Origin of the sequence: Tissierella simiarum (assembly GCF_018917865.1) — a bacterium.
GTDB lineage: Bacteria > Bacillota > Clostridia > Tissierellales > Tissierellaceae > Tissierella_C > Tissierella_C simiarum.
The window spans coordinates 1-57671 of sequence record NZ_JAHLPM010000019.1; the positions used below are offsets into that span (position 1 = coordinate 1).

The 57671-nt window shown below is 31.1% G+C and carries 55 protein-coding genes (1 of these 55 running past the window's edge); 49 read left to right on the forward strand and 6 right to left on the reverse strand.

Going from position 1 to position 57671, the window contains the following annotated elements:
- Positions 1-220 precede the first annotated feature (220 nt).
- The 15 genes from KQI42_RS17225 to KQI42_RS17295 all read left to right on the forward strand — a co-directional run bounded on the left by KQI42_RS17225 (position 221) and on the right by KQI42_RS17295 (position 14606).
- Complete coding sequence (locus KQI42_RS17225; RefSeq protein WP_216521571.1) at positions 221-658, forward strand: hypothetical protein; 438 nt, start codon at positions 221-223, stop codon at positions 656-658.
- Positions 659-803: 145 nt separating this feature from the next.
- Complete coding sequence (locus KQI42_RS17230; protein WP_216521572.1) at positions 804-2624, forward strand: VirB4 family type IV secretion system protein; 1821 nt, start codon at positions 804-806, stop codon at positions 2622-2624.
- Complete coding sequence (locus KQI42_RS17235) at positions 2624-3121, forward strand: hypothetical protein (protein WP_216521574.1); 498 nt, start codon at positions 2624-2626, stop codon at positions 3119-3121. Before KQI42_RS17230 ends, KQI42_RS17235 begins: the two co-directional genes overlap by 1 nt.
- A gap of 12 nt (positions 3122-3133) precedes the next feature.
- Positions 3134-4174: an amidoligase family protein gene (locus tag KQI42_RS17240; protein ID WP_216521576.1), complete on the forward strand. Its 1041-nt coding sequence runs from the start codon at positions 3134-3136 to the stop codon at positions 4172-4174.
- Positions 4175-4187: 13 nt separating this feature from the next.
- Complete coding sequence (locus KQI42_RS17245) at positions 4188-4700, forward strand: gamma-glutamylcyclotransferase family protein (RefSeq protein ID WP_216521577.1); 513 nt, start codon at positions 4188-4190, stop codon at positions 4698-4700.
- Between the two features lie 5 nt (positions 4701-4705).
- The gene (locus KQI42_RS17250; RefSeq protein ID WP_216521578.1) at positions 4706-5815 is read left to right on the forward strand and encodes a C40 family peptidase; all 1110 of its coding nucleotides are present in this window, start codon (positions 4706-4708) and stop codon (positions 5813-5815) included.
- 12 nt (positions 5816-5827) lie between these two features.
- Positions 5828-6406, forward strand: a complete 579-nt coding sequence (locus KQI42_RS17255) for a DUF6329 domain-containing protein (RefSeq protein WP_216521579.1) — start codon at positions 5828-5830, stop codon at positions 6404-6406.
- Between the two features lie 12 nt (positions 6407-6418).
- Positions 6419-6799 carry a DUF3846 domain-containing protein gene (locus tag KQI42_RS17260; RefSeq protein ID WP_216521580.1) on the forward strand — a complete coding sequence of 127 codons (381 nt, stop codon included), beginning with the start codon at positions 6419-6421 and terminating at the stop codon, positions 6797-6799.
- Between the two features lie 12 nt (positions 6800-6811).
- Complete coding sequence (locus KQI42_RS17265) at positions 6812-7198, forward strand: DUF6103 family protein (RefSeq protein ID WP_216521581.1); 387 nt, start codon at positions 6812-6814, stop codon at positions 7196-7198.
- Positions 7199-7243: 45 nt separating this feature from the next.
- The gene (locus KQI42_RS17270) at positions 7244-7498 is read left to right on the forward strand and encodes a DUF6103 family protein (protein ID WP_216521584.1); all 255 of its coding nucleotides are present in this window, start codon (positions 7244-7246) and stop codon (positions 7496-7498) included.
- A gap of 411 nt (positions 7499-7909) precedes the next feature.
- Complete coding sequence (locus KQI42_RS17275; protein ID WP_216521586.1) at positions 7910-8332, forward strand: hypothetical protein; 423 nt, start codon at positions 7910-7912, stop codon at positions 8330-8332.
- Between the two features lie 6 nt (positions 8333-8338).
- Complete coding sequence (gene mobP3, locus KQI42_RS17280) at positions 8339-11011, forward strand: MobP3 family relaxase (protein WP_216521588.1); 2673 nt, start codon at positions 8339-8341, stop codon at positions 11009-11011.
- A gap of 20 nt (positions 11012-11031) precedes the next feature.
- Positions 11032-12447, forward strand: a complete 1416-nt coding sequence (locus KQI42_RS17285) for a DUF3991 and toprim domain-containing protein (RefSeq protein ID WP_216521590.1) — start codon at positions 11032-11034, stop codon at positions 12445-12447.
- Between the two features lie 56 nt (positions 12448-12503).
- The gene (locus KQI42_RS17290; RefSeq protein WP_216521591.1) at positions 12504-14327 is read left to right on the forward strand and encodes a VirD4-like conjugal transfer protein, CD1115 family; all 1824 of its coding nucleotides are present in this window, start codon (positions 12504-12506) and stop codon (positions 14325-14327) included.
- Between the two features lie 12 nt (positions 14328-14339).
- Entirely contained in the window at positions 14340-14606 is a 267-nt protein-coding gene (locus tag KQI42_RS17295) for a helix-turn-helix domain-containing protein (RefSeq protein ID WP_216521593.1), read from the forward strand.
- 235 nt (positions 14607-14841) lie between these two features.
- Here KQI42_RS17295 and KQI42_RS17300 read toward each other — a convergent pair whose 3' ends face one another.
- Genes KQI42_RS17300 through KQI42_RS17310 form a run of 3 tightly spaced genes read right to left on the reverse strand, consistent with a single transcriptional unit; the run spans position 14842 to position 16213 of the window.
- Positions 14842-14979 carry a hypothetical protein gene (locus KQI42_RS17300; RefSeq protein ID WP_216521595.1) on the reverse strand — a complete coding sequence of 46 codons (138 nt, stop codon included), beginning with the start codon at positions 14977-14979 and terminating at the stop codon, positions 14842-14844.
- Positions 14980-14994: 15 nt separating this feature from the next.
- Positions 14995-15918 (reverse strand): permease, encoded by a 924-nt coding sequence (locus KQI42_RS17305; RefSeq protein ID WP_216521597.1) that lies wholly within the window; start codon positions 15916-15918, stop codon positions 14995-14997.
- Positions 15902-16213, reverse strand: a complete 312-nt coding sequence (locus KQI42_RS17310) for an ArsR/SmtB family transcription factor (protein WP_216521599.1) — start codon at positions 16211-16213, stop codon at positions 15902-15904. Before KQI42_RS17310 ends, KQI42_RS17305 begins: the two co-directional genes overlap by 17 nt.
- 296 nt (positions 16214-16509) lie before the next feature.
- Here KQI42_RS17310 and KQI42_RS17315 point away from each other — a divergent pair, with 296 nt between their 5' ends.
- The 15 genes from KQI42_RS17315 to KQI42_RS17385 all read left to right on the forward strand — a co-directional run bounded on the left by KQI42_RS17315 (position 16510) and on the right by KQI42_RS17385 (position 26682).
- Entirely contained in the window at positions 16510-16719 is a 210-nt protein-coding gene (locus KQI42_RS17315) for a DUF4177 domain-containing protein (RefSeq protein WP_216521601.1), read from the forward strand.
- 349 nt (positions 16720-17068) lie between these two features.
- Entirely contained in the window at positions 17069-17434 is a 366-nt protein-coding gene (locus KQI42_RS17320; RefSeq protein ID WP_216521602.1) for an ArsR/SmtB family transcription factor, read from the forward strand.
- A 27-nt stretch (positions 17435-17461) separates the two neighbouring features.
- On the forward strand, positions 17462-17731 hold the full coding sequence (locus KQI42_RS17325; RefSeq protein WP_216521603.1) for an ArsR/SmtB family transcription factor: 270 nt from the start codon (positions 17462-17464) through the stop codon (positions 17729-17731).
- A 26-nt stretch (positions 17732-17757) separates the two neighbouring features.
- Entirely contained in the window at positions 17758-18822 is a 1065-nt protein-coding gene (gene arsB, locus KQI42_RS17330; RefSeq protein WP_216521604.1) for an ACR3 family arsenite efflux transporter, read from the forward strand.
- A 112-nt stretch (positions 18823-18934) separates the two neighbouring features.
- Positions 18935-19240, forward strand: coding sequence for an arsenite efflux transporter metallochaperone ArsD (gene arsD, locus KQI42_RS17335; protein ID WP_216521605.1), 306 nt, complete (start codon positions 18935-18937; stop codon positions 19238-19240).
- A gap of 16 nt (positions 19241-19256) precedes the next feature.
- Positions 19257-21035 (forward strand): TRC40/GET3/ArsA family transport-energizing ATPase, encoded by a 1779-nt coding sequence (locus KQI42_RS17340; protein WP_216521607.1) that lies wholly within the window; start codon positions 19257-19259, stop codon positions 21033-21035.
- On the forward strand, positions 21036-21374 hold the full coding sequence (locus tag KQI42_RS17345) for a hypothetical protein (RefSeq protein ID WP_216521609.1): 339 nt from the start codon (positions 21036-21038) through the stop codon (positions 21372-21374). It begins immediately after the preceding gene.
- A 76-nt stretch (positions 21375-21450) separates the two neighbouring features.
- Positions 21451-21999, forward strand: coding sequence for a DUF2703 domain-containing protein (locus tag KQI42_RS17350; RefSeq protein ID WP_343231716.1), 549 nt, complete (start codon positions 21451-21453; stop codon positions 21997-21999).
- Positions 22000-22016: 17 nt separating this feature from the next.
- Positions 22017-22427, forward strand: coding sequence for an arsenate reductase ArsC (locus tag KQI42_RS17355; protein WP_216521611.1), 411 nt, complete (start codon positions 22017-22019; stop codon positions 22425-22427).
- 181 nt (positions 22428-22608) lie between these two features.
- Entirely contained in the window at positions 22609-23541 is a 933-nt protein-coding gene (locus KQI42_RS17360; RefSeq protein WP_216521613.1) for a CobW family GTP-binding protein, read from the forward strand.
- Positions 23542-23566: 25 nt separating this feature from the next.
- Positions 23567-23914: an ArsR/SmtB family transcription factor gene (locus KQI42_RS17365; RefSeq protein ID WP_216521615.1), complete on the forward strand. Its 348-nt coding sequence runs from the start codon at positions 23567-23569 to the stop codon at positions 23912-23914.
- Between the two features lie 17 nt (positions 23915-23931).
- Positions 23932-24948: a permease gene (locus KQI42_RS17370; RefSeq protein WP_216521617.1), complete on the forward strand. Its 1017-nt coding sequence runs from the start codon at positions 23932-23934 to the stop codon at positions 24946-24948.
- 17 nt (positions 24949-24965) lie between these two features.
- Positions 24966-25199, forward strand: a complete 234-nt coding sequence (locus KQI42_RS17375) for a thioredoxin family protein (RefSeq protein ID WP_216521618.1) — start codon at positions 24966-24968, stop codon at positions 25197-25199.
- Positions 25200-25254: 55 nt separating this feature from the next.
- The gene (locus KQI42_RS17380) at positions 25255-25968 is read left to right on the forward strand and encodes a gamma-glutamyl-gamma-aminobutyrate hydrolase family protein (RefSeq protein WP_216521620.1); all 714 of its coding nucleotides are present in this window, start codon (positions 25255-25257) and stop codon (positions 25966-25968) included.
- Positions 25969-26232: 264 nt separating this feature from the next.
- The gene (locus tag KQI42_RS17385; protein ID WP_216521622.1) at positions 26233-26682 is read left to right on the forward strand and encodes a C-GCAxxG-C-C family protein; all 450 of its coding nucleotides are present in this window, start codon (positions 26233-26235) and stop codon (positions 26680-26682) included.
- Between the two features lie 161 nt (positions 26683-26843).
- Here the strand turns inward: KQI42_RS17385 and KQI42_RS17390 are convergent, their stop codons facing one another.
- Both KQI42_RS17390 and KQI42_RS17395 read right to left on the reverse strand, forming a co-directional pair.
- Positions 26844-27362 (reverse strand): ImmA/IrrE family metallo-endopeptidase, encoded by a 519-nt coding sequence (locus KQI42_RS17390; protein ID WP_216521624.1) that lies wholly within the window; start codon positions 27360-27362, stop codon positions 26844-26846.
- A gap of 67 nt (positions 27363-27429) precedes the next feature.
- Positions 27430-27843 carry a helix-turn-helix domain-containing protein gene (locus tag KQI42_RS17395; RefSeq protein ID WP_216521626.1) on the reverse strand — a complete coding sequence of 138 codons (414 nt, stop codon included), beginning with the start codon at positions 27841-27843 and terminating at the stop codon, positions 27430-27432.
- A gap of 218 nt (positions 27844-28061) precedes the next feature.
- On the opposite strand from KQI42_RS17395, the gene KQI42_RS17400 reads away from it, so the two are divergent.
- From KQI42_RS17400 to KQI42_RS17465, 14 genes are all read left to right on the forward strand, one after another.
- Positions 28062-28622 (forward strand): hypothetical protein, encoded by a 561-nt coding sequence (locus tag KQI42_RS17400; protein ID WP_216521628.1) that lies wholly within the window; start codon positions 28062-28064, stop codon positions 28620-28622.
- A 333-nt stretch (positions 28623-28955) separates the two neighbouring features.
- Entirely contained in the window at positions 28956-29420 is a 465-nt protein-coding gene (locus tag KQI42_RS17405; RefSeq protein WP_216521629.1) for an RNA polymerase sigma factor, read from the forward strand.
- Positions 29421-30096: 676 nt separating this feature from the next.
- Positions 30097-30258 carry an SHOCT domain-containing protein gene (locus KQI42_RS17410; RefSeq protein WP_172463214.1) on the forward strand — a complete coding sequence of 54 codons (162 nt, stop codon included), beginning with the start codon at positions 30097-30099 and terminating at the stop codon, positions 30256-30258.
- A gap of 80 nt (positions 30259-30338) precedes the next feature.
- Complete coding sequence (locus tag KQI42_RS17415; RefSeq protein ID WP_216521630.1) at positions 30339-31937, forward strand: recombinase family protein; 1599 nt, start codon at positions 30339-30341, stop codon at positions 31935-31937.
- A 10-nt stretch (positions 31938-31947) separates the two neighbouring features.
- Positions 31948-32862: a recombinase family protein gene (locus tag KQI42_RS17420; RefSeq protein WP_216521632.1), complete on the forward strand. Its 915-nt coding sequence runs from the start codon at positions 31948-31950 to the stop codon at positions 32860-32862.
- 1 nt (position 32863) lies between these two features.
- Positions 32864-34516, forward strand: coding sequence for a recombinase family protein (locus tag KQI42_RS17425; RefSeq protein ID WP_216521634.1), 1653 nt, complete (start codon positions 32864-32866; stop codon positions 34514-34516).
- A gap of 487 nt (positions 34517-35003) precedes the next feature.
- Positions 35004-36896, forward strand: coding sequence for a KAP family P-loop NTPase fold protein (locus KQI42_RS17430; protein ID WP_216521636.1), 1893 nt, complete (start codon positions 35004-35006; stop codon positions 36894-36896).
- A 52-nt stretch (positions 36897-36948) separates the two neighbouring features.
- Positions 36949-37650 (forward strand): hypothetical protein, encoded by a 702-nt coding sequence (locus tag KQI42_RS17435; RefSeq protein WP_216521637.1) that lies wholly within the window; start codon positions 36949-36951, stop codon positions 37648-37650.
- Positions 37634-39076 (forward strand): Qat anti-phage system QueC-like protein QatC, encoded by a 1443-nt coding sequence (gene qatC / locus KQI42_RS17440; protein WP_216521638.1) that lies wholly within the window; start codon positions 37634-37636, stop codon positions 39074-39076. Before KQI42_RS17435 ends, qatC begins: the two co-directional genes overlap by 17 nt.
- Positions 39069-39794, forward strand: coding sequence for a TatD family hydrolase (locus tag KQI42_RS17445; protein ID WP_216521639.1), 726 nt, complete (start codon positions 39069-39071; stop codon positions 39792-39794). Before qatC ends, KQI42_RS17445 begins: the two co-directional genes overlap by 8 nt.
- Before the next feature lie 120 nt (positions 39795-39914).
- On the forward strand, positions 39915-40742 hold the full coding sequence (locus KQI42_RS17450; protein WP_216521640.1) for a macro domain-containing protein: 828 nt from the start codon (positions 39915-39917) through the stop codon (positions 40740-40742).
- A complete protein-coding gene (locus KQI42_RS17455) occupies positions 40742-41308 on the forward strand; it encodes a TIR domain-containing protein (RefSeq protein ID WP_216521642.1) in 567 nt (188 codons plus the stop codon). Before KQI42_RS17450 ends, KQI42_RS17455 begins: the two co-directional genes overlap by 1 nt.
- A 375-nt stretch (positions 41309-41683) precedes the next feature.
- Positions 41684-42532 carry a hypothetical protein gene (locus KQI42_RS17460; protein WP_216521644.1) on the forward strand — a complete coding sequence of 283 codons (849 nt, stop codon included), beginning with the start codon at positions 41684-41686 and terminating at the stop codon, positions 42530-42532.
- Between the two features lie 374 nt (positions 42533-42906).
- Positions 42907-44001, forward strand: coding sequence for a restriction endonuclease, SacI family (locus KQI42_RS17465; protein WP_216521646.1), 1095 nt, complete (start codon positions 42907-42909; stop codon positions 43999-44001).
- 102 nt (positions 44002-44103) lie between these two features.
- On the opposite strand, the gene KQI42_RS17470 is transcribed toward KQI42_RS17465, so the two are convergent.
- On the reverse strand, positions 44104-45162 hold the full coding sequence (locus KQI42_RS17470; protein ID WP_216521648.1) for a DNA cytosine methyltransferase: 1059 nt from the start codon (positions 45160-45162) through the stop codon (positions 44104-44106).
- Between the two features lie 1028 nt (positions 45163-46190).
- Here KQI42_RS17470 and KQI42_RS17475 point away from each other — a divergent pair.
- The 5 genes from KQI42_RS17475 to KQI42_RS17495 form a co-directional block, all read left to right on the forward strand.
- Complete coding sequence (locus KQI42_RS17475; protein ID WP_216521651.1) at positions 46191-46517, forward strand: hypothetical protein; 327 nt, start codon at positions 46191-46193, stop codon at positions 46515-46517.
- Between the two features lie 131 nt (positions 46518-46648).
- On the forward strand, positions 46649-48298 hold the full coding sequence (locus KQI42_RS17480) for a hypothetical protein (RefSeq protein WP_216521653.1): 1650 nt from the start codon (positions 46649-46651) through the stop codon (positions 48296-48298).
- On the forward strand, positions 48298-49587 hold the full coding sequence (locus KQI42_RS17485) for a hypothetical protein (protein WP_216521654.1): 1290 nt from the start codon (positions 48298-48300) through the stop codon (positions 49585-49587). Before KQI42_RS17480 ends, KQI42_RS17485 begins: the two co-directional genes overlap by 1 nt.
- 434 nt (positions 49588-50021) lie before the next feature.
- Complete coding sequence (locus tag KQI42_RS17490; protein WP_216521655.1) at positions 50022-53126, forward strand: AAA domain-containing protein; 3105 nt, start codon at positions 50022-50024, stop codon at positions 53124-53126.
- Positions 53127-53223: 97 nt separating this feature from the next.
- Positions 53224-57671 carry the 5' portion of a P-loop NTPase family protein gene (locus tag KQI42_RS17495; protein ID WP_216521656.1) on the forward strand. The gene runs 1894 nt beyond the window's last position, so only the first 4448 of its 6342 coding nucleotides appear in the window; the start codon lies at positions 53224-53226; the stop codon falls past the right edge of the window.

The window sequence follows — 57671 nt, forward strand, 5'->3', positions numbered from 1 at the left end:
TTATTGATACAATTTTTTGCATGAGGACTTCATCCTTTCTGGGAGGTATTTGTTTTCGGCAAAAACATTGTACCATACAGAGGTTGGAGTCCTCAATTTTCATTTAAGTTTACAAAACGAAATAAATAGATGGGAGATTCTTATGAAAGATTGATAAGTTCTAATTTGTGTAAGAGATGAATTGATTTACTAAATTAGTAGTTATGAGAGGGATGATATTATGATATATGCAAAATGTATTAGAGAATCTCAAATTGCCAAAAGCGTCTCTGAGTTTCAGAAGAGACAGAATGAAGAAAATCATGTCTATTGCATAGGGCAAACGACAGTGTCAAAAAATGGATGTGACATATTATACTGTGTACCTTTAAATTTTATTTATGATTGCTTAAAGTATGGTAGATATATCGCAATAATAGATGTGGATGATGACAGTTTAGAATACCCATATAAAAGCAGTTATATGGGGCTTCAACGATGTACTTCTGAACAACTAGTAATTAATATTATGGATTCACAAGACGAACAAACTATAGATTATATATTTAACGAGGTCGGGGATGCAGATTTAGTACATGATGGATATGTGCATACCCTTCCTGATAATATACAAAAATACTTTAGAAAAAAGCAGGAAAACTGTTGTTGTAATGATTAGTAAAATTCCAATTTATCGATGAAATTATGGAGCAATCTTAAGAATAAACTTTATATATTATATATTGTTTTATATGTTACCAAACCTTGCACTAATGTGTAGGGTTTTTTTAATGTCAAAAAAGAAAGGGAGGTAAAGAAATACAATGGTAAAAAAGAAATCACCAATCATAGAAGATGAAAAAATAAAAACCTTTATAGATATGATTGCACCATCTATTATAAAATTTAACACGGATTACTTTATCTGTGGCAACACTTATAGATGCGCATGGGCATTAAGAGAATATCCTACAAGCACCAGTGAACAAGCAATTCTTCGTCATCTTGGAGAAAAGGATGGTGTTACTCTTAGAATATACACCAGGCAAGTAACTCCAAATGAAGAAAAGAAAATCATCCATAATGCAGCCAATAAAAATAGGATGAACATCTCAAATACAAATGACTTACAGCAGACAGTAACAGCAGAAAGCAATCTTCAAGATGTGGTGACATTAGTATCCACTATGCATAGAAATAGAGAGCCTTTGTTTCACTGTGCAGTATATATTGAACTTATTGCCAGTGATTATGATAGTTTGAAACTACTGCAGACTGATGTACTGACGGAACTTGTCCGAAGTAAATTAAATGTAGATAGGTTAATGCTTCGTCAGCAGCAAGGGTTTTTATGTGTTGGGCCAACAGGAAGAAATGTATTTGACACCCAGTATGAAAGGGTATTGCCTGCATCTTCAGTAGCAAATCTTTATCCTTTTAACTATTCAGGCAAGACTGATAGCAATGGTTTTTATTTAGGCAGGGATAAATTTGGTTCAAATATTATTGTAGATTTTGATAAACGTGATGATGATAAAACCAATCCTTGTATTTTGATTTTAGGAAACTCCGGGCAAGGGAAAAGCTATTTATTAAAACTGATATTATGTAATATTTTAGAATCAGGAAAGAATGTAATATGCCTAGACCCTGAGCATGAATATGTAGAATTAGCAGAAAATATAGGTGGATGCTTTGTGGATTTAATGAGTGGACAGTATATGATAAATCCACTAGAACCTAAAACTTGGGATGAAGAGGGAAGTCCAGAGGATAAAGATGCTCCTATAGCATTTAGACAAGCAACTAAACTAAGTCAGCATATTAGCTTTTTAAAGGACTTTTTCCGTTCCTATAAAGATTTTGATGATAAACATATTGATGTGATTGAAATTATGCTTGGAAAACTCTATCATAAATATAATATAAGTGATAGTACAGATTTTAGTAGATTAGAATCCATTGATTACCCTATTTTATCAGACTTTTATGTGCTGATAGAGGAAGAATACAAAGGCTATGATAATGAAAAATATCAGCTTTATACAAAGGAATTACTACAGGAAATACTACTTGGACTCCATTCCATGTGCCAAGGGGCAGAGAGTAAATTCTTTAATGGACATACCAATATAGCATCCAATCGATTTATAGTGTTTGGAGTTAAGGGTCTACTTCAAGCCAGTAAAAATGTTAAAAATGCATTACTATTTAATGTATTATCCTTTATGTCAGATAAACTACTGACGGAAGGGAATACTGCAGCAGGAATTGATGAGCTTTATTTATTCCTTACTAACCTAACTGCAATAGAATATATCCGTAACTTTATGAAGCGAGTGCGAAAGAAAGAATCAGCGGTAATACTTAGTAGCCAAAACCTTGAGGACTTCAATATTGAAGGAATTAAGGAATTTACTAAGCCGCTGTTTTCTATCCCGGCACACGCTTTTTTATTTAATGCAGGAAATATTGATAAGCAGTTTTATATAGATACCTTGCAGCTTGAAAAATCAGAATATAATCTAATTAAATTTCCACAGAGGGGAGTGTGTTTATATAAATGTGGTAATGAACGTTACAATCTAGCAGTTCATGCTCCAGAATATAAAGAAAAGTTATTTGGAAAGGCAGGTGGCAGATAGTGATATTTGATAAAATTGAATCTTTTAGAAATCAAAAGCAAGGCATTATAGATGATTTAAGAGTGTGCATTACCTATACTCCAAACAGAGATAATGATCTTCTATGTTTTATGGAACAGTATTTAAAGGCAGATCCAAAGAATCGTCCAAGATTATTAGAAGAGATAAAACATTGTATTAATGGAGAAGAATATGAAAATCCATTCCTAGCTTACAATTATTATAATGAGAAGGACATTAAAGAACTAGATAATGTCCTAGATGAATTTATTGATAAACTAAAGAATTCTAGAAAAGCATCTAATGGCTCAGATAAAGAAATAGAGAATATTATTACAGATACTATTTTTAAAATCAATGAACTTCATGATAAATGCTATGGAGAATTAATAGATTCTTGGAGAAATAAAAGACTTATAGAGTTTATTGTAACTTCAGCTAAATATGCAGGATATGAAAATGCCATAGATATTATAAATGAAAAAAAGCTATGGTAAGGCGGTGAATATATGGATCTTAGGGAGCAAAAGTTTGGAGTAGAGGTAGAAATGACTGGTATCACAAGAAAGAGAGCGGCACAGGTTATTGGTGAATATTTAAATGGTACAGTAGATTTTGAGGGAGGTGGATATGGAACTTATACTGTAACAGATAATCAAAATAGGAAATGGAAACTTGTAAGTGATGCTAGTATTACCTGTCAAAAGAAAGTAGGGAATAGAAAGCAAATAGCAGATAGAGAATATAGTGTTGAGTTAGTAAGTCCTATATGTTTTTATGATGATATAGAGGATATCCAAGAGATGATAAGAGAGTTAAGAAGGGCTGGAGCATTCAGTAATAAAAGCTGTGGTATTCATATTCATATCAATGCAGCTCCATTTAAAGCATATCAAATTAGAAACCTAGTGAATATCATAGCAGCAAAGGAAGATATGATATATAAAGCCTTGAAGGTAGATTCGGAAAGAGAAAGACGATATTGTAAAAAGATAGATAAGGATTTCTTAGAAGAACTAAATAGAAAGAAGCCCAAAACAATAAGTGGGATTCAAAATCTATGGTATAAGGGAAGGGATGGAAGCCATCAACATTACCATGACAGTAGATATCGATGTTTAAATCTACACTCTGTTTTTCAAAAAGGAACAATAGAATTTCGTGCATTTAATGGATCACTCCATGCAGGAAAACTTAAAGCCTATCTACAATTTTGTATGGCAATTACAGCACAAGCCTACAATCAAAAGTCTGCAAGTCCAATAAAAACCGTATCAGAAAATGAGAAATATACATTTAGAGTATGGCTTTTAAGACTCAACTTAATTGGAGATGAATTTAAAACAGCAAGAAAACATCTCCTAGATAATCTAGAAGGTAATATTGCTTGGAAATCACCAGAGCAAGCTGAGGCACAGAAAGAAAGACTTAGACAAAAGAGAGAACAAGAGCTTTTAGAGCAAGAGGAAAGAGTAGAATTAGAAAATAATGATATGGGAATAGATGAGCAGGAGGAAGATACTCCTGCTTTTACTATGTCTATGAACTAGCAAGGAGGTCAAGATGGAGAAAGACAAGTTATATATAGCCTATGGCAGTAACCTAAATTTAAATCAGATGAAGTATCGATGCCCTACGGCTAGAGTTATCGGTACATCAGAACTGAAGGATTATGAACTTGTATTTCGTGGATCAAGATATGGTGCAGTGGCAACTATCGAACCATGTGAAGGAAGTACGGTACCAGTTTTACTATGGAGTATCAAACCTGATGATGAGAAAGCCCTTGATAGATATGAAGGTTATCCAAATTTTTATGGAAAATCTGGAGTGGATATTACTGTAGGCAATTATAAAGCTACAGCAATGGTTTATATAATGACAGAAGGTTATAAACTTGGAAATCCATCCGATAGCTATCTAAAAACCATAGAAGAGGGCTATATTGATGCAGGATTTGATTTAGATATTTTATATAATGCAGTGAAGAAAACCCTTAGTCAAATGGAGAATTTTGAAGAAGTGGAGAAGCATGAACCTGAACAGGGAGATATATTTGGAATGAAATGGTGGTGATATAAATGGCAGACCCTAGATCGTTAGGGATCATTGTAAAAACAGCTTTATCTGCTTTATCAGATGGAAGACTCAGAAAAGGAATAGGGTGGACTATTGCAGCAATCCTGTCTCCCTTTATATTAACCATTGTTATTATATTAAGCCTTCTCTCAGGAACAACAAATCATAATAATAATGCTTTATATCTATCTTTTAATAGAGGCAGTATATCAGCTAATATTCCAGAAGAATATAGAGGACATATAGAAGATATGCGTAGGAGTTTTACAATGCTTGATGGAAAGATAGAGGGCATAAATAAGCAAATAGAGGATGGAAATAATCTAGACTCAATTAGAGTTAAGGCTATTTTTTATTCTCTGTATTTCGGCGAAAATCAACCGTCAAATATAGATAAAGCAAAATTTGTAGATTGCTTTATCAGATACGAAGAGCTTAAAAGAACTGTAACTGATGAAGAAGGTAATGAATATGAAGAGACTTATATAGTTCCAGTACCTATAACTAATCTGCCAGAGGTTTATAAAAATATAGAAACCACAATGGAAAATTCAGTGACTTATGAAGATATGGCAAATGCTAATGAAATACATTATAGGATAAAATATGGAACTCCTGCACCTAATGAAGGTGACAGTTTTACAGAGTGGGAGGATTGGATACAGGGTCTTACACCAGAAGAACTAGAGAATTTATATCATGATTTACCAGAAGGAGAGAAAGGATCTAAAATTGTAAAACTTGCTATGTCAAGACTTGGAGATCCCTATTCACAAGAAAAAAGAGGACAAGGCAGATACACTGACTGCAGTTATTTAACTATGTGGAGTTATCGTCAAATAGGGATTAGCATACCAGGAACTGCAGCAGAGCAGGCAAGATTTTGTGTAAACAAGAATCTTACTGTTTCAAAAAAGGACTTAGTTCCTGGTGATTTAGTATTCTGGAGTCATAAACCTAATGGCAGGTTTATGAATATTACCCATGTAGGAGTATATGCAGGAGATGGTAAGGTTATTGATGCTTCTTATTCAAAGGGTAAGGTAGTATATCGAAATTTATTTGATTCAAACAAACAGGTACTGTATGGGAGACCACATATTTTAAAGTAAAAGGAGGACTTTATGTTAATTACAAAGGCAATATTTGAAAGGAAATTATCTGATTTTGATACACAGAACTGTATAATTGAAGGAATTGAATTAATGAATGGGGATGAGTTTGAAGAATTTAGTAATAATTTATTAGAGGATAGAGATTTTATTGCAGATAGAAAGGAAGTAATGTATATAGACTCCATAGGGCAAATTCATGTACTATTAGCACTTGATATGGACGGTGGTGATGGGATTTTAATTGACAGTCATGGGTATGATTATCCAAGATATGCAGCATTTATGCCAAATATTAAACCTTATATTGAACAGCAAATTTCAATGGTTGCAGAACAAATAATAAAGGAAGCTGCAGAGAATTCTTCCAATGGAAGCTGGGCTATCTACTTTGATGAGATAGAAGAATACTATGGGTTAGCAGTAAAAGAAAACAATGGCATTGGTACGATGCTCTTAGATGCACTGCATAGGAGAGAAGAAATTTCAGAGATTGAAATTGAAGATGAGTGCTTTGATATGACATTATACCTTGATTACTGCATCAGCTTAGATGAAGAAATAAAACAAAGTCAAAATATGAAAATGTAGGAGGATTTGTATATGGACAATATAGAAAAAGCAATTCGTATTTTAAAAATTGAGCCACAAAAACTACCTTATGAAAAGGAAATAAGTAATGACTTAGAAGGAATACAAGGAGAAGTTGAAGGATTATTTGATTACCTTTATTTAGATAATAATTGTATTTTAGTGTGTAATGACGAAGGAAAATTAAATGGAATGGAATTAAATCGAAGGGTCGGTAATGATATAATTGCTGGCCCTTTTTTTATTGTAGGAGATAGTCAAGACGGAGAATTTGTATCCTTAACTGATGAGCAAATAGAAAAATATACAGAAGAATTTGGCAAGATTCAAGAATTCACAGGTGAAGAACCTGAAGCTCAACCAAGGATGACATTCATTGGGTTTGATTTTTAAGGAGGGAAATAGATGAGTACATCAACAGAAAAAGTAACACTACAAGTAACTTTTCCAAAAGAAAAAGTGGAGGCCTTAAGGTTTTATATGAATGAAAAACAGCTGACTGTTGAGGAAGAATTACAAAAACATATTAAAAATACCTATGACAAATATGTCCCATCTGCCACCAGAAGGTATTTAGACAGGAATGATAATAGAGAAGAAATAGCAGTAGTTACTAATGAAAATGAACCAGAAACTACTTCTAGAAATACAACAGCTCGAGGAAGAAGAAGGACTGGAAGAAGTCAAAGTGCTGAGGAACAATCAACTGCTGAAACAGTAAATACGGGAGAGATTGAAGAAACATCAGAGCAAACTGAGGAGCAAAATCAAGGAATGACAATGAGTATGTAGTGAGTTTCAAATAAATTTAAAGGAAGAGAAGGAGGTAAATATTAGATGAAAAAAGATACTATTAGGGTAAGTCTTAATGCCGAAAAATTAAGAGCTATAAATAAATATATGGAGAAAAAGGAGGTAGATTTAGAAGATGAGTTGGTAGATCAACTGCAAAAGCTATATGAGAAATATGTTCCAGCTAATGTAAGGGAATATATCGATGAGAAGCAAGAGGAAGAGATTAAGGCTAAAAAACCTAAAAAATCAGTCAAGACTAAGGCAGAAGTTAATAACCAATCTATAATACAAGAATAAGACAATTTTTGAGGGCTTGTTTGCCCCTGTGTGCCATTATAAAGGGAGAGGTGGCATAGTTATACCTAATCTATAATAAATCCAGTTTTGGGGCGAATGTGCCGACTGACTATAGGGGATAGAAAAATGGCTTAACTACTAGCCTTCAGACGGTTATTATAATAACAATGGGGATGAACCCCCCTATTGATTTTAGTGCAGGATAAAGAGAGGTGGTCGCAGGCGACCTCCTCTCAGCTACATCCCCCGGCAGTGCCGTGGGTTGAAAGTATCAAGTAAGGTGGTCGGAAATAAGACTTTGTGCTGTTATAGGTGGTCGTAATCTACTAAGAACCCCATAAAATAAAGATTTGATAGGTGTACCTTATAGGTGGTCAAGGGAAAAGATAAGATGTTTGAGGTGAGGTGGAATTGACAGAAGTAAATAATAGTGTAAAGAAACGGACAGCAGTATGGCTATATCCAGAAATAATAGAAAAGATGGATAACTTACTAGAAAGAGACAATTGTAAAAGCAGGAGTGAATTTATAGATAAGGCTTTAAACTTCTATATGGGATATTTAGTAAGTGAAGACACTACAGGATATCTATCTAAAATATTAATTTCAGCAATGCAAGGGATACTTAAAGAAACAGAAAATAGAAATGCGAATAATTTATTTCGTCTGTCAGTTGAAATGAGTATGATGATGAATATACTTGCAGCAGGTTTAGAGATTAGTGATGAAGAACTTCGTAGTCTTAGAGGAAGATGTGTGCAGCAAGTGAAAAAGACAAGAGGAAAAGTATCTATGGAGGAGGCGATAAAGTTTCAGCAAGGAATTGGAGAGTGATAATCTATGCCAAGACTTATTTTAAAATGCCCTTATCTAAAAGGTGGAAGTGAAAGTACATCAGCTCATCTTGAAAACCTAGTAAATTATATTGCTACCCGTGATAGAGTAGAAAAGATAAATATAGAAAATAAAAATCTTGTTTCCACAACAAAACAAGAAGAATTAATAGTCCAGATAGTTAAAGAGTTTCCAGAGACTAAAAGTTTATTTGAGTATGAGGATTATATTAAGAATCCTACAATAGAAAATGCATCTGAGTTTATTTCCATTGCCCTAGAGCAGAATATCGACAAGCTTGGCAAACGAAAAAATTATGTGGACTATATTGCAAACAGGCCAAGAGTAGAAAAAATGGGTAAGCATGGTTTATTCACAGGTGGAGATGATAGTTTAGTGCTTAGTAAGATTGCAGATGAGGTTGCAAATCATGAAGGGAATGTATGGACCCCGATTATTTCACTAAGGCGAGAAGATGCCACAAGGCTTGGTTTTGATAATGCTGAAAGTTGGCACAATATGCTTTCCTATTATGCCATAGACATAGCTGAATCTTTAAAAATAAAGCCTGAGAACTTTCAGTGGTATGCAGCTTTTCATAATGAGGGGCATCATCCTCATGTGCATATGATTTGTTACTCTATCAATCCCAAGGAGGGATACCTTACTAAGAAAGGTATAGAGAAAATGAAATCAGGATTTGTAAAAAATATCTTTGGAGAAGAACTAAAAGAAGTCTATATGGAGCAAAGTAAAAGAAGAGATAAATTGAAATTAGAATCCAGAGAAGTATTATTACAACTAATCTCTGAAATGAAAAATGATACTTTCCAAAACGGTAAAATAGAGGAACAATTTATGGAATTTGCTGAACGATTGAAATTTACTAAAGGTAAGAAACAATATGGATATTTACAGCCAAAACTTAAGGCTATGGTTGATGGTATTGTAGATGAACTGGCTAAGGATGAAAGAATAAGCAAGGCATATGAGCTGTGGTATGAAATGCGTAATGAAGTGCTATATAGCTATGTAGATAATCTGCCAGAGCCTCTGCCATTATCACAGCAAAAGGAATTTAAATCAATTAAAAATATGATAATTAAAGAGGCTGATAATTTTAATAAAGGAATGATTACATTTGAAGAAATAACTGGTGATGATATTGATATTATTGATGAAAGAATAGATAAAGCAATAGATGATGTAGTTAAAAATGATACAGAATTTATTGAGATGGAAGGGGATACTCTAGATTTAATTAGGGAAAGTGAAATTAATGATGATATCACAGAAGATGTTTATGTAAAATGGAGTGATGATTATAAAAGGGCTTGTGAATTCTTATTTGGTACAGATGATATAGTACAAGATTTTGAAGAAGCCTTTTATTTATTTCAATCTGAAGTTGAACAGGGAAATGCTCTTGCCATGTTTAATATGGGCAGAATGTTTGCAGATGGACTTGGTATAGAGATTGATATAGAAGAATCATATGAATGGTATGAAAAAGCCCTTAATGCTTTCCATAGAATAGAAGATAGAAAGCCTTGGAAATATACAGAGTATCGTATAGGTAAAATGTATTCACAAGGCCTTGGAACAGAAGAAGATTATGAAAAAGCAGCATACTGGCTTACCCTATCAGCAGAAGAAAGATATAAGTTTGCTGAGTATTCCCTTGGTGGTCTTTATTACAGAGGTCAAGGAGTTGAGCAAAGCTATGAAAGAGCTTTTGAGTTTTACCTAAAATCCGCAAAACAGAGTTTTCCCTATGCTAAATTTGAAGTGGCAAAGATGTATCGAGATGGAATTGGAACTGATATAAATGAGGAAGAGTCAGATAAATATTTTTCTTATGCTTTTATAGGTTTTAAAAGATTAGAAAAGAAAAGTCATGATGATAAAATTCAATATAGGCTTGGGTGGATGCTTCAAAATGGCATCGGTACAGAAAAAGATATAGGGGTAGCAAAACAGTATTATGAGAAGTCAGCAAAGCTTGGAAATACATTTGCCTGTTATTCCCTTGCAAAATTAATCCTTGCAGAAGAAAATCCAGTAGAGGGAGAAGTTAAAAAAGCAATTGAGTATTTAAAACAAGCATCGACTAGTGGAAATCAATTTGCACAGTATTCTCTTGGAAAGCTTTATCTTGATGGGGAATACGTGGATAAAGATACATTGAAAGCTGTAGAGTTATTTAAACTCTCATCAGAACAGGGAAATGAGTATGCATCATATCAGCTTGGTAAGCTATATCTTAAGGGTGAGGATATAACGAAAGACATTCCATCAGCAATAAAATGGCTGTACTTATCTGCAGAAAAAGGAAATCAATATGCACAGTATCTATTAGGAAAAATATATTTAATGGGTGAAGGTCTGCCAAGAGATAAAGAAGAGGCAATAAAATGGTTTAAATTATCTGCTGAGCAAGGAAATGAATATGCTCAGTTTTTTCTAGATAATATGGATAAGTTTTATAACCCATCTGTTTCACTTGCAGTATCAAAGATGTTTCATCATATGAGTAAGACATTTGAAGATAATATTCCATTAAAATCATCAGGAGTTGGAATTAAGGTTGATAGTAAGTTATTAAGAAAGCTAAGGGAAAAGAAAATGGCACAAGGACATAAGGAAGATGATCATGAGCAGCAGAATATTAAGCTGTAGAATTCAAAGGGAGGTAATCTATGGGTACTTACATTCATTTTACAGAGGAACAGAAGCAAAGAGCAAATTCAGTTGATCTAGTGGATTTCTTGGAGAGGCAAGGAGAAAAGTTATTGCGTTCTGGAAGAGAAAAAAGACTTGCCAGTGATCGCAGTATCACCATAAGAGGAAATAGGTGGTATGATCATGAAACTAGAGAAGGTGGTCTTGCAATTGATTTTCTGCAGAATTTTTATGGGCTAAGTTTTCCGGATGCAGTAACAAGATTACTTAGTGGTGAACAGGGAGAAATAATATATAAAAAAGCAGATATAAAAGAACAGGAGGAAAGAAAGTCTTTTGTTTTACCCGAAAAACATTCTGATATGCGTAGGGTCTTTGCTTATATGATTAAACAAAGGTGTATTGATAGAGATATAATAAGTTTCTTCGCAAAGAATAAAATGCTTTATGAAAGCTGTGAACTATCTAAAGATAAAACAAAGGAATATCATAATGCAGTATTTGTAGGTTTTGATGAAAATGGAACTCCCCGTCATGCACATAAACAGGGGATATATACGAAAGGTAAAAAGTTTAAAGGAAATATAGAAAGCAGTGATCCTTGCTATAGCTTTAACTATATTGGAAAAAGTAATAAGCTTTATATATTTGAAGCGCCTATTGATATGTTATCCTTTATTACAATGTATCAAAGGGATTGGCAACAGGACAGTTATGTATCTTTGTGCGGAGTATCTGAGCAGGCGATGCTAAAGATGCTTGAGATAAATCCAAGACTTAATCATGCAATACTATGTCTGGATCATGACAAGGCAGGAATTGAGACGAGTGAAAAATTCTATGATATATTAACTGCTAAGAAAATAAGATGTGATAAATTTAAGCCTCAATATAAAGATTGGAATGAAGACCTTAAGGCAAGTTTTAATCTACCTGCAATACCAGCAGAGAAACACCCTCAGTATACTTTACGAGATAAAATCTGTTCAGAGATTTATGAACTGACATCTGAATTTAATAATAAAGATAATTCTCTATCAAAATTAAATAATTTATTCTATAAATGCAAAACAAGCACTGTGGAGCAGATAGTTGAAATTTTAAAACAACTATCTGCTTTTTCTTTACTTTTAGCTGAGAGGGAATATAAGCAAATGGGAGGAAGACAAGATATAGACACTCTTCAACAAAGACTTTATTACGGGTTTAAGGCATACGAAAATCGTAGTAGGCTTAATAGTCGCTTAGATACGATTGGACAAGAACTTTTGAAAATTAGTAAATATCAAGGAATCCTTTCTGAAGCAGGAAAGACAAATATTGCAAAAATTTATGAATCTATTGCGCAGCACAGTTTAAAAGCAATTATTTTGATTGAATTACAAGAACAGAAGCAGAAACAAAAACAAATAAAAGAGATGACTATGCAATAAGAACAGATGAATCACTATGATGTGATTTTTAAAAATAGGAAAGGAGGTTCTGGCTTATGGAATCACAAGTATATCTGCTTATAGGTACGGCAACTCTGATGTTTTCTGTAATTGGTGGAGTTTCATTGATTGCACATTATTATACCTTAAATGGAATCAAGTCAAAAACTGTTGGTGATGGTCAGCATGGTACAGCCAGATTTGCTACCAAGAAAGAAATTATCAAGACATATAAGCATATCCCTTTCCATGTTTCACAATGGAGAAAAGGAGAAAATCTACCAACAGAGCAGGGAATTATAGTTGGGTGTAAAGGAGCTAAAAATAATGTAACAGCACTTGTAGATACTGATGATGTTCATTGTCTTATGATTGGTGCAGCAGGTGTAGGAAAGACTGCATTTTTTCTTTATCCAAACCTGGAATATGCTTGTGCAACTGGTATGAGCTTTATTACTACTGATACAAAAGGGGATCTTGCCAGGAATTATGGAACGATTGCTAAAGAAAACTACGGATACAATATTGCAGTTATAGATTTAAGAAATCCTACACGTAGTGACGGTAATAATTTATTGCATTTAGTTAATAAATATATGGACACATATAGAGAAGATAATGATAACCTTGCTGCAAAAGCAAAGGCTGAAAAGTACGCAAAGATTATTTCAAAAACCATTATCAATTCTACTGGTGACAGTTCAGCCTATGGACAAAATGCTTTTTTCTACGATGCTGCTGAAGGACTTCTTACTGCTGTTATTTTGCTTATAGCAGAATATCTTCCCCCTACCAAAGAAGATGGGAAAATAGTAGATTCAAGACATATCATTAGCGTATTCAAAATGGTGCAGGACTTAATGACACCAAGCAAGGTTAAAGGAAAGAGTCAGTTTCAACTACTGATGGATAAGTTGCCCCCAGAACATAAAGCAAGATGGTTTGCAGGAGCGGCTCTTAATTCTGCAGAACAGGCAATGGCATCAGTTTTATCAACAGTGCTGTCAAGGCTTAATGCTTTTTTAGATTCTGAAATGGAACAAATTTTGTGTTTTGATACAGTAATTGACGCAGAAACTTTCTGCAATAAAAAATCTGCTATCTTTCTTATACTTCCAGAAGAAGATAATACAAAATATTTTATGGTTAGTTTATTTTTACAGCAGTTTTATCGTGAAATGTTAACAGTAGCTGATGAAAATGGAGGTAAGCTTCCCAATCGTGTTATGATTTATGCAGATGAAATAGGTACAATACCAAAGATAGAATCCTTTGAAATGATGCTTAGTGCTGGTCGCTCAAGAAAGATATCATTAGTGCCTATTATTCAATCTTTTGCACAGCTTGATAAAAACTATGGAAAAGAAGGCAGTGAAATAATAACAGATAACTGTCAAGTAACCATATTTGGAGGATTTGCACCTAATTCAGAAACTGCTCAAGTTCTATCGAAAGCACTTGGAAGTAGGACTGTTATGAGTGGTTCTATTAGCAGAGGTAAAAATGATCCATCACAAAGCTTGCAGATGATGGAAAGACCACTATTAACAGCAGATGAACTAAAATCTTTACCAAAAGGAAACTTTGTTATTATGAAAACAGGAGTACATCCAATGAAGACTGTACTTCGTCTATTTTTAGATTGGGGTATTTCCTTTAGTGAGCCATATATCATGGAGGAAAGATCCCATCGTAAGGTTTCTTATGCGGATAAGGAAATCTTAGAAGAAAATATTATGAACCAAGGAGTTGAGCTTGAAGAAGATATTGAAGAAACAGAATCAAGAGATGACAAAAATAAAAGTGGTGGAATGGCACATAATCCATCATCGAAAATAGATTCAATTAATAAAAAACGAAGGCCGACATTAAGAACATAGGGGGGATAAAATTTGAGTTATTTTGGAACAATTTATTCCTACTCATCAGATGAGCTTCCAACTCGTGCTAAAACAGTGTATATGTATCTAAAAGATAGAAGTGATGCAAAGGGTGAATGCTGGCCAGCTATAAATACCATTGCAAAGGAAACTTCTATGTCAAGGAGTACAGTGAAGAGAGGCATTGCTGATCTTATACGGTGTGGACTATTAACCAAAGAACCGCGTTATAGGGAGAATGGGAGTAATTCATCTAATAGATATTTTTTGAAAAAATAATGAAGCATAATAAAAAAGACAAGCTATCCACCAAGGGGGTAGTTTGTCTTTTTCATGGACCGAGGTGGAGTTCATAATGAACCTACAAGAAGGACTCACTTTAAGAATTTATTTAACATCAGAAAAAGAACAATATACTAAAGTTAATTGTATAATATTGCTGATATTTATGGTCATGACTAACAAGAAAAATACAGAAAGAAGTAATACAATTATTCTTTCTGTATTTAATCAATTAATCCTCTTTCTTCTTTGTTTGTTCTTCATTCTTTTTTTCTTCATCAGTAGTTTCTTCAATAATTTGCATAGAACAACAGGAAGATTTTTTAGGCTTTCGTATTTTTGAAAAAAAGGATTGTTTTTTTTCACTCATTAATATCACCTCCCACTACATTACTATATTAAATACATATCCTGTTATAACTGCTACAAAGAAAATAGAAAGAATAAATGCAATCATCATTTTCTTTTTAAATATTGAATTCAGTATGGAAAGCTCAGGTATACTTGCGCCAGCACCACCTATTATAAGGGCTACCATTGTACCATAACCTACACCTTTATCAATAAGTATTCTTGCCACTGGTATCATAGTTTCTGTTCTTATATACATAGGTATACCAACTATGGCAGCCACAGGCACTGACAATAAATTTGATTTTCCAGCAAATTTGGATAGTAAATCTTGAGGTATGAACTCATAGATAAATGAACCTATACCAGCACCAAGCACTAAGTATGGAACTACTTGTTTAAGTAATACTAAAGATTCAGCAAATGCATGCTTAAACGCTATTTTATTTTTTTCTAAAAATGTCCCTTCAAGATTTTCATAAACTAGTTCATCATAGGTTTCACCTTTGATACTAACATTTTTAATTTCTTTGTGATAACCTAATCTATCAAGAATTAACCCAATTACAACTGCTATCACAAATGTAAACATTGCATAGATGATAGTTGCCTTTAATCCAAAGAAGGTTAAAAATAATATTATGATAGCAGGGTTTAGCACAGGTGAAGTTAATAGAAATGAAATCGTTCCTGAAAAAGGAGCTCCACTTTTTAATAATCCAACTAAAATAGGTACAGTTGAGCAGGAACAAAATGGTGTTACAGCACCTAAAAGAGCACCTAATATACTATTTAATCCTTTACTTGGTGTAGTAAGTATCTTTTTAATTTTTTCCTTAGACAAGTAAATTTGGATTAGAGCTACAATAAAACTGATTAATAAGAAAAGTAGCAATAATTCACCCATAAGAAATAAAAACATTTTTCCTACTTCTATTAAACTACTCATTTGAAACATTATCCATCCACTCCTCCTTATTAATATTTTTACAAATACCACTTATAATACTATAACTACTATTATCTTGATTTAAGGAATAGTAGTTCCATACAGCCACTTTCCTTTTCTTGATTATGCTAGCATCACAAAGTATCTTTAAATGATATGAAATACCAGACTGGCTAATATCAAAAAAATCACCAATATCGCACACACATCTCTCCCCATTAACATATAAATATAAAAGGATTTTCAAGCGCAATTCATCTGATAAAGCATTAAACAATTCAACATACTTATCGAGTAAATCCATTGAATTCACCTACCTTCTTTATATATCAAAAAATATTGATGTATATATCAAAAAAAATTGATATAATTAATATTATAATATACATAACTTTTAATTTTGTCAACATTTTCTAAAAAATAAGTTTTTAAAAAAGTTGACAATTAAAAAGTAGAAGCATATTATATGAGCATAATCGCATATATTCATATAATATGATGCTTGATAGAAATTAATTAAAAAACTTAATTTTTTAAATGGGTTTTGTCGGATTTATTATTGCATATTTTTTTGAATAAAAAATTAAAAGGGGTGATTTAATGCAGATGAAATGGGAATATAAAGTGCTTACAGTAGATAAATTTTTAAGTATAGATAGTGATTTAGCAATAGAAGAAAAATTAAATAAATATGGTAAAGATGGTTGGGAACTTGTGGGACTTTTACAAAGGTCGTATACAACATTAGGATATTCACCAAAGTTAGATAACGACTCAATAGCATTTAAAAGACAGATCATAGAAGAATAAATTTGATAAAAAATATATTGAAGTTAGCTACTTGAATAAAGAATTTTGGATATATCGTGGGTCAAGAAGTCCGACAAAACCATGCTAATTTCAATAATTACCTTGTTTGTATTCAATTATTAAAATAGAAGAAGATACGGTTATATAAAGCATTTTTCATATTAATGTGAAATATAGTGAAGTATAAATTTAATTAATTTGAGTTTATTTATTAAGTATTGTTTAGATACTTAATAAAAATAATTTAACACTTAATAAAATATAAAAGACAAAAATATATTGACAAAAATTATGTTGAAGGATACCATATGAGTATAATTGAATATAATAATATTACGAGGTGAAAATAATGGATAACTTATTTAAAGCATTAGGAGATGAGAATAGGCTAAGAATAATAAACTTACTAAGGAAAGAAGAGTTATGCGTATGTGAGATTGAAGTTATTTTAGATACAACTCAATCCAATGTATCGAGACATTTAACTAGACTTAGGAATGAGGGGATTGTTACTTTTGAAAAAAAAGCACAATGGATATATTATCAAATAAACCCAGAATTTATTAAAGAAAACAAACTATTATATGAATTTCTAATTGAAAAAATGGACCAAAATAGCAAATTTATTAAGGAGCTTGAAAAATTATTAAAATATAAAGAAAGTGGCATGAGTTGTGACAATATAAAAGACATAAATAATATCATTTTTATGTAAAAAAGAAGTATTTTATGTGGTGAAAATATGAAAGAAAAAGATATTGTAAAAATTTTCAAGGCTCTATCAGATAATAATAGAATAAAAATTCTATATCTCTTAAAAGAGCAGAAATCTACTTTTGGGGATATCGAAAATAATTTGCAATTAAGGCAATCAACTATTTCCCATCATATAAAGACTTTAAGAGAAGTGGGATTAATAGTAGAAGAAAAACAAGGAAGAAATAAAAGTTATTTAATCAATAAATCACAAGTTAAGATAATCTATGATTATTTTAACAACTTAGTTAAATAATAATTTATATGAAAGGTGGAATTATAATGGCAAAAAAAGAAATACAATCAGGTATTGGTTTTTTTGAAAGATATCTTACAGTATGGGTAGCCATATGTATGGTAATAGGGGTACTTATCGGAGTATATTTACCAGGAATACCTGAATTTTTAGGTAATTTTGAATATGCAAATGTTTCAGTACCTGTAGCAATTCTAATATGGTTAATGATTTACCCAATGATGTTAAAAGTAGATTTTCACAGTATTAAAAAGGTAGGAGAAAATCCTAAAGGACTTGTAGTTACATGGGTTTCAAACTGGCTAATTAAACCCTTTACTATGTATGGATTAGCATTGTTTTTCTTTAACGTTGTTTTTAAAAATCTTATATCATCAGAGCTTGCAACGGAATATCTTGCGGGAGCTGTACTTTTAGGAGCTGCACCTTGCACTGCTATGGTATTTGTTTGGAGTCACTTAACTAAAGGAGATCCTGCATATACTCTTGTTCAAGTTGCTACAAATGATCTTATTATTTTAGTAGGATTTGTTCCTATAGTTGCTTTTTTATTAGGAATGAGTAATATATCTATACCTTGGGTTACATTATTCTTATCAGTGGTTTTATTTGTAGTTATACCCTTGGCAGCAGGTGTTATTTCAAGGACAGTAATAACTAAAAATAAAGGATTAGAATACTTTGAAAACACTTTTATTCCAAAGTTTAGTAATGTAACAATAATTGGGCTATTATTAACGTTGATAATTATATTTTCTTTTCAAGGTCAAGTTATTGTTGATAATCCACTTAATATAGTATTAATAGCAATACCGCTAATTATTCAGACATTCTTAATATTTTTTATTGCTTATCTATGGGCAAAGGTTTGGAAATTGCCACATAATGTAGCTGCACCTGCAGGAATGATAGGCGCATCAAATTTCTTTGAGCTAGCAGTAGCAGTAGCAATATCACTTTTTGGATTAGGCTCTGGAGCTGCACTTGCGACTGTGGTAGGTGTTTTAGTCGAGGTACCAGTAATGCTTCAATTAGTTAAGATAGCGAATAATACAAGACATTGGTTCCCAAAGACGGTAAAAGAAGATTAGATAATTAAATGTTGATTTTTGGCATGATATATAACAATTAATAATAACGAAATTTTTTACACTCTACATGAGTATAATCAAATATAATCATAAAATGAAAGGATGATAGTTAATGAAAATTGAATTTTTTGAACCGCCAATGTGCTGTTCAACAGGACTTTGTGGACCAAGTCCAGATGAAAGATTAGTAAAGTTAGGTGAAAATATTGAGTTTCTAAAGAAGAAGTATGCAGGTATAATAATTGAAAGATATCAGATAACTCAACAACCCTTAAAATTTAAAGAAAATGCAGATGTGTTTAAATTAGTTAAAAGTAGAGGAAAAGGTGTTTTGCCAGTTACTACAGTTAATGGAGAAATAATCAAGACACATGATTATCCCACATTAGAAGAAATGGAAGAAAAAATACAAAAATAGGGGGAGGTTATCTCAAATGGAAACAAAGTTTATTTTCTTTTCGGGAAAAGGTGGAGTAGGTAAAACTTCTATGGCATGTACTACTGGAGTTTATCATGCTGACTTGGGGCGTAAGACTTTAATTGTAACCACCGACCCAGCTGCAAATCTATCGGATGTATTTGAACAAGAAATAGGTCATAAGGTTACCAAAATAGATGGCATAGACAATCTTTATGCTATGGAAATAAATCCTGATAAAGCAACAGATGAATATAAGGAAAGATCTCTTGCACCTATGAGAGAACTTTTTGATGAAGAAATGTTGAAAATTGCTGAAGAACAATTAAGTGGTCCATGTACTGAAGAGATGGCTTCCTTTGATAAATTTATTGATTTTATGGAAGATGACTCCTATGACATAATTATATTCGATACTGCACCAACAGGACACACAATTAGACTTCTAGAACTTCCAGTGGATTGGAGCAAGCATATAGAAGAAAGCTCCCAAGGAAGTGGGCAAACTTGTTTAGGACCTGTAGCATTAATACAGGATAGCAAAAAGAAGTATGATGATGCTGTATCAAAGTTAAGAGATCCAAACAAAACAGAATTTATATTTGTAATGCAACCAGAACAAACATCTCTTGATGAAACTATAAGGTCTTCAAATGAATTAAAAGAGATAGGCATAAACACAACAAGTCTTATTGTAAATGGTTTTATTCCAAAACAAGAAGCTATAAATCCATTTTTTAAGTCTAGATATGATATGCAGCAAAAATATCTAGAGGAAACGAAAAGTGTATTTAAAGATATTTCAATTACCACAATGGAACTCTTCGACTCTGAATTAAAAGGAATAGAAATGTTAAGAAAAAGTGGAGAAAAGCTATTTGAAAAAGAAAAATCAAACAATATTGGTAAGTTAATTTATCCTAAAGAGAATAAAAGAAAAAATATCTTTTTTTCAGGAAAAGGTGGCGTAGGTAAAACTTCCATGGCTTGCATTACTGCTGTTCAAACTGCAAAGAAAGGTTTTAAGACTTTGCTTATGACAACAGACCCTGCTGCCCATATCGGAAATGTATTAGATAAACCAGTTTCTGATGAAATTACAAAAATAGATGGAGTAAATAATCTATATGCTGTAAAAATAGATCAGAAAAAGGCAACAGAAGATTACAAAAATTCAATTTTAGATGAGGCTAAGGGAAAATTTGGAGAAGATACGATTAAAGCAATGGAGGAAGAACTGAACTCTCCTTGTACAGAAGAAATGGCAGCCTTTCAAAAATTTATTCAATATGCAAGTGGTGATGAATTCGATATTATTGTCTTCGATACTGCACCTACAGGACACACATTGAGACTTTTAGAGTTACCAATGGATTGGAGTAAGCAAATTCAACTAAAGGCGGGTATTTCAACAGGTATAAGTGATGCAGATAAGCTACAAAAAGAAAGATTTGATAAAGTTATGGATATGATGAAAAATGAAGATGAAACTACATTTAGTTTCGTAATGTATCCAGAAAAAACTCCAATGATAGAAGCATATAGAGCATCTAAGGAACTAGAAGAATTTGGGATAAAGACTCAATTAGTTTCAATAAACCTAATTATTCCAGAGGAACAAGCCCAAAGCCCATTTTTTAAAAAGAGAAGAGATATGCAACTAGCATATATTGAAGAAATAAAAGAAAAATTTGAAAATGCTAACATATTAACTATACCAATGTTTGATAAGGAAATTAAAGGAATTGATATGTTAGAACAAATCTCAGAGGTGGTTTTTGAGGAGGAAATTTAAATGAGTGATAGCAAAGTCAAAATTGAAATATTTGGTGTAAAAGATGCTCCAGTTGGTGGAGGCTGTAGTTGTGAAGGATCTTGTGGTCCTTCTACAACTATGGATGATTTATATTCTGAATTTGTTAATTTCATAAATAAAACAAAAATAAAAGATCAGGTAGAAGTTAAATTTATAGATGTATTAGAAGATGATATTGACAAATATGAATATGTACACAAAATTTTAGATGCAAACTATGGATTACCCCTAACTGCTATTAACAACAGAGTATGTTTTCATGGTGGAATATCTAATAATATGATTTATGATAAAATTAATGAAGAAATTAATAAGTAGCTTTTAATCGAGATATTTAAAAACTATTATATAGGCAAAATCAAATATTCTGATATAGTTATATGGAGGTGTCATTGTGAAGTGTTGTAATACTGGATGCTGTGGGGATATAGAAGAAAGTCAAATTAATGAAGACGATAAAATTAAAATTGACTTTCTATATTTGGATCTAAATATCTGTAATCGATGTCAGGGAACAGATGAAGGTCTTAATGAAGCCATTGCAGATGTAGAAAAAGTATTGAAATTAACAGATAAAGAAGTAATTGTAAACAAAGTTCATATTAACAATAAAGAAATGGCCATAAAATACAAGTTTGTTAGTTCACCTACCATACGAATAAATGGAAAAGATATTCAGATGGAAGTCAGAGAATCTCTTTGTGAATCATGTGGTGAATTATGCGGTGATAATGTGGATTGTCGAGTATGGGTTTATAAAGGAAAAGAATATACTATTCCGCCAAAAGCAATGATTATTGACTCCATTCTTCATGAAGTATATGGTGATAATAAAATATTACTAGATAGTGAACATAATAAAGAAGCATATGAATTACCAGAAAATTTGAGGAACTTTTTTCAATCTGTTGAGAAAAATTATAAATTAAATAAAGATCACTAAATAGAAAGGATGATGATATGAAACCTAAGGTAGCATTTATATGTGTTCACAACTCATGTAGATCTCAAATGGCAGAAGCATTAGGAAGGTTATTTGCATTAGATATTTTTGACTCATACTCCGCAGGGACAGAAACTAAGCCTGAAATTAATCAAGATGCAGTAAGAATTATAAAGGATATATATGATGTTGATATGAATAAGACTCAGAAATCTAAGTTGCTAAATGATATACCAGAAGTTGATATAGTTATAAAAATGGGTTGTAATGTTGTTTGTCCTTTTTTACCTTCAAAACATGAAGAAGATTGGGGATTAGAAGACCCTACGGGCAAAAGTGATGAAGAGTTTATAAAAACAGCTAAGATAATTGAGGATAAGGTAAAGAATTTAGTAGAAAGAATTAAAAATAATGAAATAGAACTATAATACAGATGGGCTAGCTTATGCTGGCTCTTTTTGTTTATAAAATGTTCTTGATTTTTAATTATTAAATTTCATATGAGACTATTGACATTTATTTATAATAGAGTTAATATACTTATATAGACATATGCTCATATGGGCATATAGACATTATGTTAGAATTAAATTACAAGGAGGTAAAATAATGAAAAATAGAACAAAATTATATTTACTTACAGGTTTCTTAGGTGCTGGAAAAACAACCTTTCTAACCAACGTTCTTAATGACTTAACAGGAAATAAAGTAGCAGTAATAATGAATGAATTTGGGAAGGTAGGCATAGATGGGACCATAATCCAAAAGGAAGGAATGGAACTTGTAGAAATAAATAGAGGCTCAATATTCTGCTCCTGTCTGCAACTTAACTTTGTATCCGCTTTAACAGAGATGGCGGATAGAAACATGGAATATGTTTTCGTTGAAAGCTCAGGACTTGCGGATCCATCAAATATAGGAGAATTTTTAGAAGCTGTAGAAATGGTAAAAGGTGAGGTATATAACTACAGTGGGGCAATTTGTATAGTAGATGGAGTTAACTTTTTAGAACAGGTAGAAGATATAGAAACAGTTGAAAGACAACTCAAATTTTGTCATTTAGTAATTATCTCTAAAGTAGACTTGATAGATGATAATAAATTAAGTAAGGTTAAGGCAAAAATTAGAGAAATAAATGATAAAGCAGATATTGTTGAATCTATAAATGGAAAGATAGATTATAATTTCTTAGAAAGAGACCTTATGGAAAAACAGTGGATAAAATCAGAGGATACTACTAATACTCCTGAAAACAAGCCAAAGACATTAACCCTAACTTATGATGGAGATTTGACTAAAGAAAGACTTTCTCAGTTTTTAGATATTATAAAAAAGGATAGTTATAGAATAAAAGGATTCTTTAAATTAGAAGATGGATGGAATCAAGTAGATGTTGTTAATAAGATAATTGACTATAAACCAACTGATAAAGGAGAAAATGTATCTGAATTGGTAATAATATCTAAAATAGGACCTCAGATAATTAGACCTATATTTAATGCTTGGGAAGAAGTAGTAGGTAAAGAAATGAAATTAAGATAAAGGGTTTTATAGAGAGGATGTAAATATGTATAAACTAACGAATTATTTTAAATTACTGTCTGATGAAACAAGGCTAAGGATTATGGTGCTTTTATTTCACAATGAGTTTTGTGTATGTCAGATAACAGGAATAACAGGAATATCGCAACCGAATGTATCAAAACATTTAGCTAGACTTAGAGATATGGGACTAGTAAAAGATGAGAGAAAAGAACAATACACTTTTTATTCACTGAATATTGAAGAAAAATTATTTGAAGATATACTCGAAAAAATAGTTTCTAATGTAAAAGATTATCCAATTCTAAAATCTGATATAGAGAAAAGTAAAGCTGCAGCAAAGTATATTGAATTAACAAGTATGAATAAATAAAATAGGCGGTGATTTTTATGAATGTTATATCAACAATATTTAGTTGGTTAAATGCCCAACTTTTAAAAATGCAATGGCTTTGGGACTTGGTAGAGTTGTTGGTGGAAAAGGTATTTGGACTATCTATGGACAGTAGAATAGGAGGAAGTGTTCACTTCTTCATCTATGATGTTATAAAGATTTTCATTCTATTATCTGTACTTATATTCATGATATCTTATATCCAAAGTTATTTTCCACCTGAAAAAACTAGAAAAATACTGGGTAGATTTAAAGGGATAAAAGGAAATATTTTGGGTGCATTGTTAGGAACAGTAACACCTTTTTGTAGCTGTTCTAGTATACCTATATTTATAGGATTTACTTCAGCGGGATTGCCACTTGGAGTTACATTTTCCTTTTTAATATCTTCACCTATGGTAGATATCGCCTCTTTACTATTACTGATGTCTTTCTTTGGTGCGAAGATAGCTATAGCTTATGTAGTTGTAGGTTTGATACTTGCAGTTATTGGTGGAACTATTATTGAGAAGTTAGGTATGGAAAAACACATTGAAGATTATGTATGGGGAGCACAAAATGCTGATATTGAAGCTGATGAAATGACTCGTAAAGAAAGAATAGATTTTTCTAAAGAACAAGTTAAGGATATATTTAAGCAGGTTTGGTTATATGTTTTACTTGGAGTTGGTATTGGAGCAGCTATTCATAACTGGATTCCACAATCATTTATAGAAAAAGTTTTAGGACAAAACAATCCGTTTTCTGTTTTAATAGCGACATTTATTGGAATACCAATATATGCAGATATATTTGGAACTATTCCAATAGCAGAAGCTTTAGTTGCTAAAGGAGTTGGTATTGGTACAGTATTGGCATTTATGATGGGAGTAACTACATTATCACTTCCTTCTATAACAATGTTAAGTAAGGTAGTAAAACCAAAGCTACTAGGAACATTTATAGTAATTGTAACAATAGGAATACTAATTATAGGATATTCATTTAATGCTTTATCATTTCTATTTATATAAATAAGGAGGAATATAAAATGATAATTAAAATATTAGGTACAGGATGTAGCAAATGTAATAAACTAGAGGAAAATACAAAATTAGCTGTAGGAGAACTGGGAGTCAATGCTTCTATAGAAAAGGTAACTGATTTTAAGGAAATAATGAAATATGGAGTTATGCAAACTCCTACTCTTGTAGTTGATGAAAAAGTCAAGGCTATTGGTAAAATTCCATCTATAGAAGAAATAAAAAAAATATTAACAAAATAAAGATAGCCCAAATATCTTCATACTGTACAAATCATTTTTAAAGGGGGCAATCAAGATGAAGCCAATTATTGGTATACTAGCTACTAATTGTGAAGGTACTCAGGGTAACTATATACGGGCTGTTGAAAGAGCTGGTGGTTGTCCAGTTGTGCTTAGCAGGGTGGAAAACCTGAGTAATATTAAATCAATTATTCAAATAATTGATGGTATAATTTTTACTGGTGGAACGGATATAAATCCACTTAATTATGAAGAAATGCCTTATGCAGGGTTAGAATTAGTGGATCCTGCTAGGGATAACTTTGAGATTGATTTAGCTAAATCAATCTTATTAGATACAGATATTCCAGTTTTGGGAATATGTAGAGGAATGCAGGTTTTAAATGTGGCTACAGGAGGAAGCTTATATCAAGATTTATTAAGTCAGAAAGTTACAGAGTTTAATCACTTATTAACAGAAGTTTTTCCCAGAGATGAGCTTAGTCATATAGTTAATGTTACTAACCCTTCAAAACTATATGATATTTTCCAAGTAGATAAAATAGCTGTGAATAGTTTTCATCATCAAGGAATAAAGACAGTAGGAGAAACATTTGAAGCAACAATGATATCTGAAGACAATATAATAGAAGCAATAGAAATGAAGGGGAATCGATTTGTTGTTGGAGTACAATGGCATCCAGAGATGTTATTAGAAAGGTATCCCCAATATTTAAAACTATTTACATCCTTTCTTGAATATTGCCACAAAGAAGGAATCAAAGTATAATGTACCATACTTTGATTTCCTTTTTGTAAAATATAAAAGGTTTATTATATTTTTATATATTTTATTTCTTAATTAATATTATTTAATAAATTGTATAAGATAGAAAGAATATTTTATTCTGAAAAGATGGTATTATAATTATCTATATTGATGAAGTTCTATATTAAAAAAATCAATAATAATAGCATAATAAACTTATGTCTTTCATATTGACTTTTTATATAAATTAAAATAGCATTAAAGTAAATAAGGAGGAGAAGATAAATGAATACACAAATTGATTTTGAACGAATTCATAATTTGGCAGAAGAATATTATAGGAGTGGAGATTTTTACTGTTCAGAGGCCATTGTCAAGACCATAAAGGATGAATTTCAATTACCGATGTCTGATGCTATAATTGCTGCTGCTTCAGGTTTTCCAGTGGGCATGGGTGGCTCGGGGTGTACTTGTGGTGCTGTTGCAGGTGGAATCATTGCATTAGGACTTTTCTTTGGAAGAACTCAACCCAAGGATGAAAAGGTTAATCATACTATGGAACTTGCTAATGAATTACATAATGAGTTTAAAAAAAGTCATAAATCACTATGCTGTAGAGTATTAACAAAGGACATGAAACTTGGCTCTCCTAAACATATGGAACAATGTATATCTTTCACTGGGGAAGTGGCAGAGAAAGTTGCAAGGATGATTGTTAGAGAGTTAGATAAATAAAGCGTAAAAATTAAACTAAGGACATCGTTTTCTAAATATAAAGGTTCATATAAAATGCACCTACAAAGTTAAATTTATTGTCTAACTTTTGGGGTGCACTTCATATTTCTAGTTCTTCCTCAAAGACAGTTAATTGAGAGAATTTTTATACTTTAGAATTTTTATACTTTTATTTTCTTAAAAAAATTTCTTTCAGGATGACATGGGACATTAAAATTATATCCCATCTTGTTCATTTCCTGCATTTTAATCAGTAATAAATTTATATCAAAATTTAAAATACCAGCAATTTGAACTATATCGTAGCCATCTCTTGCAAGTTCTAAAACCTCATCATTATCTAAAAGCAGATGTGCAGCAAAGGCATTGGCAACATATTCTGTATCATTTTTCATATTAAATAGAGTAAACTCTTTAAGTCCAGTTTCAGCTAGATTACGGTGGTAGGTATCATGCCCTATTTCATGCGCTAGAACCATCTGGCGTAAACAATCATCTAAGTTATTATTAAGTAGAACGATCCGCTGCTTCCAACGATAGGTATACATCCCTAGTAGCTCTTGATAATGTCCATAATATATTTTAATACCAAGCTCACCTGCAATTTGTAAAGCATTCCTTGTTCCAATATGTTTCACAATATCATTTGCTTTTTTAAATATTCCAAAAGAGTCAATCAAAACAGCACCTCCTAAAAAGAAGACTACTCCCTATTTGTCTACTAAATGATTACCCATAAATTAAATATTAATCGCTGTCTTTTCTATATTTCTTAGGAGTGTACTTTTTATTTTCTTTCTTTGCATCCCAATAGGCCTGTTGTAGGGCTTGCATTACTGCATCTTTATCAGATTCAGATAATTCACCTCCTGCAAACAAGCCGCCTATTTCTGCCACAAGTTCTTCTGCTTGTTTTGCACCACGATAACCATATCTTTCACTTGCCCTTGCAATAAATTCATCGCCTTCATTTCGTAGATAATTTACATCTACATCCAATATATTAGCGAGGGTTGTATAGATTTCTCTATTTTTAGGATAGGTCGTACCGCTTTCATAATAATTAACTGTTCGTAAAGAAATACCAGCTTTTTCAGCTAACTCAGCTTGGGTTAATCCATTTTTTTTGCGAAGGTCACGGAGCTTTTCACCGAATTTCATATTTGTCCTCCTTTAAGAGCTTATAATGTGCAATATAGTTGCATTGAAGTTAATCAAATCTATTGACAATAGAAAGTGTGTTGCATATAATTGATTTAATGCAAGATACTTGCATATTTATAATACTTTAAGTTGCACATGTTGTCAACAAAAATTATGGTTGTAAATATTACCATAATATAAAAGTTGTAATGGTAGAATAAGGGGGATAGAGAATTATGAGAAAAACTAAGATGATGAAAAGTATTTCAAGAATGTATGAGGGGATGCAGCTTGATGAAGAACAGGTTTTTAGAAAGGCAAAATTACTACTTGTAATTTACCGAGATGTAGTATGGACATCAATTAAAGAAGTAAATTATGTAAAGGAAGTATGTACTGCTTATTATAGCAATGATTTATCTCTTGCACTTACTTATTTAAATGATTTTGCACCTACAGAAAGAAAAGAAGATTTTATGGAGAAAGTATCTGGTATCTTTGAAACGAAATGGATGATAGATTTAATAGATACAGCCATGATAAAGATTTATGATTATCACCATAATGGAAAGTTATATCATGAAATACTATCAAAATGCTATATTACAGCATATACAATGACAGAGGGGGAAATGTTAGAAGCACTTTGCATGGAGAGATCAAACTTTTATATAAAGAAAAAAGAAGCAATAAAACTCTTTGGAATAGCATTATGGGGATATGCGCTTCCAAGATATCAGGAATTATTAATAGAAAATAACGAATATACAGTACCTTCAAATTCATATTTTTACTAGCAGACTAATTGCATACTAAATACATACTCATTGCGTACTGACATTGGACAAGCAGTGTTCTATACTATGTATTATGGAGGAGTATGGCATAAATTAAATAAAGAAAAATAATAAGCCTTGGCATTTGAAAAAAGTGCCAGGGCTATATTTATGCCCTCTTCTAAATAATACGGCAGATAAAGAGCCGAGAATAACATTTTGTTATTCTCGGCTTTTTTATTGCCCAAAATTAGGGAGGCAGTATGAAACGCTGGGAAACTTATATTGCTAGATACCCATGATCCTTTGATTTTTTCTAATCAAAACAAAAAAGAAAAAATTGGAGGAATGGAAATGGCAAATTTTATGAATGGTTATGGTCTTCAAGTAATTAAAGGTAAAAACAAAGAAAAGTATTTTGTTTCATTTACAGATGGTGATGGTGAATATCAAAGAGTTGAAATTAATTTTGGTATTTACTCTGCTTTATTTGAATTAAATAAAAGAGATAGAAATCTTACACGATCAGATGAAAGGAATCTAGAACATTCAGAGCTTACAGATGAAACACTAATTAGAAGAGCCTTTGAAAAACCAAAAGGTATAGAAGAAATTATATTAGAAAAAGAAATGAAAAAGTTATTCTGGAAAGCTATTGGAGAATTACCTGATGTTCAAAGAAAAAGATTACTTTTATATTATGACTGCAGCCTTACATTAAAAGAAATTGCAAAAATGGAAAACTGCTCTATTCGTGCAATTAAGTACAGTATAGACATTGCAAAAAAGAAATTAGAAGAAAAAATAAAAAAGTTTTAAATTTAGACTTCAAAAACAGGCTTCAAATGTGGAAACAGGTGAAGGGATATTTTTCTCTTCCCTGTTTTTTATTTTAAAAACAATTAAACATTTGAACATTGAAAATTTAATATCCGATTTCATAAATACATTAGCTGATAAGCCAGAGATGGAAAAGCGACAAAGGAAGATGCGCCAAGACCACCTGTATAAAAGATTTATTTTTATATAAAAGTCGGCCTTCTAAGGTAAAGAGCGGTACCCATCTGTTCCTAAAAACAATCTATGGTAGATTGTTCGCCATAACCTTATCAGCCTATAATGATACTTCTGCCCAGCCACAGACATCGCAATGGGGGTAGCCAGCGGAGATCCCGGTGGAGGTGAAATTCCTATGATGAAGTGAAACCAGCTTCAGTTTATGAAATCGCCCTATAAGCCTTTTACTTTTATAAGGCTTTATGTGTTGGGGATAGTAGTGTCTAAGTACAACACATACTTTTAAATATCTTATGATTTTAATATTAGAAGCAATGGGGATCGCCTATTTAAGGCAATATATTATATATGTTTTTACCAAATAAGGCGGTCCCTATTTTTGTGATATTAAGAAGATGAGAAAAAAGATATTTATGATAGTAAAGATAGAAATATAAAAGAAATTACATAAAAAGATATATAGAATGGAGGAAGAGTAATGACAAAGGAACAATTATCTAAAGAAGTAGAATATAAAATGGCATTAAAATTATTAAATATATTACTAAATAGGGGAATGATTACTGATGAAGAATTTGAGAAAATAGATGAATTGAACCGTCAGACCTTTTCTCCAGAACTCTCTGAAGTATATGTGTAATAACACTAGCTATTGAAGAAACCTTGTGGTAGTGTATGTTGCTAACGGGAAGTAAATATTTAAGAAGGGAGGGAGAACCAATGATAAATAAAGTGAAGAAGATAAAGAAAATAGAGCCTATACACCAAAAAGTAATACTAGAATTACAGCCTAAAAAAAGGGTTTGTGCCTATGCAAGAGTCAGTACAGATTCAATAGAACAAAAAGACTCTTTTTACTATCAAGTAGAGTATTATAAGAACTATATAGGAAAAAGAGATGACTGGGAATATGCAGGAATTTATGCAGATGAAGCCAGAAGTGGTACTCAGGTAAAAAAACGAGATGAATTTTCACGAATGATAAAAGACTGCATGAATGGAAAGATTGATATGATCATTACTAAATCAGTCACAAGATTTGCTAGAAATACTGTAGACAGTATTAAGGCTATAAGAAAATTAAAAGAACTTGGAATAGGAATATATTTTGAAAAAGAAAATATCAGCACTCTATCAGAAAAAAGTGAGATGCTATTAACCATATTAAGTTCCCTGGCACAAGGTGAATCAGAAACCATATCTTCTAATAATAAATGGGGAATTAAAAAAAGATTTGAAGATGGAACATTTAAATTAAGTATCCCAGCCTATGGATATACTAAGAATAAAAATGGAGAACTAATTATTAATAAAGAAGAAGCTAAGATTGTTCGAAGAATTTTTGCAGAATATATAAATGGTAAAGGACCCTATGTAATAGCTAGAGGATTAAATGAAGATAATATACCAACTAAAAGAACAGCTGAAGAATGGCAGGAAAGTGTAGTAAAAGTAATCTTACAAAATCCCATATATGAAGGAGATTTATTATTACAAAAGACATATACAACTGAGGTACTTCCCTTTGAAAGAAAAGTTAATAAAGGGGAAATGCCTCAGTATTTTATTGAAAACAATCACGAACCTATTATTACAAGGGAAGAAGGACAGATGGTTCGTGAAATTTATGAATATCGAAGAAAGCAAATGGGCATCGATGATAGTGGTAAATATCAAAATAGATATGAATTTAGCAGTAGAATTATCTGTGGTGAATGTGGAAGCATCTTCCGTAGGCAAAAGATTTATATAGGAAAACCCTACGAAAAAATCCAGTGGTGCTGCATTCAGCATATAAGAGATATTAGTAAATGCAGTATGAAAGCTATAAGGGAGGATATTATAAAAGAAGCTTTTCTTACCATGTGGAACAAACTAGTAAGTAACTACAAAAATATTTTAATACCCCTTCTTGAATCCTTAAAAGGTTTAAGGACCAATGAAGAGCAGGAAGAAGAAATAAAAGATTTAAACAACAAAATAATGGAACTAACAGAGCAGAGCCATATCCTAAGTAGAGTAGTATCGAAAGGGTATATTGACTCTGCTATTTTTATAGAAAGACAAAATGCACTTACGGTAGAAATAGAGGCGACAAAGAAAAGGAGAAATCAACTGCTAGATAATAATGGTTTTGAAAAGGAGATAGAAGGAACTTTAAGATTATTAGACCTTATAAAATACAGTTCAGAAGTCATGGAAGAATATGATGAAAACATATTTATCCACACAGTAGAAAAAATCATTATAGGGAAAGATTATGAAGTTACATTCAAACTTATTAATAATCTAGAGTTAACAGAATACCAAGGAAAGTGAGGTGTTAGAGATGCAAAGGCATATGCCAATAGGATATAGATTAGTGGATGGAAAAATAGTGATAGATTCCGGAAAGGCAGAAGTGGTACAAAAAATATTCAGAGATTATTTAAATGGGGCATCTTTAATTGCCATAGCAAAAGAACTAACAACTGCAGGGTTTCCTAATGCAAACAATAAACCTAGTTGGAATCATGGCTCAGTAGGTAGGATACTGGAAAATACTAAATATTTAGGAGATAGTATGTATCCTCAAATAATAGATAAGGGCACCTTCGAATTAGTACAGCAACAAAGAAAATCTAAAAATAAAAAATTAGCCAGAACACCTGAAATTAATACAAGGAAAAATCAAAGCATATTTACCAGTAAATTAAAATGTGGAGAATGTGGGGAGATTTATCGCAAATACATTGAACATGCAGGAAGACCATCAGAAAAGAGTAACTGGAAATGCAAAAGATACGTCTACCAGAATAGAGTTCATTGCAGAAACTTATTTCTAACTGGAAAAGATATAGAGAATGTTTTTATATCAGCAACAAATAAAGTCCTATCAAGAATGTGGATGTTAGATAAGGAGAAGAAAAGAAAACCAACGAAGATGACAGTGGAAATTAAAAATATAGAGGAACGAATCAAAGAGTTAGAGGATGAAAAACGATTTTCATCAAAGGAACTAGCAGAGCTAATATTTAAAAGGGCAAAGGCCTACTACAGTATATCTACAATAGATGATTATGATTACAAGACTAAGAAGATGAAAGAAGAACTTCTTGATAAAGAACCACTTACAGAATTTGATGAAGAATTATTTCTAAATATAGTAAAAGAGATAACCATTTATAAAGATGGAAAAATCCAAGTGGAATATATAAATGGAATCATAGTGGAGGAGGAACATGAGATAAGAAAGGGTGAATGAAATGGCAATGCCAAAAAAGAAAGTAGCCTTTATACCAGCACAACCAATTTATGATAGAAATATAAGGGCAGAGTTAAAAGTTCTAAGAGTAGCGGCTTACTGTAGAGTCAGTACTACCTTGGAACAGCAGGAAGGAAGTTATGAGGCTCAGGTATCTTACTATACAGAGAAGATAAAAAATAATACAAACTGGAAAAATGCAGGGATTTATGCAGATGACGGTAAATCAGCAACGAATACAAAAAAGAGAGATGATTTTAATGCCATGATAGAAGATTGTATGGCAGGAAAAATAGATATGGTCTTAACAAAATCTGTTAGCAGATTTGCAAGAAACACTGTAGATTCCCTCCAAACCATAAGAAAACTAAAAGAAAAAAATATAGCCGTATATTTTGAGAAGGAAAATATCAATACCTTAGATGGTACAGGGGAATTATTAATTACAATCCTAAGCAGTCAAGCCCAAGAAGAAAGCAGAAACTTAAGTGAAAATACAAAATGGGGAATAACAAGAAGATATGAAAATGGAATTATTTCAATTAATCATAAAAAATTTATGGGATATACAAAAGATGAAGATGGTGAACTAATCATAGTACCTGAAGAAGCAGAAATAGTAAGACGAATTTTTAGAATGTATCTAGAAGGCAGCAGTATACTAGAGATTACTAGAGCCTTAGAGAAAGAGAAAATTAAAACTGCTACAGGGAAAGATAAATGGCACCCTGGAGTAATAGAAAAAATGCTAATCAATGAAAAATATATGGGGGATGCCCTGCTTCAGAAAACCTATACAGTAGATTTTCTAACTAAGAAAAGAGTAAAGAATAACGGAATAGTACCACAATATTATATCGAAGATAATCATGAGGCAATTATACCAAAGGAATTATTTTATAAAGTACAGGAAGAAAAGGCAAGAAGAGCCAGCCTTAACAAATCGGCAGTTACAAGAAAAGCCAATAAAGCAAAGAAGGAAAAAAGTAAATTTAGCTCTAAATATGCACTGACAGAAATCCTAGTATGTGAGGAATGTGGACATCCCTATAGAAGACAAGTCTGGTCAAAGTATGGACAAAAGAGTGCAGTATGGAGATGTGAAAATAGGTTAAAGAATGGTACAAAAGCTACCTGTAAAAACTCGCCTACACTTAAGGAAGAACCATTACATAATGCCATTATGACAGCCATAAATAATGTAGTAGAAAATAATGGGGACTTTATAGGAGCATTCAGGGAGAATGTAATTAGAGTAATCGGTGGATACTCCACAAGAAATATATCTACAGAATATGATGAGAAGATAAAATCTCTACAAAAAGAAATGCTAACCTTAATCGAAGAAAACGCAAAGCAAGGAGCTGTAGCAGAAGATTTTGATGATGAATACAAAAGGATATCCGAAGAGATTAATGTGTTGAAAAAGGCGAAATTGAGGCTTGTACAGGAGAAGAAACAGGCAGATAGATATGAGCAGAGATTAATGGAAATGGATAGCACTCTAAAGACCGTAAGACCACAGGTAAGGGAGTTTGATGAGGACTTGGTACGCAGATTAATCAAGACCATCAAAGTGAATAAAGGAGAAAGGCTAGAAATACAGTTTGAGTCAGGAATTGTGATGGAACAAACGGTAGACTACTATGACTAGGGTTATAGGAGCAGTAACATGAAAAGAGAGTAAGTTACTGCTCTAGAAATAATGAGAATATGCTAAGACTAAAATCCTCAGAAAGTACTGAGGGTTTTATTGTTGGTGTATTTGGTAGAAATAAATAGTTGAAATGTTTGAAAGAATTTAGCAAATAACACAATTCTGTGTTGAGAAATATTGGAAAATGTTATAAGATTGTAGTAACAATGTTGTTTATATCGTTATTATTTAATTGGGGTTATAATATGCCAAATGTTAATGAGTTTTTAGATATATCAAAGAATGGAATAAAGAGTTTTAATTCAGTAAGACCTTTTAATTAAGAAAGGTTACGAATAGAAGAGAATATCAAGAAATGATTACATTCTATTAGAAATACTGTTCCTTAATTGTGTTAATGTAATGAATGATAAGGTAATCACCATAGAAAAGCTTTCTTCATAGCGATAGAAGTACTGAATCGATAGATGGGAGGTAATGATATATGTGGTTAGATAGGGAGTCAGAGATTGATTTATTAGCATATAGCCCCTTTGCGGAATTGATAACTAATATAACGGCAAACGAACGACTTAACCCACTGACAATAGGATTATTTGGTAGCTGGGGTGTTGGAAAATCAACATTATTAAAGCTTGTAGAAAAAAATATTAAAGAAATTGATCCAACTCGTAAAGACATAGTGTGTGTTCCACTGAATTCTTGGATGTTTGAAGGTTATGATGATGCTAAAAGCGCTATTATGGAAAGTTTACTAAGGGCATTACTGGATAATCAACCAGCTTTTGAAAGATTAAAGGATAAAGTTAGAGCTTTAATAAACAGAATTGATTTTATAAGACTGGGTGCAACGACGATTAAGCATGGAATGCCTTTAGTGATGAGTGCCATTAATCCATCTGTAGCTACTATTACTGCTGCACAGTATTTTTCAGAAGACAAACGCACAGAAATACTTGAAGATTTAAAAAAGGTTTGGAAAGGCAAAAAAGATGATGATACTACTACTGTGGAAAACATTAGGTTATTCAGAAAAGAATTTGAAGAATTAATTCTAGAGTCAAAAATTAAGAATTTAGTAGTGATGATTGATGATCTGGATCGTTGTACGCCAGAGAGAGTAATTGAAACACTTGAAGCAGTAAAATTGTTTTTATCTGTTCCTAGAACAACATTTATAATTGCCGTTGACACACAAGTTATAAAATATTCTGTTGAAAAAAAATACCCTAAAATAAGTGAAGATACTATTAGATTTTCGGATAACTACATTGAGAAGATCATTCAATTACCGATAAACATTCCCGAGTTATCAGAAACAGATGTTAAAAATTATTTATTGCTTTTAATTTGTGAATTATTTTTCGAACAAGGTAAAGAGACATATAAAAAGAATATTGAGGAAAAAAACCAGCTAAGTATACTATTAAATAAAGTTAAAAAAGAAGCAGTTTTTATTAATGGTTCGAAAATAGATATTGATTTTATTAAGAGTTCATTTGACAATTATGATAAAACACTTTTCAAAGATGGCAAACTTGAGGAATTTGAAAATACAATTAAAATAATTTCAGGAACAAGTGAAGTGATTTCAAGTACACTCAAGGGGAATCCGCGTCAGGCAAAACGATTTTTAAATACCTTCTTGATAAGAAAGAGCTTGGCTGAAATATATTATAAAGCAGATAAATCTTTTGACTATTCAATTTTAGCAAAACTTATGGCATTAGAATATATTGATGATAAGCTGTTTAAAGAATTATATAAATGGACTATAGGGAAGAACAAAACTCAAGCAGATATAAGCGAACTAAAGGCATTAACCGATATTGCATGCAATAATAAAGAGTTTCCAGAAGAATACCGTAAATGGTCAGATAAGAAGATTATCAAGTGGTTAAAATCAGATCCTATAGATCTATATAAAGGGGATTTGTCTAAATATTTCTATTTGACACGGGAATCCCTAGATATAAATGTTAGCATTTCTGACTCTTTAACTAAGGCTGAGCTAGAGATATTTAATAAAATTATTCAAGGGAAAAGAGCTGCAGGATTTAGTAAGTTAATTAAAGAATTAAAAGATAATTCAACTATAAAGTATACCAAAGTATTAGATGCTGTAATTGAAAAATTTCAAGATGAAATAACTATATTAGATAAGATACAATATGTATATATTGACTATCCGGATTACAGGGTAGAAATAAAAGATAGTATCAAAAAATTTAAACCGTCTGATATTACTCCTGTTAATGCCATTTCTCTAAATGGAATGTATCGTGTGGACCCAAGAGAATTTGAAGACGTGATTCAAGTACTTAGAGGAAAAGGAATTAGTGAAGAAGTACTCGCAATTATTTGCAAAAATGAATAAAAGAATTATTTTGCTATAGCAACAGCTAAAAGATAACTAAAGGGGGATAAATATGGGGACATCAAAAGGATATATTCCACCTAAAAATGCACAATGGAAACAAGCCAAAGGTGCAGTAACTAGAATGTTAGGAACTTCAAAGGGAAATGAAGGAACCAAAGAGGCAATTTCAAAGTATGCAGAAGCATATATGTCAACCCATCTAGCTAATAGTAATGTTACTATTGTTGCTGGTGGAGTTATGAATTTCTTAAACTCCATTAGTGTAAATGGAATAAATGCTACAGCTCAATTATTGGGGTTAGATTCACTCTTAAATAAATCGGGGAATGAACTTTACAAAGAAATTCTTGATTATTTTGCAAGAGATTTTTCTACTATAGATATGCAAATTATTAGAGACAGCTTATCCGAAACTTTTAAATATTTAGAAGTTGACACCTTTGAGGATTTTGGGAAAATAGCAAGTGATGAGTTCTTGATTAATTTTTTAATTGAATTTGCAGTAAAAAATTTTGAAGCATGCTTTGCTGAAAAAATTTTATCCAAATCGGATTTAGCCAATGACTATGATCAAATTATGGACGATGTAAGTAGCATAATTGAAAATAAAATTGTTACAGATAGTGTATTGGGAGAAACACTTCAACTAGATTATTTGAGTAAAGAAGGACAAGATTACATAATGTCTGTTTGTAGAGGCTGTTTTAATACTTTAAGCGTTATGGGGGATGGATATGAAAATTTGGATTAATAAAACTACCGTTGAAAGTCCTTCAAAAGATTTTAATGAGGCAATTAGATTTGATATGTTAGACGATGGAGCAAAATCAAATCTAAAAACAAACTTTGAAGAAATATGGAGAAGATTTGCAAATGATAAACTAGAATCTGTTTATGAGGATCTACTTGTAATAGCTGCAAGTGTATATACAATTGATAAAAGAGTTCCTCGGTCGGGTACTTATTCAGGAGAAACCTATGATAATTGGACAAGAACTTTAGAGGTTTCAGTTCCGGTCATGGATATAGATAGATGGTTAGCAGTTAAAGATGATCTTGAAGAAATCTTACATTTCTTGAGTGGGGATGATTGGAACTTATATTTCCGAAGAACAGAACAACATTACCGCGATGTTCCCTATCGGAAAAAATATTCTATTATTAAAAATAAGTTTGATGGAGTTGCTCTGTTTTCAGGAGGACTGGACTCTTTCTCAGGAGCAATTAAGTTACTTGAGAGTAATAAAAATATTTGTTTTATCGGATGCAGGGAATATTATGCGCTTACAAATAGGATAAAAGAATTATTTGAAATAATTCAAAGTGAATACCCAGAAAGAAATGTTGATATTATTGTGTTTAATGCAGATCCAGGATATCCAAGAAATATTGATGAAAATATTAAGAAAAAATTCAGAGAAGATACAAGCAGAAGTCGTTCTTTTTTATTCCTCGCAGCAGCATTAGCAACAGCTTCCTTGATAGGAAATGAAGTTCCAGTATATATACCTGAAAACGGATTTATTGGACTGAATATACCATTAACCCCAAGTCGCTTAGGTAGCTGCAGCACAAGAACAACACATATATATTTCTTGAATCATTATAACAGTATTTTGAGAAAACTAGGAGTTAAACACAAGATAGAAAATTTCTTTGCTTTTAAAACAAAGGGTGAGATTGTTGATATAGTAAAGAAATCCAATGCGTTTATACAGGGGGCGGGTCGAACTATTTCCTGTTCACATCCTATGCGTGGAATAAAAGGTGTTCCAGGCAGACCTAGAAATTGTGGTTACTGCTTTCCATGTTTAATACGCAGGGCATCGCTAAATAATATAGAAATCAATGATGAGTATCTAGACACTTTTATAGAAGATTATAAAATTAGTACTACATTTATTAGAAACAGTAAATTTGCAGATCCGGATAATGGTAGGACCAAAGATTTAAAAGCTGTATTATTTGCACTTCATGAATACCTGAAAAATGGAAGTATTGATTATTATGTAAATAAAATAATTAATTTAGGTGGGTTAGATCTAGATGATATACAACGGTTTGCGAGAGTATATATGAAATCCATGGAAGAAATAAAAATAATGATAGAACAACAAGCTAATATGAATGGTATGGATTTATTAGAGTATATAAAAGTAGGTTTAAAAAATGAGTAAATTGATAGATATGCATTTTCATTTAGATTTTTATCCTAATCATTTACAAATATATAACGGTATAAACAAGCTATGCCAACATACATTATGTGTAACAAATCAGCCTGAAATATTTGAATCTTGTGTGGACATATACTCAGTGACTAAATATATACAATTCGGTCTCGGCTATAATCCGCAGTGTATTAATGATGTTCCTTTTAATAAAAGTGCATTTTTAAGAAATTTAAAACGAACAAAATATGTTGGCGAAGTAGGACTAGATTTTTCTCCAAAATTTTATTCAAATAAAGAAAAACAAATAAATATATTTGATTTTATCTGCGAGAATTCTATAGATAAAATTATGTCTGTACATTGTAAAAAAGCAGAAGAAGCATTGTACGAAATTTTAAGTCATCGAAAAAACTCAAAAGTAGTATTGCATTGGTATAGTGGCGATGAATTTTGGTTAGTAAAGTTTTTAGAACTTGGAGCGTATTTTTCAGTAAATGCAAATATGATCAATTCAGATAAAGGCAAAAAAATTATAAGTCGGATACCAATAGAAAGGTTACTAATAGAAAGTGATGGACCATTTACAAAGATTGATGGAAAAAAATATACTTTCGATAAGTTAGAAAATGTATATATACTTTTGGGAACTTTATTTAATATGAATTTAGAGAAAACAAAGGCACAAATTTCTCAAAATTTCACATGGTTAGTTGAAAAGTGAAATTATTAATTTTGATTGAGGAATTGCCTTGGTTGATAGAATACTACCATGTTTTATTTTCATATTATTTATAACTGAGTTACTTAGGAAGAGATTAAAAGTTTCTAGGATGGTGAAAATTTGAAAATCAAAATTGATTTATGGAACAAAGTTATATTAGAAAAATTCTTTTGGTTTTTAACAGTAGTTAGTACTATATTATCGATTGTTCTAATTGTTATAGATATTGATAAGGAAAATAAATTTAAAATTGGTATTTATGGGCTTATTATATTTGCGGTAGTATATCTAGGTATATGGGTTTATGAAAATTTTCGTGATAATATCAAAATAAATATTAATAACTCACAACTACACATAAAGGTTGGGGATATATTCTCTGAAGAGGGTTTAAAAGTTATAGGGGTTAATGAATATTTTGATAATATTGTAGATAATGTTATTATTTCGGAATACTCTTTACATGGTCAGTATATTAAAAATCATTATAAAGATACCACTGATATAGACAAAAGAATTGAAACAGATTTACATCTTATTGAATCAAAATCAGATTACAATGCTAAAAGGAAGATTGGGAAAAAACAGAAATACAAATTAGGAAGTATTTTTGCTGATGGAGAATATCTTTTAACTGCATTTGCAAAATTTGATGATAAAAATAGAGCCTTTTTATATATGAATGATTACATAAATTTTTTGCTTAATTTTTGGAATGAAATAGATATTATATATTCAGGAAGATCAGTAACTATCCCCTTGTTTGGATCAGGTATAACAAGATTCAAAGAATATGATCATATTTCAGACCAAGAACTTTTAGAGCTACTTATTTGGTCATTTAAACTAAGTAGAATAAAATTTAAATACCCTGCAAAAGCAACGATTGTTATACATAAAGATAAAGCTGATAAAATAAATTTTACTAAATTAAAGGAGTGGGAATAATGGCATATAGAAATGGCACTTATGTAGCATTTGATGGTAATGGTACTACAAATCCTACTGAAGGAGATATGAAATATTATGGGCTGCTTCGAAAATGGAATAATTCAAATAAGTTTGAATTGACTTTTAGTGATAGCCATCTAAAAACTTATCAAGTTAAAGACAGTAGTTCAGTTAATACATTAAAATCTCGGTTATTAGAAAGAATGAAGAATTCTAAGAACATGCTCTTAATAATATCCGATGACACAAACTGGGATAGAGGCATGTTGAATTATGAAATCGAAAAAGCTGTCGATTATTATAAGATTCCTTTAATTGTTGCATATACTGGATATAACTCAATTTTATATCCATCATCACATAGAGAAAGATGGCCTAAAGCATTACTTGAAAGAATAGATAATGGAACAGCAAAATGTATACACATTCCATTTAAGGAAAGGGCAATTTCATCTGCTGTTTCCCAATTTAGCGTGAATAGTACTGGAGATGATATTTTAACGTCACCACTTACGACATATAAAAAAGAAGCGTATATAAATTGGGGATATATTGATAAATAAATTATAAATCCGAGTAAAATTATTTAGACGTTGATTGTTTTGTAGAGTAAAGAATTACTCTTCAGATAAGAGAGTATACAATCTTTAGAAGAATTTTTTAGCAGAGCATGTATATACGATATTAGAGTGAGTACAAGTAGAGAGACTAATCTATGGAAAAAACATGGAATGACATAATAAGCTAATGGTAGAAGGTTATATTGAAGCTGCAATGCAGACCAATATAACAGATAGCGCTTTAGGAACCAAGTTGACTTTTTTGCACTGGATTAAAGAAATATCTCTGATAGGGTGATGGGGATAATTGTAATGAGTATTTAGAAGTAAAAGAGTGTTACTGGTAGGCAAATGTAAATCAAGGTGGGAGGAAGAATAATGTCAGAACGAGCATACAGTCTAGAAAAAAGGGTTAGCATGACAGCTAAGAAGGCGAGTACATTAGCATACAAAAAGGAATTGAATGATAAGAGGGCGTTTATATGTTGCGATGAAAACTGTCAAATTGGGTTGACATGTTCAAATTGGGGAGTTCTAAATGGAAAAAAATATTATTTTAGACCTTCAAGTAATGATGAATTACATATTGTTGGGTGCACACAGATATCATCAGATGAAGAAAAGGCACAAATAGAACAGGAAAAGAGTTGTGCTAAAACTACGATAAATAAAAGTGGCATTATAAAAATGACAAAGTCTATTAACAAAGCAAGAACAGACATTGGTGTGCATCAAGAGGATGAAAATGTGCCAGTAAATAACTTACGCAAAAGAGTAGATGGAAAATCTGCTGGGATTGGAAGGGAAAGTAGAAATCTCTATTCGTTAGCTAGCTTTGTGGACTTGTATAATGATGCAGAAATTAATCATATTAATAAAATTATTATGGTGGATAGTGAACTGCTAAGTTTAAATGAATTATTTGTTGATCTACAATCAAAAGTTGAACTTGATAAAAATAGAATATTTTATGGAAAAGCAACAATAAGTACAGGATTCAGAGAAGGCATGTTACAGATTGATTTTGTTAATCGTGGAAATTTGCGTGTGTATTCTAATATAGATGCCGTAACTAAAAGAAGTAATGGGAAAATAGTAAAAAAATATCTTGACAAGAATCAGGAAGTCCATGTATACATACGTGGGAAAATTATATCAGATGGATTAAGAGAAAAATTTGTACCATATAATGATTCGGTTTATAAAGATTTATATTGCGTAGAATAAAGGTATATTTTAATGGAGGGTTATTTCAGAAGTGTTTATTAATGATAGAATATTTAATAAATGGAGAATATCAGATTTGTTAGATACGTAAGAGTATAACTATTATGCAGAATAATATGCTTGTTAAAAGTATGGAGTTTTATGAAACTGAATAGAGCAAAGTGGATCATTTCTAGAGTGAGAATATTTTCTTATATGTAAAGATATACGATTCCATTTTAAATATGGTATTTTACAATTAAGAATATTATTTAAATAATCAAATCAAAGTATATGGTATTTTACGATTTGATCTATGCTTTAATCTGCTTGTACAATTACTTTTATTTTGATACACTTATTATGCATATTTTATCAAATTGGAGGTTGGTAATATGAGATTAAATCAAGAAAATGCTAAATCTGTTTTGTATAGAGCATATGACATAGCACAGAATTCTCACCTTGTAAACTGTCCCTTATCTGAGTTCTTTGATTTTGTATTGAATAATACGCATTTAACCTACAAGTACATATTGTTTACAGCTATTCTTGCTAAGGCTACAGATGAAAGTATTAATCCACTTTGCTTACAAGTAAAGTCTGAATTACCAGGAGCTTATGATGCTCGAAGCATCTGCCATAAAGTTATTGTTCCTTTTGAAATGGAAGTGCTTCAAAAAGCATTGGGGGGCTCTAATGAGCCATTTCTTAATAAACCCGCTCGTTTTCCTGAACTAAGTAAAAATAATGCAGTACGCAGAGGCAATGATCAAAGAATACTAAATGCACTTTGTGATTTTCTTCCTCAAATAACTAACGATGAGATTGCTTTTAATTGTCTCGTCTATATTCTACAAAAACTTATTGTTATGAGAGATGAAAAATTAAATCTTGTTAATTTTACTCTTGCTGATGGAAATAATTCTAAGGCTACACTTTATAAGTTCATCCTTAATTTACTTAAATCAAGTTTTGAAGGTGAAACATTGACATTAGTTGTAGCAGGTCTGTATGCTCAATATTTAGCGTTGGATGCTTCCTATAAGGTAGAAGTTCATCCTGTTAATCAAAGTGGTGCTTCAGGTAGAGAAATTAGTGATCTAGATATATATTATAACAATAGTCTTTATATTGCTAATGAACTAAAGGACAAGCCCTACACTGAGTCAGACATCCGCCACGCTGCTGATAAAGTAATACAATCTGGAGGCACTCAATTGATATTCATAGATGGCTTGCATAGCTATTGTGAACCAACAATAAAACTTTCTATTGAAGAAGAGTATCTTAAAAGAGGATTTCTGCTTGAAATTATTTCAGTGACTCACTTTGCGAAAACTATTATTACTTATACTATGGAAATTAATATAGAGTTGTTTGTAAAATATATTATAGAAATAGCACTTAATACAAAATTTAAGCAAGAAGCCATCTCTTATATTCTACAATCTGCAGAGGAGTTATTGGGGTTAACATTTAATTCTTAATTAACTAAATGAATGGGATATTAAATGCAAATGAATTAGCAAAAGTAGAAAATTTTAATTAAAATATAACCAAGCAAGAGAGTAAAATTGCTTGGTTATATTTTAAATTTCATCAAGTTCTTTAATAACAGCTTTTGCTACAACTTCTGCCAATAAGCAAGGGACAGCATTTCCGATTTGCCTATAAATTGAGGATTTGGAACCTCTAAATATATAGTTCTCAGGAAATGATTGAATTAGAGCAGCTTCATTAATTGTTAATCTTCTCAATCTTGAAGGAGCTTCTCCAAATCTTGGTTGTATGTTTCCTTCAACTAAATCCTTGTGATAATTTAATATCCAATTATTAGCATTGGGATTAAATAAAAACTCTTCATCAATTATTGGTGTTTTATTGCCACCCATAGATGCTGGTAATGTATTGGAGACTCCATCAAGGTTCAATGGTCTACCTGCTCCATTAAACATCATACCTGCATAAGGAGATTTACGCATAACTGGTTTAGATGCAAATGTGATTTTTGAGGTGCATGTTAAGGGGTTATTTTCAGTTCCAGCAGGACCTAAATGAGAAATTGTTTTTCGAATAGATTTGCTAGGTTTTCTATGGGAATTAATTTTTTGTATAATATTTTCATAATTAAAGGTATCTTTTTTTAAGGCAATAAAAAATACTCTTTCTCTTTTTTGTGGAACACCAAAATCAGATGAATTAAGAACAATCGGATAACATATATAACCTAAATTATTTGCTACCTTTAAAAATTCATCTCTTACTTCTTTCCACTTTGCTAAAGTACCTAATGCTTTGACATTTTCTAAAACAAATGCCTTGGGTTGAATTATTTTTACAACGTCTAAGTAAGTCCATATCAATTTACTTCTTTCATCGTCTGGGTCCATTTTACCAGCAACTGAAAATCCTTGACATGGAGGACCACCAAATATTATATCAGTACCTTTATAATTATGTAATTCATGAAGAGATTCATTTATGTCTCCTCTTCTGAGAATTATTTCAGGATGGTTTGCCTCATAGGTATCACTAGCATTTTTATCTAGTTCGTTTGCCCATACTATACTTACTCCAGCATCTTTAAATCCAACATCCATACCACCAGCACCAGAAAATAAAGAAATAGCTGTATATATATTATTCACTCGTATCTCTCCGTTTCTGAATTTTTTTATTTCATTATTACGAATCATTGAAATTATACCATAGGTGATTACAAAAATCCAATTCTATATATGGATATAAAGGAAATATAATTTATAAAATTACGTTAGTAACAATTAAATAGGTATTTACTGTTCCTCGAGCTATAAAGAAGAAATAAAACAATAGGATTTCCAACTATCGCTGAAAGAGATGGAGAAACATTGAGTTGGTAACTTGATTTTACTAAGGTAGAATACAACTCATTTACGGCATTGGTTATATTTAAACACTATGAAAGTACCTTTGGATGAAATATTTGAACGCTACGGATGAAAATTTAAAGAGAAGGGTGTAGCTATAGAATAGGAAATATGAGCTTAAAGTAGAGGTAAGGTACCAGAAATAAGAAGCATTTTATAGAAAATTGAAAGCAGAAGATAAAGTGGTAATTGAAAAATTAGATATAGATTTGTATTCTAAAATGATTGGGAAGATAATTAGTAGCTTTTTAGATGGAACAGAGGTTGAATGTATAACTGAATAGATTGGTGATGTTTAAGAAGTTAATTAGGATTTGAAGATAAAGTTTTGACTATTTTTTTATTATCCATAACTGGCTATTACTAGCCAGTTAAATATAAAATTACCTTAAAATAACAAATGCAAATTATAGTATGATATAATCTTATTAGTAATAAATTCAAGTTCATATACTATTTTGAAATCTGCATATAATACTTGATTTCCATGGAAAGTATAAGGGAGGATGCTATGGTGAGATAGGTGGAAATGATTCTTGTCTCATATGATAGTGATAAAAGTAAAAGATGTTATATAAATAAAGAATATAACTTAACTTTTACTAACCCATCAATTTTCTAAAAAGTTATAAGGTGATTGGACGCGAATCTAAAATCAAACAGTGATTAGATTCTTGTAAAAATTAATGGTTTGAAAAATAATTGGTGCCCATACTATACAGAACAAGAGGATATTAAAGCAAATTTCGGATAATGGACATGTTTATATGCTTTATCCAAAAGATGATAATACTTCTAAATCAATGACGAAATGGGAGCGTAAAGAAGCAACTCTATTTGCAGGATTCTGTGAATATCATAATAATGAATTTTTTAAACCTATAGAAAATAATGATTTTAATAAAAATGATGAGCATATTTTCAAAGAATATAAGAGTCAATTATTGGAATTAGCAGATGATGATAGAGTCAAATATCTAAATAATTTGAAACCAATGAAAGCAGAAAATATTGCTATAAATCCATCAGCGTGGGACTTACAAGAAGAATATCAAAAAGATGAATTTTGGCATGTTTATGTGGGGTATGAGTGATTTATTCGAGATTATTTCTAGTAAGCATTATGATATGTTAAGTGAAACCTTATTTAACTTATTTGAATTATAGCTTTAATTAGATAAACAAGTAATAGTTGAAGAATGATAGGTAAAAGGGGGACTGATGGATGATTACAATTGAAGAATATATCTTGAAAATGAAAAAAAGAGATAAGTTGGACGAGTTTAATTTTACAAATCACACTGATAATATGGCTAAAGTTATAAAGTATGTAATGGACTATTTTAATGATTATCTAGATCCAGAAACTTATAATTATGAACAAATAAAAATTGATCAGAAAGCGTTAAAAATAGAGCAAGATATAGAGAAAGAATATCCGAATAGCAAAGATTTCATAGTGGATTACTATAGAAGGTATATATCCCGAATAGATAAAACCTTGTGGAAATTCATGGAAGAAGAAAAATATATAGATTTATTTTATTGTAAAACAGACTATGAGATTGTTATAGATAAATTTTGTACAAGTAGTAAGATGAAAGGAACGGGAATTGAACAATATAGAGATAATCTTATAGTGTTAGCCCAGGAATTGAAAGAAAGTAGTGTTGAGAAGCCAACGATTTCAGAATACCGACACTTAGACAATTTTATTGTAAAATGGCTCAAGGATACATATAAAGAGTATAAGGTAAATTTGTATAACTTTGCATATGGCCATACAGATACTTATTATGAAACATATGTTGAGCATATTTATGATAGAGATTATAAAAGATCCTATTATATTAACAAATATAACCACAGATATAATGAAAACCCTTTTGATATAGAAGAAGTTTATACAGAAAATATTGATAGACCTTTTATTAATGGGAGAAAAGGTGAATTAGAGATATTATGTATGTATATATGGCTGTTTGATCAAGTAAAAGACCAAGATTATTGGCCTGAATATATTAATCTTAATATATCTACGGGGAGAATAAAGCTTGTAAAAAGTATTAATGTGTTAGAACCTATAAAATATATGGATATTCAATTTCCGGTGGATATAAAGAGTGCTAAGGTTTATATGGAAACTACTGATGGTTTATTGAGATATAGGCCAGAGAATAAATATATATTAAGGCTTAACTATAAAAAAGATAACGATTTGTTTTGGAAAGATTTAAATGAGCTAATGTTAGTTATAAATAATCTGAAAGAAACATTTTCAAAATATGGAGTGCCAGAGGTATTAGAATTACAACCTCCTCTACGCTCCTTTTCATATAATGAGGAGGAATTCTTTGAGAAATATGGAATTCTAGAAAAAAATTTGAAGAAGTATTCAAAGTTAAAAATTACACTTATCAATGGTCAACATAGAACTAGTAAAAAACAAGCATATCTTATACGGAATGTAGATGATATCGTTAAAATAAAGAATATATCAAACGAAATGAAATTCATTTTGAAATTTACTATAGATATTTCAAATCTTATGAAAGAGAAAAATTTTTCAAGAGATTATAAAGAGGAATTCATTAAGCTAACTGAAGTCCGTAACTCTATTATTGGCATACATATTTCCAGTATTCCTAATAGTTATAGTATTTCTAAAGTTAAGTATTCTGAGGATGCATCATATCTTAGTAAGTATAATTATCCAAGAAACTCTGATTTGTTTAATTGTATAATAGGACTATTAAACGACAACCAGAAAAGATATTTTGTACCTAAAGAAATTAAAAATGCTTATGAGTTGGAAGAGTTAGTTGATACTCTTTTAAGGGGAGGATTTTTATTCTATAGTCAGGAGGATGAATGATGTACTATACGGATAACAATATGGAACAAGAAAGAGAGAAATTATTTAATGAAGTATGGGAAGAGCCTCTAACAACTGTAGCAAAGCGTTATGGTGTTTCTGATAATGGACTAAGGAAAAGATGTATCAAACTCCAAATTCCATTACCTCCTAATGGTTATTGGGCAAAACTTAAAGCAGGAAAAACGGTACCTGAAAAGCCTTCTCTTTTACCTTTAGTAAACGATAGGATTTTAGGAAAATATAGAAACCTAGAACAGTTATTAAATATCGAAACTTTAGATAAAATTAATGAATCTTTTAATGATAACAAAGATATAGATATGTCGCAATTTTTAAAGCCTGATGTTAGAGAAAAACTTGATAATTGGATTAAGAGCATATGTGTCAAAAAAAGTAATTATAATAAAAACAATCCATTAATAATTGAATATCAAAATGAAATGAAGTATAGGAAAGCAAGGGATGATGAACATCAATTTAGGGATATATTTAGATATTCATACTCAATTTCAATAATATCATCTAGGAACAAAATAGAGTATAGAGAAAACAAACCAGTATTAGATATATGTGTTTCTCAGCATCATATAGAGAGAGCGCTAGCAATTGTAGCGGTATTAATTGAATTAGTTGAGGAGTTAGGTGGAAGAGTTTATGTGCAGCAAGAAAATAAAGATAACACAATAATTAAATTATATGATCATTCATTCTCGTTTAAATTAAGAGAGATTATGCAGAAAAGACGTTCACTTTTATCAACAGATCAAAACAACTATAGTGCATTTAGACCTTTATATGAAAAAATCCCAAGTGGAATTTTTGAAATTGAGATAAGTGACATAGATAACTACTGGAATAAAAGTACTACTATGAATTCATGTAAATTTGAAGATACGAATAACCACTTATTAGAAAATCAGTTCAGCTCTATTTTGAATTTCCTCATGAAAGAAGCAATTAGATTAGAAATACAAAAGATTGAAATAGAAAAGTTAAATGAAGAAAAGATGATTGAAGAGAGAAATATTCGTGAAATGGAGAAACGAAGAATTAACAGGAAGAAAGTTTTTGATAATATAGAGACTCAAATGGAAAAATGGAATAAGTCAAAAGAATTATTATTATTTGCTGATGAATTGGAAGGAGTCATTCTAGACTTTAGTGATGATTTATCAAGAAAACTTATCAGTGATTATGCTAGTCTAGTTCGCAAAAAAGCTGAGAGTATTAATCCAATAGAAGATATTATTAATGAAGTAAAAGGTATTCTAGATGAGAATGAATGATAGATCAGGTGGACCTAAGGGGGTTCACTTTTACGCAAAATCCCATATTTCTGTGTATTCGCATTTTGTGATATCGTAATGCATTTTTATTTTTATATTATGTTGGACTGATTTTATAATCGTTTACTGAGCTATTTCATGTTGTTTGATTTTAAAATAGGTTAATTAAAACATCAATACTTAAAAGGTTTGACCGATAAAACATAAATATGTCTTATCGGTTTTTGTATAATTATGTCTAGATATTGAATTTAACTTGTAAGATTACAAATATTGATATAAAATTAGAATAATATGGTAGATATTACCTATTGATAAATGTTGCTATGGCTAATATGAGACATTAATGAGGTTATCATTTTAATCAATTTAATAAATTTAATAAATATTTTATTAACTAGAAGAAAGTATAAGATAAGGTGGAATGAATTGATATGGATGAAAAACAAAAGATTTTAAATTACTGGTATAATCTAGAGTTTTTTTCACCATTCTGGCCAGAAAGAACAAAAGATACACTATATATTAATAAACCAAACAATAAACTACCTTGGATTATAAAGGACGATCCTAGATATATTTATGATATCTATTTAGGTAAAATCAAATCGCAAGATTTGATTGAGGACATGCTAAACTCTATTGGTGAAAAAGATGATGCTATAGAAAAAGATAATTCTCAATCATGTGTATGCGCATTTAAGTTAAGATCGGATGGAACATACGTTGGGGATTCCTTTTCGGTATCTACTTTTGTGTGGGCAATTGCAAAAATAATTGCAGAGAAAAATCTTAGAACAGATTTTGATATGGTAGAAATTGATAAGTTGAACAGTGAAATAAATGATATCCTGCTATCTATAAATAATAAACTTGAATATAAAGATCTGGAAGAGATTTATACGATAGTTATAGATAAAATATCGCTTAAGATAAATAGTATTTTTAATGCAGTCATAAATAAAAAATATGCTAAAAAGGAAAATGGTGAAAGGAAAACGATAAGAAAAAATCAAAATGTTGGGGAAGATGAAGAAAATGATATTGATACTAGTACTGACATGCTATCAAGCTTTTATGTTTCAGATATTGATATGATTAGACATAAGATTCAAAGCGGAGATAGTATTATCAAATATATCGAAGCATTAAAAGTGCCAACGACAAATCGTATTGAAATAGATACTGATGTTTCTCAAATGAAAAAATGGTTATCACCAGAAAAATATCCATTAGGGAAATGGCCCTCCATTTATAACCCTAGTCTGATGCAGCAAATTGCAATTAATATAGGTATATCAGACAATGAGCAATTCGACAATATTTTTTCAGTAAATGGGCCCCCAGGTACAGGGAAAACTACTCTCTTAAAAGAAATAATAGCTTCGTATGTTGTAGAAAGGGCAATACTGCTAAGTAATTATCAAAATCCAGATGATGCTTTTGAACAGTGCCAGTTTGATTCTCCAGAGAATGAATACCTAAAGTGCTATTATCAACCAGCATCTGAGCTTAATATGTATGGGATTATTGTGGCATCTAATAATAATGCAGCAGTCGAAAATATATCTAAAGAGCTGCCTATTGCAAAAGATGTGAAAAAAAGCAATACAAAATTGTTTAATATAGACGAAAATAAAGAAAATTATTTTTATGATATAGCCAAGACGCTTATGGGCAATGACGAAGAATGTTGGGGGCTAATCTCCGCACGCCTTGGTAAAAAATCAAATATTAATGAATTGAAGCAAGCTCTTTGGTTTAATAAAGATGGTGTTAATTTACAGCAACTATATAAGGAGGAATTACCTGATTGGGAGCAAGCTAAGGATAAATTTAGGAACAAGTACCAAGAAGTATTGAAATACCGCATACTGATACAGGAAGCTATTGAAAACACAAATAGACATAATCTAGTTACTCAAGAATATGAGAATGCTCAAGATGAGATGAGTACTTCAAAAGATCAAATGATTGAAAAGCAAAATTTGTTCAATCAAGCAGTTAAGGAACAGGAAAGTTTAAAATATAAAATTGAAGTATTAGAAAAAAATGCGGTACTTCTTAACAGCAGGATTAGTCTATTTAAAAGGATATTTTCCTTCCTTTTCAGGAAAGATCCTATTATCCTGCAACTTAAGCATACGAATCAGGAGATAGACACTGTTACAATTAAACTCACAGAACATAATGTGCAATTAAACCATTTACAAATGTTAATTAATGCTGCGACGGTTAACTATGAAAAGGCACAAAGATATTTTGAAGAAAAAGAAAAAGCTTTTTTAAACAGCTGTGCGCAAATACAAAAGTATAAAGAACAATTTGGTAAGAACTTTGCTGATGAAGAGTTCTGGATAGATATACAAAAAAATGAGAGATCTCAAATAGCATCTCCTTGGACGAATAAAGATTACGACACGCTCAGAGAAGAATTATTTTACTATGGATTAATGCTACATAAAGCATTTATTTTAAATTCAAAAAGTGTAAAGCAAAATATGAATTGTCTTGTTAATATGTGGAATGGTAGCTTTTCTGAGAAGGATAAGAGAGTAGGCTATACACATCTTATAAATACGCTATTTCTGATTGTACCAGTAATATCAACCACTTTTGCTTCAGTTTCTACGTTTTTAAAATATGTAGATAAAAACGGATTGGGAACTCTGATCATTGATGAAGCAGGACAGGCTACTCCGTATTCTGCATTGGGTGCTTTATGGCGAACTTGCAAGGCTATTATTGTTGGAGATCCATTACAGGTAGAACCGGTTGTAACCGTACCTAGAGAACTTTCAAAAAAATTTGCTGAAGAGTTCGAAATAGAAGCTTCGTATAGGGGACAAGAGCTTTCCGTTCAAATATTAGCCGATAGTATCAATCCATATGGAGGATATCGTGAGTATTCGAATGGAAAGATGTGGCTTGGATGTCCACTCGTAATACATAGAAGATGCCTAGACCCTATGTTTTCAATTTCCAACGAAATAGCATACAATAACAGAATGTTCAAAAAATCTGCAGACCCCGAAGCAGATGTGTTACTTTTATTGAAAAGATCTATATGGATAGATATAAAAGGTAAAGAAAATGGCAACAAAGATCACTTTGTACCAGCTCAAGGAGACAAGACTATTGAAATGGTACTTAGTGCATTTAAGTTGCAAAATGGATTTCCTAATCTTTATATTATAAGTCCGTTTAAGACGGTTGCAAATAATATAAAAAGCTTACTAAAAAAGTCACTTCATAAACATTATCCGAATTATGATCGAAATGATATTGATGAATGGGTAGATAAGTCTTGTGGAACTGTACATACATTTCAGGGAAAAGAGGCAAATGAGGTAATAATCATTCTTGGTTGCGATGAAAAAAGCGGTGAAGGTGCTGCACAATGGGCTGGGAAAAACCCCAATATACTTAATGTTGCTATGACTAGGGCGAAGTATCGGGTTGCAATTATTGGTGATGCCCATTTATGGAGAAAAGTTCCTAATTTTGATTTTGCATATAGAACATTGCATGAAGTCTAGGAGTATAAATGCATTTTATAATATAGGGATGATAAAAAATACCCGATGTGATGCTAAAATTAAAGAGTGATTTAGAATACAAAGGTTGGTGATTATAATGGCTAAGCCAATAACTGGAGCAAGAGAGTCTAATGCAGGAGACGACTTTCATTTAGTATGGGCAGCGAAAAAAGCATTGGCATTACTTGAACCGAATACAAATTTTAAAGCCCTATGCGTAGAAGGGCCGAGTCCACTAGACGCAAAGGATTTTGAAGTAGATAGTAATGAGTTGCTGTCTATTGATATTGCTGAGTATTATGGAGCAAAGACATTTGAGAAAGCTTCCAAAGTAATTTTTTCACAACTAAAGTATAGTACAAGAATGGGAAATGAAGACTGGACTTTAGCCAAGCTCTGTACACCTGGAAACAAAAAGAAAGATAATTCAATTATTCGTAGACTTGCTCAAACATATAATGGATTTAATAAAAGGTATTCTAATTTAGAATCTAAACTTGTTCTGAAATTAGTAAGTAATAGAAAGATAGAAATTCCATTAAAAGAATTGCTTAATATGTGTAAGAAAATAATTGTTAAAAAGAACATAACACAGTATTCAAATTTAAAAGCTGCACTTAACTCTCAAGATGATAAAAGTATGTTAAAGAAGCTTTATGATGAAACACATCTTGCATCAAGAGAGTTTATTGGATTTTTAATATGCTTAAATTTTGATGATTGTGGTACTGCGATAAGAGAGATTCAAAGATCAGAAGTAATACAAAAACTGGGGTTATGGGGTGAAACCGATTTAAAATCTGACTATAACGACTTAATTATGTTTATTAATAAACAAATGACACCAGAAGCGGAAAATGCAGAACCAATCGACAAGTTTGTTATTGCTAATATTTTTTCACAAACTCCAACTTCAATGTTTCCAGCTAAGCCACAGATAGTACATACAAAGGATTATGTGGAAAGAGGTATTATAGAAGAAATTGTAGAGAATATCATTAATCGCAGGGAACAATATTTGTGTTTGCATGCTACGGGAGGAATGGGAAAAACAACTGTAATTGATCACTTAGAAGATAAATTGCCTGAGGGTTCGGTTGTTCTTACATATGACTGTTTTGGTGGAGGTGAATATTTAAATCCAGCTACACCTCGTCATTTATATAAACGTGCAATACCTCAACTTTGTAATGATTTAGCGTTAAGATGCTCTACTCCGTTTTTATTAGGGCGGGGGTTGGATAAAAGTGAACTATTAGAACAATTTTCTATTAGAATCAATGAAGCTGTAAAGGCTATTAAGGAATATAGTCCAAATGCGGTTTTAGTAATTGTTTTAGATGCTATAGATAATAGCTATGAAGCTTCAACGATGAATAAAGAAGAAGTTTTTGCAGAAGATCTTCTAAAAATAAAAATACCTGAAAGTGTAGTGTTCTTGGTAACTGCTCGAACAGAAAGATTAGACCGCATGAAATTACCAAATAAGACTATTCTATTGAAATTAGAGGGTTTTAATACGGAAGAAGAAAAACAATATGTAAGAAAATTTTTTCCTGATGCTACGGATAGTCAATGTGAGGAAATCCGTTATTTATCATACGGAAATCCACGAGTACAGTTTTATATGTTTTCAAAAGCAAATCACGATATTAATAATGTCATAGAATGGATGAAGCCAAATGGCAAAATGCTTGATGAAATATTTAAGGATGCCTTAAATAGAGCCAATAATTTATTTGAAAACGAATTTATGAATTTTAGTAAACTATGTAGCATTCTTGTATTAATGCCTAGACCAATTCCTATTGAACTTGTGCTAAGCGTTTCGGGTTATTCAAGAGAAATGCTTGAAAGTGCTTGTTCAGATTTCCTTTTAGGAATTTATCTTAGTGATGATTATATCTCATTTCGGGATGAGGATTTTGAAATCTATTTAAGAACTGTTTCAAAAGAAGATAGCCAAACAGAAACCAGAATTGCTGATTTTATGTTTAGAAATAGATTAATAAATGATTATTGTATGAGATACCTACATGTTTTTTTATCAAAAACAGGTCAATTTGAAGTTCTAGTGTCAATTATTTTCGATAAAGAGGAAGTACTTGTTCCTATTACTCAGGATGAAAAAAATGAACTAATGCTTGAACGGATTAAGTGTGCCGCTAAGATGCAAGAAGCATTAAAACCCGAATATCGAGTTGATACATTGAAATTACTATATATTTCTACTAAGTGTAAGATTACTGATTCAACATTTAAGGAGCTAATTAGGCAAGATCTCAATCTAACCAGCAAATATTGTATGCAAAGTACTGTTAGCAGATATTTCATTGAAGTAGAGCGGAATCTATCTAGCATAAGTACACTTTCGGAAAATGCTGCTGCTTTAATATTGAATAATAATAATAAAGAATTAGCTAATGAATATTTTGAATCAGCATTAGTTGCTATTAAAAGATACTTTGACAGAAACAAGGAAGAAAGAAAATTTAATTTTAATGGACCCAAAGGAAAAGATATTTCATATTTAGCTACTTTTATTGCCATTGAAAGATCGCCTGAAGCTGCAGTTAACTGGCTTTCATCATGGTCACCATATCCAGTTCATGAATATTATGATATGATTTGTAGTTTACTTATAGCTAAATATGATGATCTTGCAGAGAAAATAATGTTCCATTCTAATAATATTGATATGTTTGCATCATGTATTTTAGCATATATCGATTGCCTTAGAACGATTCCAGAAGCTGCATGGAATCTAGTAGATATACTAATTGATGAAATGGGTAAGAAAAAATATAAAACTCATAAAAGAGATCTCAAGTATAGGATTTGCTTAGCAGAACAATTGATTTGCAGAAGAATGCTAGAGCAAGCTCAAAAAATAGTAAGTAATACAGAAATTAACCAAGACTATTCCTATATCTCATTTTATGCTTCAAACGGCGATCTTCCAATAGAATATTGTATTCAATTTTATGCATTGAAAAAGTTTTTTAAAGGTGAAGCGTATAGTTCTGAAGAGTTTTGGAATCCGAAATCTAGAAGATATGAAAACACTGATGATCGAAAAATTCAAGAAGAAAAAAATGAGCAGAAAAAAATTCTGGATTATATTGTACCTCCCTTTATTATTCGACTAAAAGCTATGGCTGAAGATACTAACTCAGAATGTTTATTGAAACTATTTAGAGATGAATACAATACCTGCAAAAGGTTGCAGTATTCGTTTTATGGGAATCATAATTCATATGAGTATTATCGTTGCATATGTACAAATATATGTGAATTATTTATTGTTCCTGGGAAAATAGATAAGCTAATAATAAAAGAACACTGTTACAAATTACTAAAAGACAAATATTTGAATAATAAATTCTATTTTTTATTGGTGAGAATGCTTTTAAAAAGCAGACAATATATAGATATTGCTATAACAATACTCAATGAACTAGAGAAGAATATGCTAAGATTTCCTCAATCATCATATGAAATGAGAGAGTTTTATTTAGAATGTTCAAAAATTTCTACTGTAATTGATGAAGAGCTAGGGAAAGAGTATTTCATAAAAGCAGTGGAAATTGCAACTGGAATTGATGAAGATGCATATCGTAGGTTTGTTTTATATTATGCTACTGTCGAGGATAAGCTGAAATTAGATGATTCTGAGCGGCTTGAATATGATTTGGCAAGAATAATAGAGGATAGGTATAGAAGACTAAATGATAATAATCATTTCCCCACAGAAAAAGCTTTTCAAACATTAGCATATATGAATCCATATGGAGCAATTGCTTCTGCATGCAGGTGGGATGATAGGGATGACGAGAATATATTTAGTTTTGATCAAACAATGCCTAATATTATTTTTGTGCTTTTGAAAAATGATTTGATATCGCCTGGCTTAGCAGTAGCATTAAGTAATATTGATATAAAATATGAAACAAATTATTCTAATATTATTAAAATAGTTCTTCAAAAACTTGAATCTAAAGACAAGGAGGAGGCTAAAGGTGTATTAGAAGTTTTATGCTATGATATTTCTAAACTTTCAAGCGGATTCACAGATTATAATATCGTTTCAATGATTATTCAGTGGTGTGAAAATAATGCGCTGGATAAATTATCTTGTATTCAAAAGCTAAAAAATACATATGAATACATAAACAAGTTACCAAGCGATATTTTTAATGAAGAAAAATATAGTAAGTATCAAAGTGAAAAATATATATCATGGAATAGCGTTGACAAAAAAACTATTGAATTTACAGAAGATAATTTAAATGGTTTAATGGAAAAAATAAATTATGAAGATACAGTTCATTTAATTACATATTTTCTCGATAATTGTAATTATACTGACCGTGAAAAGTATATAAACACATTTGTTAGTTTACTTTATTCAGGAAAAAGTAGATGGGATAGAAAAGAGCATTTTGATATTTTCATTCATTATCTAAACCAATGGTCAGAAACTAGTCCTAAAATACGTCAATGGCGTACCGATGAAACCAACGTAGATAAAGTTATTTCTTGGTA

Coding starts and splice junctions, on each gene's coding strand:
- KQI42_RS17225 (WP_216521571.1), top strand. CDS start 221: ATGATATATGCAAAATGTATTAGAGAATCTCAAATTGCCAAAAGCGTC.
- KQI42_RS17230 (WP_216521572.1), top strand. CDS start 804: ATGGTAAAAAAGAAATCACCAATCATAGAAGATGAAAAAATAAAAACC.
- KQI42_RS17240 (WP_216521576.1), top strand. CDS start 3,134: ATGGATCTTAGGGAGCAAAAGTTTGGAGTAGAGGTAGAAATGACTGGT.
- KQI42_RS17245 (WP_216521577.1), top strand. CDS start 4,188: ATGGAGAAAGACAAGTTATATATAGCCTATGGCAGTAACCTAAATTTA.
- KQI42_RS17250 (WP_216521578.1), top strand. CDS start 4,706: ATGGCAGACCCTAGATCGTTAGGGATCATTGTAAAAACAGCTTTATCT.
- KQI42_RS17255 (WP_216521579.1), top strand. CDS start 5,828: ATGTTAATTACAAAGGCAATATTTGAAAGGAAATTATCTGATTTTGAT.
- KQI42_RS17260 (WP_216521580.1), top strand. CDS start 6,419: ATGGACAATATAGAAAAAGCAATTCGTATTTTAAAAATTGAGCCACAA.
- KQI42_RS17265 (WP_216521581.1), top strand. CDS start 6,812: ATGAGTACATCAACAGAAAAAGTAACACTACAAGTAACTTTTCCAAAA.
- KQI42_RS17270 (WP_216521584.1), top strand. CDS start 7,244: ATGAAAAAAGATACTATTAGGGTAAGTCTTAATGCCGAAAAATTAAGA.
- mobP3 (WP_216521588.1), top strand. CDS start 8,339: ATGCCAAGACTTATTTTAAAATGCCCTTATCTAAAAGGTGGAAGTGAA.
- KQI42_RS17285 (WP_216521590.1), top strand. CDS start 11,032: ATGGGTACTTACATTCATTTTACAGAGGAACAGAAGCAAAGAGCAAAT.
- KQI42_RS17290 (WP_216521591.1), top strand. CDS start 12,504: ATGGAATCACAAGTATATCTGCTTATAGGTACGGCAACTCTGATGTTT.
- KQI42_RS17300 (WP_216521595.1), bottom strand. CDS start 14,979: ATGAGTGAAAAAAAACAATCCTTTTTTTCAAAAATACGAAAGCCTAAA.
- KQI42_RS17305 (WP_216521597.1), bottom strand. CDS start 15,918: ATGTTTCAAATGAGTAGTTTAATAGAAGTAGGAAAAATGTTTTTATTT.
- KQI42_RS17310 (WP_216521599.1), bottom strand. CDS start 16,213: ATGGATTTACTCGATAAGTATGTTGAATTGTTTAATGCTTTATCAGAT.
- KQI42_RS17315 (WP_216521601.1), top strand. CDS start 16,510: ATGCAGATGAAATGGGAATATAAAGTGCTTACAGTAGATAAATTTTTA.
- KQI42_RS17320 (WP_216521602.1), top strand. CDS start 17,069: ATGGATAACTTATTTAAAGCATTAGGAGATGAGAATAGGCTAAGAATA.
- KQI42_RS17325 (WP_216521603.1), top strand. CDS start 17,462: ATGAAAGAAAAAGATATTGTAAAAATTTTCAAGGCTCTATCAGATAAT.
- arsB (WP_216521604.1), top strand. CDS start 17,758: ATGGCAAAAAAAGAAATACAATCAGGTATTGGTTTTTTTGAAAGATAT.
- arsD (WP_216521605.1), top strand. CDS start 18,935: ATGAAAATTGAATTTTTTGAACCGCCAATGTGCTGTTCAACAGGACTT.
- KQI42_RS17340 (WP_216521607.1), top strand. CDS start 19,257: ATGGAAACAAAGTTTATTTTCTTTTCGGGAAAAGGTGGAGTAGGTAAA.
- KQI42_RS17345 (WP_216521609.1), top strand. CDS start 21,036: ATGAGTGATAGCAAAGTCAAAATTGAAATATTTGGTGTAAAAGATGCT.
- KQI42_RS17355 (WP_216521611.1), top strand. CDS start 22,017: ATGAAACCTAAGGTAGCATTTATATGTGTTCACAACTCATGTAGATCT.
- KQI42_RS17360 (WP_216521613.1), top strand. CDS start 22,609: ATGAAAAATAGAACAAAATTATATTTACTTACAGGTTTCTTAGGTGCT.
- KQI42_RS17365 (WP_216521615.1), top strand. CDS start 23,567: ATGTATAAACTAACGAATTATTTTAAATTACTGTCTGATGAAACAAGG.
- KQI42_RS17370 (WP_216521617.1), top strand. CDS start 23,932: ATGAATGTTATATCAACAATATTTAGTTGGTTAAATGCCCAACTTTTA.
- KQI42_RS17375 (WP_216521618.1), top strand. CDS start 24,966: ATGATAATTAAAATATTAGGTACAGGATGTAGCAAATGTAATAAACTA.
- KQI42_RS17380 (WP_216521620.1), top strand. CDS start 25,255: ATGAAGCCAATTATTGGTATACTAGCTACTAATTGTGAAGGTACTCAG.
- KQI42_RS17385 (WP_216521622.1), top strand. CDS start 26,233: ATGAATACACAAATTGATTTTGAACGAATTCATAATTTGGCAGAAGAA.
- KQI42_RS17395 (WP_216521626.1), bottom strand. CDS start 27,843: ATGAAATTCGGTGAAAAGCTCCGTGACCTTCGCAAAAAAAATGGATTA.
- KQI42_RS17400 (WP_216521628.1), top strand. CDS start 28,062: ATGAGAAAAACTAAGATGATGAAAAGTATTTCAAGAATGTATGAGGGG.
- KQI42_RS17405 (WP_216521629.1), top strand. CDS start 28,956: ATGGCAAATTTTATGAATGGTTATGGTCTTCAAGTAATTAAAGGTAAA.
- KQI42_RS17410 (WP_172463214.1), top strand. CDS start 30,097: ATGACAAAGGAACAATTATCTAAAGAAGTAGAATATAAAATGGCATTA.
- KQI42_RS17415 (WP_216521630.1), top strand. CDS start 30,339: ATGATAAATAAAGTGAAGAAGATAAAGAAAATAGAGCCTATACACCAA.
- KQI42_RS17420 (WP_216521632.1), top strand. CDS start 31,948: ATGCAAAGGCATATGCCAATAGGATATAGATTAGTGGATGGAAAAATA.
- KQI42_RS17425 (WP_216521634.1), top strand. CDS start 32,864: ATGGCAATGCCAAAAAAGAAAGTAGCCTTTATACCAGCACAACCAATT.
- KQI42_RS17430 (WP_216521636.1), top strand. CDS start 35,004: ATGTGGTTAGATAGGGAGTCAGAGATTGATTTATTAGCATATAGCCCC.
- KQI42_RS17435 (WP_216521637.1), top strand. CDS start 36,949: ATGGGGACATCAAAAGGATATATTCCACCTAAAAATGCACAATGGAAA.
- qatC (WP_216521638.1), top strand. CDS start 37,634: ATGAAAATTTGGATTAATAAAACTACCGTTGAAAGTCCTTCAAAAGAT.
- KQI42_RS17445 (WP_216521639.1), top strand. CDS start 39,069: ATGAGTAAATTGATAGATATGCATTTTCATTTAGATTTTTATCCTAAT.
- KQI42_RS17455 (WP_216521642.1), top strand. CDS start 40,742: ATGGCATATAGAAATGGCACTTATGTAGCATTTGATGGTAATGGTACT.
- KQI42_RS17460 (WP_216521644.1), top strand. CDS start 41,684: ATGTCAGAACGAGCATACAGTCTAGAAAAAAGGGTTAGCATGACAGCT.
- KQI42_RS17465 (WP_216521646.1), top strand. CDS start 42,907: ATGAGATTAAATCAAGAAAATGCTAAATCTGTTTTGTATAGAGCATAT.
- KQI42_RS17475 (WP_216521651.1), top strand. CDS start 46,191: ATGCTTTATCCAAAAGATGATAATACTTCTAAATCAATGACGAAATGG.
- KQI42_RS17480 (WP_216521653.1), top strand. CDS start 46,649: ATGATTACAATTGAAGAATATATCTTGAAAATGAAAAAAAGAGATAAG.
- KQI42_RS17485 (WP_216521654.1), top strand. CDS start 48,298: ATGTACTATACGGATAACAATATGGAACAAGAAAGAGAGAAATTATTT.
- KQI42_RS17490 (WP_216521655.1), top strand. CDS start 50,022: ATGGATGAAAAACAAAAGATTTTAAATTACTGGTATAATCTAGAGTTT.